General features: G+C 59.9%; 54 protein-coding genes (2 of these 54 only partly in view). 23 read left to right on the forward strand and 31 right to left on the reverse strand.

All coding sequences use genetic code 11. The features are described from left to right. The 3 genes in view from NWV16_RS24310 to NWV16_RS24320 are tightly spaced (each overlapping or abutting the next) and all read left to right on the forward strand, a layout consistent with a single transcriptional unit that may run on beyond the window. Positions 1–216, forward strand: partial view of a PP0621 family protein gene (locus tag NWV16_RS24310; protein ID WP_260521052.1) — the 3' portion only. It extends 18 nt beyond the left edge of the window; 216 of the gene's 234 nt are visible here — the last part of the coding sequence; the start codon falls outside the window, past its left edge; it ends in the stop codon at positions 214–216. Next, positions 206–1795: a sensor histidine kinase gene (locus tag NWV16_RS24315; protein ID WP_260521053.1), complete on the forward strand. Its 1590-nt coding sequence runs from the start codon at positions 206–208 to the stop codon at positions 1793–1795. The genes NWV16_RS24310 and NWV16_RS24315 overlap by 11 nt, the downstream gene beginning before the upstream one ends. Beyond that, the gene (locus NWV16_RS24320; protein ID WP_260521054.1) at positions 1792–3138 is read left to right on the forward strand and encodes a sigma-54-dependent transcriptional regulator; all 1347 of its coding nucleotides are present in this window, start codon (positions 1792–1794) and stop codon (positions 3136–3138) included. The genes NWV16_RS24315 and NWV16_RS24320 overlap by 4 nt, the downstream gene beginning before the upstream one ends. Positions 3139–3241: 103 nt before the next feature. On the opposite strand, the gene thiO is transcribed toward NWV16_RS24320, so the two are convergent. The 7 genes from thiO to NWV16_RS24355 are packed head-to-tail and all read right to left on the reverse strand — an operon-like array spanning position 3242 to position 10014. After that, entirely contained in the window at positions 3242–4342 is a 1101-nt protein-coding gene (thiO, locus tag NWV16_RS24325; protein ID WP_260521055.1) for a glycine oxidase ThiO, read from the reverse strand. Between the two features lie 57 nt (positions 4343–4399). Beyond that, complete coding sequence (locus NWV16_RS24330; RefSeq protein ID WP_260521056.1) at positions 4400–4801, reverse strand: type IV pilin protein; 402 nt, start codon at positions 4799–4801, stop codon at positions 4400–4402. Between the two features lie 14 nt (positions 4802–4815). Beyond that, positions 4816–7908, reverse strand: coding sequence for a pilus assembly protein (locus NWV16_RS24335; RefSeq protein ID WP_260521057.1), 3093 nt, complete (start codon positions 7906–7908; stop codon positions 4816–4818). Beyond that, positions 7895–8374: a PilX N-terminal domain-containing pilus assembly protein gene (locus tag NWV16_RS24340; RefSeq protein WP_260521058.1), complete on the reverse strand. Its 480-nt coding sequence runs from the start codon at positions 8372–8374 to the stop codon at positions 7895–7897. The genes NWV16_RS24335 and NWV16_RS24340 overlap by 14 nt, the downstream gene beginning before the upstream one ends. 10 nt (positions 8375–8384) lie before the next feature. Then, positions 8385–9098: a PilW family protein gene (locus NWV16_RS24345; protein WP_260521059.1), complete on the reverse strand. Its 714-nt coding sequence runs from the start codon at positions 9096–9098 to the stop codon at positions 8385–8387. Beyond that, complete coding sequence (gene pilV, locus NWV16_RS24350) at positions 9095–9544, reverse strand: type IV pilus modification protein PilV (RefSeq protein ID WP_260521060.1); 450 nt, start codon at positions 9542–9544, stop codon at positions 9095–9097. The genes NWV16_RS24345 and pilV overlap by 4 nt, the downstream gene beginning before the upstream one ends. Then, positions 9541–10014: a GspH/FimT family pseudopilin gene (locus tag NWV16_RS24355; RefSeq protein ID WP_260521061.1), complete on the reverse strand. Its 474-nt coding sequence runs from the start codon at positions 10012–10014 to the stop codon at positions 9541–9543. The genes pilV and NWV16_RS24355 overlap by 4 nt, the downstream gene beginning before the upstream one ends. 130 nt (positions 10015–10144) lie before the next feature. On the opposite strand from NWV16_RS24355, the gene NWV16_RS24360 reads away from it, so the two are divergent. Beyond that, positions 10145–10699, forward strand: coding sequence for a GspH/FimT family protein (locus NWV16_RS24360; protein WP_260521062.1), 555 nt, complete (start codon positions 10145–10147; stop codon positions 10697–10699). Here the strand turns inward: NWV16_RS24360 and ispH are convergent. The 6 genes from ispH to murJ form a co-directional block, all read right to left on the reverse strand. Then, positions 10671–11615, reverse strand: a complete 945-nt coding sequence (gene ispH / locus NWV16_RS24365; RefSeq protein WP_065257498.1) for a 4-hydroxy-3-methylbut-2-enyl diphosphate reductase — start codon at positions 11613–11615, stop codon at positions 10671–10673. The genes NWV16_RS24360 and ispH overlap by 29 nt on opposite strands. Before the next feature lie 73 nt (positions 11616–11688). Further along, positions 11689–12126: an FKBP-type peptidyl-prolyl cis-trans isomerase gene (fkpB, locus tag NWV16_RS24370; RefSeq protein WP_260523582.1), complete on the reverse strand. Its 438-nt coding sequence runs from the start codon at positions 12124–12126 to the stop codon at positions 11689–11691. 7 nt (positions 12127–12133) lie between these two features. Beyond that, a complete protein-coding gene (gene lspA / locus NWV16_RS24375; protein WP_260521063.1) occupies positions 12134–12646 on the reverse strand; it encodes a signal peptidase II in 513 nt (170 codons plus the stop codon). Then, positions 12639–15470: an isoleucine--tRNA ligase gene (gene ileS, locus NWV16_RS24380; RefSeq protein WP_260521064.1), complete on the reverse strand. Its 2832-nt coding sequence runs from the start codon at positions 15468–15470 to the stop codon at positions 12639–12641. The genes lspA and ileS overlap by 8 nt, the downstream gene beginning before the upstream one ends. 13 nt (positions 15471–15483) lie before the next feature. Beyond that, positions 15484–16422: a bifunctional riboflavin kinase/FAD synthetase gene (gene ribF / locus NWV16_RS24385; protein ID WP_065257502.1), complete on the reverse strand. Its 939-nt coding sequence runs from the start codon at positions 16420–16422 to the stop codon at positions 15484–15486. Between the two features lie 129 nt (positions 16423–16551). Then, positions 16552–18090: a murein biosynthesis integral membrane protein MurJ gene (murJ, locus tag NWV16_RS24390; protein WP_065257503.1), complete on the reverse strand. Its 1539-nt coding sequence runs from the start codon at positions 18088–18090 to the stop codon at positions 16552–16554. A 252-nt stretch (positions 18091–18342) separates the two neighbouring features. Here murJ and rpsT point away from each other — a divergent pair, with 252 nt between their 5' ends. Continuing rightward, positions 18343–18615, forward strand: a complete 273-nt coding sequence (gene rpsT / locus NWV16_RS24395) for a 30S ribosomal protein S20 (protein WP_011336008.1) — start codon at positions 18343–18345, stop codon at positions 18613–18615. A 112-nt stretch (positions 18616–18727) separates the two neighbouring features. On the opposite strand, the gene NWV16_RS24400 is transcribed toward rpsT, so the two are convergent. From NWV16_RS24400 to rplU, 5 genes are all read right to left on the reverse strand, one after another. Continuing rightward, positions 18728–19192: a CreA family protein gene (locus NWV16_RS24400; protein WP_260521065.1), complete on the reverse strand. Its 465-nt coding sequence runs from the start codon at positions 19190–19192 to the stop codon at positions 18728–18730. Between the two features lie 11 nt (positions 19193–19203). After that, a complete protein-coding gene (gene proB, locus NWV16_RS24405) occupies positions 19204–20322 on the reverse strand; it encodes a glutamate 5-kinase (RefSeq protein ID WP_260521066.1) in 1119 nt (372 codons plus the stop codon). 137 nt (positions 20323–20459) lie between these two features. Further along, positions 20460–21683 carry an Obg family GTPase CgtA gene (gene cgtA, locus NWV16_RS24410; protein WP_065257506.1) on the reverse strand — a complete coding sequence of 408 codons (1224 nt, stop codon included), beginning with the start codon at positions 21681–21683 and terminating at the stop codon, positions 20460–20462. A gap of 193 nt (positions 21684–21876) precedes the next feature. Further along, the gene (gene rpmA, locus NWV16_RS24415; protein WP_053134655.1) at positions 21877–22134 is read right to left on the reverse strand and encodes a 50S ribosomal protein L27; all 258 of its coding nucleotides are present in this window, start codon (positions 22132–22134) and stop codon (positions 21877–21879) included. 34 nt (positions 22135–22168) lie between these two features. Further along, a complete protein-coding gene (rplU, locus tag NWV16_RS24420) occupies positions 22169–22480 on the reverse strand; it encodes a 50S ribosomal protein L21 (protein ID WP_003228361.1) in 312 nt (103 codons plus the stop codon). 241 nt (positions 22481–22721) lie between these two features. Here rplU and NWV16_RS24425 point away from each other — a divergent pair, with 241 nt between their 5' ends. The 3 genes from NWV16_RS24425 (at position 22722) to NWV16_RS24435 (ending at position 24623) form a co-directional block, all read left to right on the forward strand. Continuing rightward, positions 22722–23690, forward strand: coding sequence for a polyprenyl synthetase family protein (locus tag NWV16_RS24425; protein WP_260521067.1), 969 nt, complete (start codon positions 22722–22724; stop codon positions 23688–23690). Between the two features lie 125 nt (positions 23691–23815). Then, positions 23816–24157 (forward strand): zinc ribbon domain-containing protein YjdM, encoded by a 342-nt coding sequence (locus tag NWV16_RS24430; RefSeq protein ID WP_065257508.1) that lies wholly within the window; start codon positions 23816–23818, stop codon positions 24155–24157. A 208-nt stretch (positions 24158–24365) separates the two neighbouring features. Further along, positions 24366–24623: a hypothetical protein gene (locus NWV16_RS24435; RefSeq protein ID WP_260521068.1), complete on the forward strand. Its 258-nt coding sequence runs from the start codon at positions 24366–24368 to the stop codon at positions 24621–24623. Positions 24624–24672: 49 nt separating this feature from the next. Here the strand turns inward: NWV16_RS24435 and NWV16_RS24440 are convergent, their stop codons facing one another. From NWV16_RS24440 to NWV16_RS24450, 3 genes are all read right to left on the reverse strand, one after another. Next, the gene (locus NWV16_RS24440) at positions 24673–25290 is read right to left on the reverse strand and encodes an FKBP-type peptidyl-prolyl cis-trans isomerase (protein WP_260521069.1); all 618 of its coding nucleotides are present in this window, start codon (positions 25288–25290) and stop codon (positions 24673–24675) included. 114 nt (positions 25291–25404) lie between these two features. Beyond that, entirely contained in the window at positions 25405–25710 is a 306-nt protein-coding gene (locus tag NWV16_RS24445; RefSeq protein ID WP_065257511.1) for a DUF6482 family protein, read from the reverse strand. A gap of 136 nt (positions 25711–25846) precedes the next feature. Further along, complete coding sequence (locus NWV16_RS24450) at positions 25847–26335, reverse strand: TIGR00645 family protein (protein ID WP_065257512.1); 489 nt, start codon at positions 26333–26335, stop codon at positions 25847–25849. A gap of 162 nt (positions 26336–26497) precedes the next feature. Here NWV16_RS24450 and NWV16_RS24455 point away from each other — a divergent pair, with 162 nt between their 5' ends. Next, complete coding sequence (locus NWV16_RS24455; protein ID WP_260521070.1) at positions 26498–28330, forward strand: hypothetical protein; 1833 nt, start codon at positions 26498–26500, stop codon at positions 28328–28330. Positions 28331–28336: 6 nt separating this feature from the next. Here NWV16_RS24455 and NWV16_RS24460 read toward each other — a convergent pair whose 3' ends face one another. Both NWV16_RS24460 and NWV16_RS24465 read right to left on the reverse strand, forming a co-directional pair. Beyond that, positions 28337–28666 (reverse strand): hypothetical protein, encoded by a 330-nt coding sequence (locus NWV16_RS24460; RefSeq protein ID WP_260521071.1) that lies wholly within the window; start codon positions 28664–28666, stop codon positions 28337–28339. 243 nt (positions 28667–28909) lie between these two features. After that, on the reverse strand, positions 28910–31348 hold the full coding sequence (locus NWV16_RS24465; RefSeq protein WP_260521072.1) for a Lon protease family protein: 2439 nt from the start codon (positions 31346–31348) through the stop codon (positions 28910–28912). A gap of 320 nt (positions 31349–31668) precedes the next feature. Between NWV16_RS24465 and NWV16_RS24470 the strand changes: the two genes are divergently transcribed. The 4 genes from NWV16_RS24470 (at position 31669) to NWV16_RS24485 (ending at position 35112) form a co-directional block, all read left to right on the forward strand. Beyond that, positions 31669–32157 carry a DUF3015 domain-containing protein gene (locus NWV16_RS24470; protein ID WP_065257516.1) on the forward strand — a complete coding sequence of 163 codons (489 nt, stop codon included), beginning with the start codon at positions 31669–31671 and terminating at the stop codon, positions 32155–32157. 95 nt (positions 32158–32252) lie between these two features. Beyond that, complete coding sequence (locus tag NWV16_RS24475) at positions 32253–34106, forward strand: DUF4105 domain-containing protein (protein ID WP_260521073.1); 1854 nt, start codon at positions 32253–32255, stop codon at positions 34104–34106. An 84-nt stretch (positions 34107–34190) separates the two neighbouring features. Further along, positions 34191–34547: a hypothetical protein gene (locus tag NWV16_RS24480; RefSeq protein WP_260521074.1), complete on the forward strand. Its 357-nt coding sequence runs from the start codon at positions 34191–34193 to the stop codon at positions 34545–34547. A 70-nt stretch (positions 34548–34617) separates the two neighbouring features. After that, positions 34618–35112, forward strand: coding sequence for a GreA/GreB family elongation factor (locus NWV16_RS24485; RefSeq protein ID WP_260521075.1), 495 nt, complete (start codon positions 34618–34620; stop codon positions 35110–35112). A gap of 10 nt (positions 35113–35122) precedes the next feature. Here NWV16_RS24485 and gdhA read toward each other — a convergent pair whose 3' ends face one another. Together gdhA and ettA are read right to left on the reverse strand one after the other, a co-directional pair. Further along, the gene (gene gdhA, locus NWV16_RS24490; protein ID WP_260521076.1) at positions 35123–36460 is read right to left on the reverse strand and encodes an NADP-specific glutamate dehydrogenase; all 1338 of its coding nucleotides are present in this window, start codon (positions 36458–36460) and stop codon (positions 35123–35125) included. 187 nt (positions 36461–36647) lie between these two features. Next, positions 36648–38312 (reverse strand): energy-dependent translational throttle protein EttA, encoded by a 1665-nt coding sequence (gene ettA / locus NWV16_RS24495; protein WP_065257521.1) that lies wholly within the window; start codon positions 38310–38312, stop codon positions 36648–36650. A gap of 286 nt (positions 38313–38598) precedes the next feature. Here ettA and NWV16_RS24500 point away from each other — a divergent pair, with 286 nt between their 5' ends. From NWV16_RS24500 to NWV16_RS24525, 6 genes are all read left to right on the forward strand, one after another. Further along, positions 38599–42447, forward strand: a complete 3849-nt coding sequence (locus tag NWV16_RS24500; RefSeq protein ID WP_260521077.1) for an EAL domain-containing protein — start codon at positions 38599–38601, stop codon at positions 42445–42447. Positions 42448–42671: 224 nt separating this feature from the next. Continuing rightward, positions 42672–43925: a serine hydroxymethyltransferase gene (glyA, locus tag NWV16_RS24505; RefSeq protein WP_065257523.1), complete on the forward strand. Its 1254-nt coding sequence runs from the start codon at positions 42672–42674 to the stop codon at positions 43923–43925. Between the two features lie 252 nt (positions 43926–44177). After that, on the forward strand, positions 44178–44729 hold the full coding sequence (locus tag NWV16_RS24510; RefSeq protein ID WP_260521078.1) for a hypothetical protein: 552 nt from the start codon (positions 44178–44180) through the stop codon (positions 44727–44729). A 348-nt stretch (positions 44730–45077) separates the two neighbouring features. Next, a complete protein-coding gene (locus NWV16_RS24515; RefSeq protein WP_260521079.1) occupies positions 45078–46391 on the forward strand; it encodes a C4-dicarboxylate transporter DctA in 1314 nt (437 codons plus the stop codon). Positions 46392–46440: 49 nt separating this feature from the next. Next, positions 46441–47145: a FadR/GntR family transcriptional regulator gene (locus NWV16_RS24520; protein ID WP_260521080.1), complete on the forward strand. Its 705-nt coding sequence runs from the start codon at positions 46441–46443 to the stop codon at positions 47143–47145. 24 nt (positions 47146–47169) lie between these two features. Next, a complete protein-coding gene (locus tag NWV16_RS24525) occupies positions 47170–47865 on the forward strand; it encodes a GntR family transcriptional regulator (RefSeq protein ID WP_260521081.1) in 696 nt (231 codons plus the stop codon). 13 nt (positions 47866–47878) lie between these two features. Here NWV16_RS24525 and yjiA read toward each other — a convergent pair whose 3' ends face one another. The 3 genes from yjiA to NWV16_RS24540 all read right to left on the reverse strand — a co-directional run bounded on the left by yjiA (position 47879) and on the right by NWV16_RS24540 (position 51292). Then, positions 47879–48850 (reverse strand): GTPase, encoded by a 972-nt coding sequence (yjiA, locus tag NWV16_RS24530; RefSeq protein ID WP_260521082.1) that lies wholly within the window; start codon positions 48848–48850, stop codon positions 47879–47881. Between the two features lie 162 nt (positions 48851–49012). Beyond that, complete coding sequence (locus NWV16_RS24535; protein WP_003228401.1) at positions 49013–49210, reverse strand: YbdD/YjiX family protein; 198 nt, start codon at positions 49208–49210, stop codon at positions 49013–49015. A gap of 15 nt (positions 49211–49225) precedes the next feature. After that, the gene (locus NWV16_RS24540) at positions 49226–51292 is read right to left on the reverse strand and encodes a carbon starvation CstA family protein (protein WP_260521083.1); all 2067 of its coding nucleotides are present in this window, start codon (positions 51290–51292) and stop codon (positions 49226–49228) included. Between the two features lie 159 nt (positions 51293–51451). Here NWV16_RS24540 and NWV16_RS24545 point away from each other — a divergent pair, with 159 nt between their 5' ends. Then, positions 51452–51820: a PilZ domain-containing protein gene (locus NWV16_RS24545; protein ID WP_260521084.1), complete on the forward strand. Its 369-nt coding sequence runs from the start codon at positions 51452–51454 to the stop codon at positions 51818–51820. Here NWV16_RS24545 and radA read toward each other — a convergent pair whose 3' ends face one another. Next, positions 51821–53188 (reverse strand): DNA repair protein RadA, encoded by a 1368-nt coding sequence (radA, locus tag NWV16_RS24550; RefSeq protein WP_065257531.1) that lies wholly within the window; start codon positions 53186–53188, stop codon positions 51821–51823. It abuts the gene before it with no gap. A 74-nt stretch (positions 53189–53262) separates the two neighbouring features. Further along, positions 53263–54777: a catalase KatB gene (gene katB / locus NWV16_RS24555; RefSeq protein ID WP_409519399.1), complete on the reverse strand. Its 1515-nt coding sequence runs from the start codon at positions 54775–54777 to the stop codon at positions 53263–53265. Between the two features lie 293 nt (positions 54778–55070). Here katB and mscL point away from each other — a divergent pair, with 293 nt between their 5' ends. Beyond that, complete coding sequence (gene mscL / locus NWV16_RS24560) at positions 55071–55484, forward strand: large-conductance mechanosensitive channel protein MscL (protein WP_065257533.1); 414 nt, start codon at positions 55071–55073, stop codon at positions 55482–55484. A 33-nt stretch (positions 55485–55517) separates the two neighbouring features. Here mscL and NWV16_RS24565 read toward each other — a convergent pair whose 3' ends face one another. Next, on the reverse strand, positions 55518–56294 hold the full coding sequence (locus NWV16_RS24565; RefSeq protein WP_260521086.1) for a ferredoxin--NADP reductase: 777 nt from the start codon (positions 56292–56294) through the stop codon (positions 55518–55520). 314 nt (positions 56295–56608) lie between these two features. Between NWV16_RS24565 and NWV16_RS24570 the strand changes: the two genes are divergently transcribed. Both NWV16_RS24570 and NWV16_RS24575 read left to right on the forward strand, forming a co-directional pair. Further along, positions 56609–57322 carry an autoinducer binding domain-containing protein gene (locus NWV16_RS24570; protein WP_260521087.1) on the forward strand — a complete coding sequence of 238 codons (714 nt, stop codon included), beginning with the start codon at positions 56609–56611 and terminating at the stop codon, positions 57320–57322. A 163-nt stretch (positions 57323–57485) separates the two neighbouring features. Continuing rightward, positions 57486–57671, forward strand: partial view of a methyltransferase gene (locus NWV16_RS24575; protein ID WP_260521088.1) — the start only. The gene runs 939 nt beyond the window's last position; the window shows 186 of its 1125 coding nt (coding positions 1–186); its start codon is at positions 57486–57488; the stop codon falls past the right edge of the window.

Below are 57671 nucleotides of genomic sequence, written 5' to 3' on the forward strand. Positions count from 1 at the left end.
TGGATCGCCCTGATCGCTGCCGCCGTCTGGCTCTGGCGCAAACTCAAAGCCCCCGTCGCACCTGCGCCCTCCTCCCACGAACGGGATGCCGCACCGATGGTGCGCTGCGCTCACTGCGGCGTGCATCTGCCCCGCGACCGTGCGCTGAACCTGCAACAACAGTGGTATTGCAGCCAGGCTCATCTCGAGCAAGGCCCCGGCTCCAGTGCTCGCTGAGGCCACCAGCACCACTCGCAAACAGGCCCAGCGACTGCTGCGTCTTTATCACCTTTACCGTTTAAGCGTCGGCATCACCCTTGTGCTGCTGATCTCCAGCAACATGGACAACCGCCTGCTGACGTCAGCCGATGACGAGTTGCTGCGCAATGGCAGCTGGTTGTACCTGGTGCTGAACATCCTGCTGGTGGTGTTTCTGGAAAACATCCGCCGCCCCGCCCAGCTGTTCGGTCTGGCACTGGTCGACATCCTGCTGCTGTGCGCGCTGTTCTACGCCGCTGGCGGCGTCGCGAGCCCGGTCGGCAATCTGCTGATCGTCTCGGTAGCGATCAGCAACACCCTGCTGCGACGAAGAATCGGCCTGTTGATCGCGGCCATCGGCGCGCTTGGCATCGTCGGTCTCAGTTTTTTGCAGAGTTTCAACCATCCGTTGAGCGCCAATGATTATCTGCAAGCCGGCACCCTCGGCGCTCTGTGTTTTGCCGGTTCGCTCATGGTGCAGGGGCTGATCCGCCGTCTCGAAGTCAGCGAGACGCTCGCCGAGCAACGGGCCAGCGAAGTGGTCAGCCTCGAGGCCCTCAATGCCCTGATTCTGCAACGCATGCGCACCGGCATTCTCGTACTCGATGAGCAGCGCCGGATACAACTGGCCAACCACAGCGCCCGGACGCTGCTGGCGCAGTCGCCTTTGGAAGGCCAGTTGATCGACGAGTATTCGACCGCGCTGGTCGAGCGCCTGAATCTGTGGCTCAACAATCCGGCCCTGCGACCGCAAAGCCTGAAAATCGCAGCCAACGGTCTGGAGCTGCAACCGAGCTTCATCGCACTGGAACAGAGCCCGAACCGCCAGACCCTGGTGTTTCTCGAGGACCTCGCGCAGATCTCTCAACAGGCCCAGCAGCTGAAACTCGCCGCACTCGGGCGTCTGACCGCCGGTATCGCCCACGAGATCCGCAATCCGCTGGGTGCCATCAGCCATGCAGCGCAGCTGCTGCAGGAATCCGAGGAACTCGACGGCGCAGACCGGCGTCTGACGCAGATCATCCAGGATCACTCCCAGCGCATGAACCGAGTCATTGAAAACGTCCTGCAACTGTCCCGCCGCCAGCAGAGCGCGCCGCAGCGGCTGGACCTCGCGCCCTGGCTGACGCAGTTCGTCGCCGAAGCCCGGGAACAGGCCGGCGAACGTCAGCGGATTCATTTGCGGATCGACACCGGGGACTTCCGCACGCTGATGGATCCTGGTCAGTTGACGCAAATTCTCGACAATCTGTTGCGCAACGGCTGGCGTCACAGCGCCCTGCTGCACGATCCGGCCGAAGTCTGGCTGACACTGTTCGTCGACCGCGAAAGCCAGCTGGCCGTGCTCGAAGTGCAAGATAACGGCCCAGGCGTGGCGCCGGATCAGCAGTCACATCTGTTCGAACCCTTCTTCACCACCAGCAGCCAGGGCACCGGCCTTGGGCTTTATCTGTCCCGTGAGCTGTGCGAAAGCAACCAGGCCCGCCTAGACTTCAAACCACGCCAAGGCGGCGGCTGCTTTCGCATCACCTTTGCTCATGGACGGAAACAAAGTTGAACACGAGCCCACGGCAAAAAATCCTCATCGTCGACGACGAACCGGATATCCGCGAACTCCTGGAAATCACCCTGGGACGGATGAAACTCGACACTTTCAGCGCTCGCAACCTCGGCGAAGCGCAGGCCCTGCTGCGTCGCGACACATTCGATCTGTGCCTGACCGACATGCGCCTGCCGGATGGCACCGGGCTGGAGCTGGTTCAGCACATCCAGCAACGCCACCCGCAATTGCCGGTGGCGATGATCACCGCCTATGGCAGCCTGGAAACCGCGATCAACGCACTGAAGGCCGGCGCTTTCGACTTCCTCACCAAACCGGTGGACCTCGCTCGCCTGCGCGAACTGGTCACAACCGCGCTGCGCATGCCGGCGACAGGCAACGTCTGCACGTCAATCGATCGCCGGCTGCTGGGTGACTCGTTGCCGATGCGCAATCTGCGCAATCAAATCGACAAACTGGCCCGAAGTCAGGCGCCGGTCTACATCAGCGGGGAGTCCGGCAGCGGCAAGGAACTGGCCGCCCGCCTGATTCATGAACAGGGGCCACGTGCCAGCCGGCCATTCGTACCGGTGAATTGCGGGGCGATTGCTTCGGAGTTGATGGAAAGCGAATTTTTCGGTCACCGCAAAGGCAGTTTCACCGGCGCGGTTGACGACAAGCCGGGGCTGTTCCAGGCCGCCCATGGCGGTACGCTGTTTCTCGATGAAGTGGCGGACTTGCCGCTGTCGATGCAGGTCAAGCTGCTGCGGGCGATCCAGGAAAAAGCCGTACGCAGCATCGGCGGCCAGCAGGAAACCGTGGTCGATGTGCGAATTCTCTGCGCCACCCACAAGGACCTGGACGCCGAAGTCGCTGCCGAGCGCTTTCGCCAGGACCTGTATTACCGGCTGAACGTAATCGAATTGCGTGTGCCTTCCCTGCGCGAACGTCGTGACGATATCGAGGGCTTGGCCGCCCACATGCTCAAGCGCCTGGCGAACGGTACCGGCCAACCGGTGGCGCGCTTGCATCCACAAGCGCTGGAGGCATTGAAGAACTACCGTTTCCCGGGAAATGTGCGAGAACTCGAGAATGTCCTCGAACGCGCACACACCCTGTGCGAAAACCGCGTGATCGAGGCCGACGACCTGCGTCTGAGCGAGGGCAATTGCGCAGTCGAGGGCGGTATGGCCGATCTCACGCAGATCGACAACCTGGAAGCCTATCTGGAGAACGTCGAACGCAAACTGATTCTGCAGGCGCTGGAAGAAACCCGCTGGAACCGTACCGCAGCGGCCCAGCGGTTGAATCTGTCGTTTCGCTCGATGCGCTATCGACTGAAGAAACTGGGCCTGGATTAAGGGCCCTTTCGCGGGCAAGCCCGCTCCCACGGTGTTGAGCAAAACGCCGTAGGAGCGGGCTTGGCCGCGAAAGCGATTTGTCAGTCACCAGAAGAGAAACTGACTAGATACGCCCGTTCGGGGCATAAGGCGCCGGATCGATGATCGGCGCTCGCCCCAGCATCACATCGGCAAACAGCTGACAGGAGGCCGGTGCCAGCACCAATCCGTTGCGATAGTGCCCGCAGTTGAGCCACAAACCATCGAATCCGGGCACCCGTCCAATATAGGGAATGCCTTCCGGCGAGCCCGGACGCAACCCGGCCCAGTGCCCCACCACTTCGGCATCCGCCAGCGCCGGCAACAACTCGACCGCCGAGGCCTTGAGGCTTTCCAGTGCAGGGCCCGTCGGGGTCTTGTCGAAACCCTCGTGTTCCAGCGTACTGCCGATCAGGATATGCCCGTCCCGTCGCGGAATCGCATAACGCCCCTTGGCCAGCACCATGCTCGGCAGGAAGTCCGCCGCGCACTTGTAGAGAATCATCTGGCCCTTGACCGGCTCTACCGGCAGCGAAAGATTCAGCGTCTTGAGCAGCTCACCGCTCCACGCCCCCGCCGTCAGCACCACCTGATCGCCGTTGATCACGCCCCTCGAGGTATCCACACCGACAACCCGTTCGCCCTCCCGGACAAACCCGCTGACCTCGCACTGCTCGTGAATCGTCACGTTCGGCAGCGCCTGCAACGCCGCTTTCAAGGACTTCACCAACCGCGGATTGCGCACGTTGGCCACGTCAGCCATGTAGATCGCCCGGGAGAATCCACCGCCCAGCACCGGCACCGCATCATGGGCCGCCGAGATATCCACAGCCCGCAACGGGCGTTTTTCCCGCTCGGCCCAGGCCAGCGCTTCGGCTTCGTCATCCAGATCCAGCCAGTACAGGCCGGTGGTATGAACTTCAGGATCGACGCCGGTATCGGCAAACAACCGCTCGCCCAGCTGTGGATAAAAATCCTGTGACCAGTGCGCCAGCGCCGTGACCGCCGGGCTATAGCGCCACGGATAAAGAGGGGAAACGATACCACCGCCGGCCCAGGAGGACTCCTGGCCCACGTTCGAACGATCCAGCAGCACTACGCTGCGTACTTCGGAGGCGAGGTTGTACGCGGTCAGCAGGCCAATCACCCCGCCACCGACGATCACCACTTGCTGTTGCCTGGTCATGTTTGTTCCAACCGTAAAAAAGACAGCGGGCGCAAAAGGCACCCGAATGAATGCGGCTCAGCGGCCCCAGCAATCCTTGGTGGCGAGCCCGGCTGTCGCGTTGACCATGCTGCGCACACCGGTGTTGGTGAGGGTGAAGTCCCCGCACTTGTCGCCGGCCATGGTCGTGCCGGCCTTGCGGGTAGCGGTCAGCAGATAAGTCTGGTCAGCGATGGTCGGGGTGATGGTGTAGAAATCATTGCCCGTGCTGAGCCCGGTGACACCGGTGTAAATGTTGTTCCGGGTGTAGAAGCGTTCGAGGGTCTGCGCCTGCTCGTTCAGCAGCGAGGCCACTTCGGCGCGGCGCCCCTTCTTCAGGTATTCGGTATAGCTCGGTGCGGCAATGGTGATGATGATCCCGATGATCGCAATCACGATCATGATTTCGATCAGGGTGAAACCTCGGATGGATCTGCGCATGCCTCAACTCTCGCTTACTGTATTTGTCGCCACATGATACGACGGCTGCCACCGCCGGATTTTTCCACCAGGGTGGTGATCCCGCCACTGGAATCGTTCACGATCTTGCGTGATGCGCCGTTGACGATGGCGTTCAAGGTAGGAATGCCACCACTGAACACCACACCGCTGGAAATCGTGTCATTGGTGTCGACCAGGCCGTCGGCGTTGGTGTCGAGGACCGCATAGTTGAGCATCTTACCGCTGAATGCATCGAGTTCGACCAGTTTGCCGGTACCGAAGCTGGAACACGGGTCGGTGGTATCGACACTGGCGGTGGTGAATACGATACGCCCCAGCACCAGGCTGGCCTGGTTGATCACCCGTTCGCCGATCAATACGTTGTTGTACACCAATGGCAGATACCAACCCTTCTCCGCAGGATAAGTGGTGTCGTTCTGGGTCGTGGTAATGAACTGCCCTGAACTGCCCGAGACCACACCGGTGATGGCCTGCGCCTGCAAACTGCTGACTGTCAGTTGCCCCGAGCCGCCATCGGCATCCCACACCGAGTAGAACGCCTGCAGATCCTTGTTGGTCTTGTCGGCGGTTTCGTTGAATTTGCCGGTACCGAAGAAAATCTGTTTTCCCCCCAATGAATTGTCCGCGAGCAACGGCTGCGCCGTGATCGGTTGCGTCGTGCCGCCCGCCGTGGTGAACAGTGGCTTGCCGGAAAACGCCACGCCCCAGCTGTCGGTGGTGGTCGCACTCAGGTCGAACTTCCACAGGCGGCCCTTCAGGTCCCCGCCGTATGCGGCCTGCACCACGTTCTGCGAATTGACCTTGAGCTTCACCGAGGACAGTCCGTTGGTGGTTTCGGTACTGTCGATGACGATTTTCTTGATCAACGACCCGTCGCGCACGTCCAGCACATATAACGCCGCCACTCCCGAGTTGCTGCCGTAGCCGTTGGCGATGAAAGCCGCCCAGCGACCATCGGCCAAGCGTGCCACTTCCGGACGGGCATAGGCGTAACCCAGATCATTGAAAACGTTCGCGGTGCTGGCAGTAGCCGGTGCACTGACTTCCCACAGTGCATTGAGAATGTTCCCCGCCGAGGCGTCGAACAACTGCAATGCATAGAACGTCTTGCCGCCGGCCCCGGTACCGCCGATGGCCAGGGTTTTCCAGGCTGTGCCGAACTGCGCGTCATAGACCCCGACCTGCCCGTCCACCAGAAACTTGTGGCTGACGCCGTTGATGTAGTTGGGGTCGGCGATCAATCGCAGCGATGGCAGAACGCTCGACGGCATGTAGGCATAACGCCGGGTGCCGTTGGCCGGGTTGATGACGCTGACGAAACCGTCATTGCCGTTCACCACCAGGTTGGCATTCATGTTCGCAGCCTTGGAGGTCAGGTAGCTGGTGTAGGTGGTGTCGCCCGAGAGATCGGAAGCGGTCTTGTCCGAGGGCGAAGCCAGCACCAGCGGCGAATTGATGATGTCCCCCAGCAATACGCTGCGAACCTTGAGCCCGGTCTTGTTGGTGCCCTTGCTCCACTCCACCAGATCGTTGCCACTGATACCAGTGGGCAGACTCTGGCCCAGCGTTGTCTGCTGAGCCGCAGAGAAGTTGCCGTAAGCCAGCGTTACCGCCGCGTTGCTCAAGGTATTCCACGATTGATAGATCGGTGCCGTGGCGCCAGGGACGATGGCGGTGTCGGTCGTCCACAGCACCGTCGAAGTGTTGACCGTCCCGCTCGAGGTGAAACCGAAGGACTTGATGGTGCCGCGCCAGTCCCGGGGATCGTAACTGGTCTGGAAATAGCTGCTGCCGCTCACCAGCGTCGTACCGCTGGTCACGCCACTGCCGCCGGAACCGGCCTTGGAAGTGATGTCGCTCAAGGCCGCCGACAGTGCGGTATTGAGCCCGGCACTGTCGGTGGCCTGGTAATACCTGCCCTGCCCATAAGCTGCCGCGTCCGACAGCATGTCGTTATCGGCGGTGAAACCGACGGTGTAGGTGTTCATGTTCTGCTTGGGGAAATCCACCGCGTTCCAGCTCTTGCCAGCCGCATCCGTACCGGACCAACGCATGTCGATGTCGAAGGCGAACTTGGCGATGTCGTCCAGGTACAGCGTGTCACCCTCGTTGTCACCGTTGAGGTTGTTGCCGTCATTGTTGATACCGTCCCAGTTCGGCAGGCGGCTGCCGCCCAGCGGGTCGTTGGTCGGGAACGTGCGGTCGTAGGTCGGCAGGCCGTCGGTAATCACTACCCCGTAGTTTTTCTGGCAGCGGTACTGGATCGGACTGGTGTAGGTGCTGGGCGTGGAGTTGTAGTACGGCGCCATGCCACGCATGTAGCGGGTGATTTCGTAATAGGTCTCCGCCAATGGCGTATTGGCCACGGCGCTCAAGCCGCTGATCGCGGAGATCAGTGCGTTGTAGTTGCTGTCGGCCTGAGCCTGGGTCACGCTGCCGCTGACGGGTGCCAGGTCGCTGATGGATCGGGCTATGTAGCCGCCGTTACCCGGGTTGTTGCTGGTGGCCGCGTTGAAGGTCGACAAACCGAAACGCAGGTTACGGTTGCTGGTCACCAGGGCGGTGGAAACGTTGCGCGCGACGTTGATCCGATAGTCGTTGGGGATCGCACCCGTGGTGAAGTCGCGGGTGCCGTTGCTGATGGCCAGGCCGACCACATAGGAAATGTAATCCCCGTTGTATCGGGTATTGCCGCCTCCCACCGGATCCGGCAGCTTCAGGCACAGTGGCGTCAGGCTGTTGTTGTAGAACGCGAAGGCGCCACCGGAACAGCCTGAGGTCGGCAGGCTCGACAGAAATATCGGGTCGCCGGTGATGGCTGTGGAACTCAGGCACAAACCAATCACGGCGTTGCACTGTCGGGCCGGTGTGCGAGTGACCGTGGGATCGAAACCCGCGGCGTAAATGATGCTGTTCATGCTGCCCGAGTCGTCGATCAGCAGGATGACATTAGGCGGCACGGCGGCGGCACTGAGCAAGGGCGAATCCGACGGCGTGAACGCATAGGCCGGAGCGGTCAGATATAAACCCGCAAGCAATCCCGCGAACCACGACCACCCACCAGAGCGTCGTTCAGTACTTCGCATAGACACTCTCCACCACACTGCGTGAACTGCCGGCGATGCCGACCGCCGTGACCCGGTACAGCGTCGCCGAGGTATTGCTCGGGACGTTCACCGCAGTGAGCGTGGTGCCGATGTTCTGTACCCCGTAGAAACCGCTGCCGGCAGCGATCCAGGTCACCCCGGACGTCGAATTGAAGCCCGCCGCACTGACCACCGATGACTCCGCCGGCGGTGCGCACTGGGTGGCATTGGCACACACCGCCAGCGAATAGCTGCTCAGTTGCACCGCACTTTCACCGATTCGCAGCGCTGCCTCGGCGGTCTGGAACGACTGATTGCGCAGGCTTACGCTGCCGGCCATCTTTTCCTGCAGGTTGGCGCTCTGCATCGATGACAGGCCGATCACCGTCAGGAGTAGCAGAAACACCAGGCTGACCAGCAGCACCATGCCACGCTGGGTTCTTCGTTGATGCAGAGAAACATTCATCCGCCGGCCCTCACTGCAAGCGGTTGCGCAGAGCGGCAACCACGTTGAAGGTCTGGTTGGCGACCCGGTTGTTCGGGTCGGTAAGGGTCAGGGTCAGGCGTACGCTGCGGATCCGTGCCGGATCGCCGGGGTTGCTGCTGTAGGTCGAGGCAGAGACATCCGTCGCCGAAGCGGCGAGCCCGAACATCACCGTAAATGCACTGACGTTGTTCACCAATACCTGCTGGGTCGGCGTACCGCTACCGGTGCCCATCAGGATCTGGTTGTTGCTGAAGCTGTAGATCAGACGGCGGATCGGGAATGCGATTTGCCCGGCCGCCGGCGTCTGCAGGTTGCTGTAGGCCGTTGCGCTGTTGCGGCAATCGGAAATCACCGTCCAGGTCGGTGTTCCCCCGCCACTGCCAACGTCGGCGGTGACCAGCGTCAACTTGAGATTGGTGTTGTCCCAACTGATCGGCGTGATCTGTGCAGCATTGAAATCACCGCCGGTGCTGGAATCGGTAATGGTCCCAAGGCAGCCGAACATCCCGACCATGCGAATTTCCTGAATCATCTTGCTCAGCACGAACCGGGCATCTTCCTGCATGGCCGCAGAGGTGTTCTGGCTGACGTAGGTATTTTTCGCCGTCAGAAATGTCTGCACGACGCCCAGCACAATGATCAGCCCCAGCGCCAGGGCGATGAGCATTTCGATCAGACCGAAACCCCGGTTATGGCGCTTCATGGCGACGCCACCGGATCGACCGTGGCCCGGCTGGTCAGGACAAAACTGCGCGGGGCGCTCGCGGTGTTGGCGGCCCGCGAGTCACTCCAGTTGATGGTGATGGTGTACACCCGCTGGTTCAGGGTGATGCTGCCGGTGGCGGTCGGTCCGCCGAAATTCACGATATTGGCGGTGAAGTCGTAGAGGTCCTGATCCCGGGTGACATTCAGGTTGCCCGAGGTCGGCGGCGTCACGGTGTAATCGGCTCCGGAGTTGGCACGAATGCGGTCCATCATGTCGTAGGCGATGAAACTGGCCTGACTGGTCATCCGCGAGCTGTCGGTGTATTTCAGCGCATTGAGCTGAACCGCCGCCGCCCCCAGCAAGCCGACCGTCAGCACCAGCAATGCCACGAGGATTTCGATCAGCGACATGCCTTCCTGTGCAACTCTGCTCCCTGCCCTCATCCGCAGCTTCCACCCGATTGAATTCGTCCGTTCAGACACACGTTCAGCGTCCTGCTTTGGGTTCCCAGCGTATAGCTGAACACCACCGCCGTGGACGGTGCCGCCAGTCCCCCCAGATTGTTGAAATCCAGCGCGTTCACTCCTGAGGTTAGCGTCAGAGTGGCGCCGCTGCTCATCGCTGGAACAACCCGCAATACATTGGCCGAAGTGCCAGTACTGTCGTAGACCGACAATTCGCCGGTCCAGACGCTGCCCCCGGCCGTCGGGCGCAAACGGATGGTGGTCCCGCGGTCGATGGCCTCCAGTCGTGCATAGTTGAGCGCCCGCTGCAGGTCGCCGACTTCGGTATCGGCCTTGCTGCTCTGTATCGATCGGGTAAACGCCGGTACGGCCATCGTGATCAGGATCACAACCAATGCGACCGCCACCAGCAACTCGATCAGCGTGAAACCTTTTGTACGATGATCCATCGATGCCCTCCGTTGCCGTCGGCTATACCTGCCCTGTAAACCTAGAACATTCGACCGGGTTACGTCGGTTGATTTGCCCTGCCCGGCGCACGGATCGCGTCGCACACCCCGCTTCAAGGAGGAAATGCTCATGCCGCAACAGGGATTCAGTCTGGTCGAACTGCTCATGGGACTGGCGATCGGCGCGATTGTTCTGTCACTGGTCAGTCCGGCGCTCGCCACGCTGAAGGAGTCGAACCATCGGCAGCAGGCCGCCGAGTCACTGATCAGCGGGATCCGCAATGCCCGCAGCCAGGCGATCACACGCAATCAGACCGTAGTGATTCACGGCATCGACGGGGATTGGAGCCGGGGCTGGCGGATCATTCTGGATGTCAGTGGCAAGGGGCCGGAAGACAGCAGCAATCCGCTGCTGGTCGAGCACGCCAGCGATGGGCGAATACCCATTGTCGGCAACTGGTTCGTCAGTCGGTACATACGGTTCAGCAGTCTGGGGCAACCGCTGATGCCCGGGCGGGCGTTTCAGGCAGGAAAACTACATATCTGTTCGAGCCGCGAGCCGGTCAGCCAGCTTCAACTGGTGCTGGCGGCGACCGGTCGCGTGCGCCTGACCAGCGAAAAGGCTGAACAGGCGCTGTGCCGAAAGGATAAAGCGTTCAGATCGAGCGGACGCGCAGCTCTTTAGGCATAGAGAAGGTGATGTTCTCTTCTCGCCCGGCCAGTTCGTCGGCACCGGTGGCACCCCAGGCCTGCAATTGCTGGATCACGCCGCGCACCAGCACTTCCGGCGCGGAAGCCCCCGCGGTAATACCGATACGCTCGACACCATCGAACCAGCTTTTTTGCAGGTCTTCGGCGCCATCGATCAGGTAGGCCGGCGTAGCCATGCGCTCGGCCAGCTCACGCAGACGATTGGAGTTGGAGCTGTTCGGGCTGCCGACCACCAGCACCACGTCGCATTCGTCGGCCAGTTGCTTGACCGCATCCTGGCGGTTTTGCGTGGCATAGCAGATGTCGTCCTTGCGTGGCCCGCCGATGGCCGGGAAACGCGTGCGCAGGGCATCGATGACCCGGCTGGTGTCATCCATCGACAGCGTGGTCTGGGTGACGAAGGCAAGTTTCTCCGGGTTACGCACCTGCAATTCGGCCACATCCTCTTCGTCTTCGACGAGGTAGATGGCACCGCCATTGCTGGCGTCGTACTGGCCCATGGTGCCTTCGACTTCCGGATGTCCGGCGTGGCCGATCAGGATGCATTCGCGACCGTCGCGGCTGTATTTCGCAACTTCGATGTGCACCTTGGTCACCAGCGGACAGGTGGCGTCGAACACTTTCAGGCCACGGCCTGCAGCTTCGGTGCGTACCGCTTGCGAGACGCCATGGGCACTGAAGATCACGATGACGTCGTCCGGCACCTGATCCAGCTCTTCGACGAAGATCGCGCCACGACTGCGCAGGTCTTCGACGACGAATTTGTTGTGCACCACTTCATGACGCACATAGATCGGCGGCCCGAAGACTTCCAGGGCGCGGTTGACGATTTCGATCGCCCGGTCCACACCGGCGCAGAAGCCACGGGGGTTGGCGAGTTTGATTTGCATGCTGTGCCTCGTGTCTTGCGCGCGAAGGATTCAGATCAATGCAGGAGCCGGTCCGGCCCCTGCAGAACAGCGTTTACAGCGCTTTGACGGAAAAGATTTCCACGTCAAAGGTCAGCGTCTTGCCGGCCAGCGGATGGTTGAAGTCGACGGTCACCTGCGCGTCATCGAATTCCTTCACCACACCCGGCAGCTCAGTATTGGCCGCATCGTTGAAGATCACCAGCAGACCCGGCGACAGCTCCATGCCCGCGAACTGCGAACGCGGCATGACCTGCACGTTTTGCGGGTTCGGCTGGCCGAACGCGTTTTCCGGCTCGATGGTCAGCGTGCGCTTGTCTCCGGCCTTGAAACCGAACAGCGCCGCTTCGAAACCCGGCAACAGGTTGCCGTCGCCGACCTTGAAGGTCGCCGGGGCCTTGTCGAAAGTGCTGTCGACCGTGTCGCCGTTCTCCAGGCGCAATGCAAAGTGCAAGGTGACTTCCGTGTTCTGGCCGATGCGTTGCTCAGCCAATACCTGTTCAGTCATGAACGGTTTCTCCGGATTTCTTGGATTTGAACATGTCCAGTGCCAGCATCACTGCACCCACGGTAATGGCGCTGTCGGCGAAGTTGAACGCCGGGAAGTACCAGCGGTTCTGCCAGTGCACCAGAATGAAATCGATCACATGGCCGAGTGCAATGCGGTCATACAGATTGCCCAGCGCGCCGCCCAACACCAGCGCCAGCGCAATGGCCAACCAGGTTTCGTTGCGGCCCAGACGCTTGAGCCAGACCACCAGCACTGCGCTGACGACCACCGCGATCAGGGCGAACAGCCAGCGCTGCCAGCCGGAGCTGTCAGCCAGGAAGCTGAATGCAGCGCCGGTGTTGTAGGCCAGGGTCCAGCTGAAGTAATCGGGAATGATCACGATCTGCTGGTACATCTCGAGCTTGCCTTCGAAGTAGAACTTGCTGGCCTGGTCGATGACCAGTACCAGCACGCTCAACCAGAGCCAGCTCAGCCGTCCGAAACGGCCAAGGGAATCAGGCATAGTGACGAACCTCGCCGGCGCCATCGATGTTGTCCACGCAACGGCCGCAGATTTCCGGGTGCTCCGGGTTCACACCGACGTCTTCGCGGCAGTGCCAGCAACGGGCGCATTTCGGGAAGGCCGATTTGACGATCTTCAGCTTCAGGCCGCTGACTTCGGTGGCCACGGCATCGGCCGGAGCCTGCACGAACGGCGCAACGCTGGCAGTCGAGGTGATCAGTACAAAGCGCAGTTCGTTGCTCAGCCTGGCCAGGTCGGCACTCAGCGCGTCTTCAGCGTACAGCGTCACTTCGGCCTGCAGGTTGCCACCAACGGCTTTTGCCGCACGCTGGATCTCCATCTCTTTGTTGACCGCCACCTTCACTTCCATGATGCGATCCCAGTAGGCGCGACCCAGTTCGAAGCCTTCCGGCAACTCGGTCAGACCTTCGTACCAGGTGTTGAGCATCACCGACTCGTTGCGCTCGCCCGGCAGGTATTGCCACAGTTCGTCGGCGGTGAAGGCCAGGATCGGCGCGATCCAGCGCACCAGCGCTTCAGAGATGTGGAACAGCGCGGTCTGGCACGAACGACGGGCCTTGCTGTCGGCACCGGTGGTGTACTGGCGGTCCTTGATGATGTCGAGGTAGAAACCACCCAGCTCCTGCACGCAGAAGTTGTGGATCTTCGAGTACACGTTCCAGAAACGGTATTCGCCGTAGTGCTCCTGCAGTTCGCGTTGCAGCAACAGGGTGCGATCCACCGCCCAGCGATCCAGTGCCAGCATGTCTTCGGCCGGCAGCAGGTCCTTGGACGGATCGAAACCGGTCAGGTTGGAAAGCAGGAAGCGCGCAGTGTTACGGATGCGGCGGTAGGCGTCCGCGCTGCGTTGCAGGATCTGCTCGGATACGGCCATTTCGCCGGAGTAATCGGTCGAAGCGACCCACAGACGCATGATGTCGGCACCCAGGGTGTCGTTGACTTTCTGCGGCGCGATCACGTTGCCCAGGGACTTGGACATCTTGCGGCCGGACTCGTCCACGGTGAAGCCGTGGGTCAGCAGCTCGCGGTACGGCGCGTGGTTGTCGATGGCGCAACCGGTCAGCAGGGAAGAGTGGAACCAGCCACGGTGCTGGTCGGAGCCTTCCAGGTACAGGTCGGCACGCGGGCCGGTTTCGTGGCCCATCGGGTGCGAACCGCGCAGCACGTGCCAGTGCGTGGTGCCGGAGTCGAACCAGACGTCGAGGGTGTCATTGATCTTGTCGTACTGCGCCGCTTCATCGCCCAGCAACTCGGCAGCGTCCAGCTTGAACCAGGCCTCGATGCCTTCGTTTTCGACGCGCTTGGCGACTTCCTCCATCAGCTCGACGGTGCGTGGGTGCAGTTCGCCGCTTTCCTTGTTCAGGAAGAACGGGATCGGCACGCCCCAGTTGCGCTGACGGGAGATGCACCAGTCCGGACGGTTGGCGATCATCGAGTGCAGACGCGCCTGGCCCCAGGCCGGCACGAACGAGGTCTCTTCGATGGCCTTGAGCGAGCGCTGACGCAGGGTGTCTCCGGATACCGGCTCCTTGTCCATGCCGATGAACCACTGCGCGGTGGCGCGGTAGATCAGCGGGGTCTTGTGGCGCCAGCAGTGCATGTAGCTGTGCTCGATGACCGTGGTGTGCATCAGCGCACCGACTTCGGTCAGTTTGTCGACGATGGCCGGGTTGGCTTTCCAGATGAACTGGCCGCCGAAGAACTCCAGCGACGGCACGTAAACGCCGTTGCTCTGAACCGGGTTGAGGATGTCGTCGTTGACCATGCCGTATTTCTTGCAGGTCACGAAGTCATCCACGCCGTAGGCCGGAGAGGAGTGAACCACGCCGGTGCCCGCGCCCAGTTCCACGTAGTCGGCCAGGTACACCGGCGACAGACGGTCATAGAACGGATGACGGAAATTGATCAGTTCCAGCGCCGAACCCGGTGCGGTGGCCAGCACGGTGCCTTCGACGCCGTAACGGGTCAGGCAGGATTCGACCAGCTCTTCGGCCAGAACCAGCAACTTGTCGCCGATATCGACCAGCGCGTAAGTGAATTCCGGATGAACGTTCAGCGCCTGGTTGGCCGGAATGGTCCACGGGGTGGTGGTCCAGATCACGATCGAGGCAGGCTTGCTCAGCGACGGCAGACCGAACGCAGCGGCCAGTTTGGCTTCGTCGGCGATCGGGAAGGCCACGTCGATGGTCGAGGACTTCTTGTTCTCGTACTCGACTTCCGCTTCGGCCAGGGCCGAACCGCAGTCGAAGCACCAGTTCACGGGCTTGAGGCCCTTGAACACGAAACCGCCCTTGACGATTTCGGCGAGGGCACGGATTTCACCGGCTTCGTTCTTGAAGTCCATGGTCTTGTACGGGTTGGCGAAATCGCCCAGCACGCCCAGACGGATGAATTCGGTCTTCTGCCCTTCGATCTGCTCGGTGGCGTAGGCACGGCACAGCTCGCGGGTCTTTTCCGCCCCCAGGTTCTTGCCGTGGGTCACCTCGACCTTGTGTTCGATCGGCAGGCCATGGCAATCCCAGCCCGGGACATAAGGCGCGTCGAAGCCCGACAGGGTCTTCGAGCGGATGATCATGTCCTTGAGAATCTTGTTCAGTGCGTGACCGATGTGGATCGTACCGTTGGCGTACGGAGGGCCGTCGTGCAGGACGAACTTCGGACGATCCTTGCCAATCTCGCGCAACTTTCCGTACAGGCCAATACTGTCCCAGCGCTGCAGGATCTGCGGTTCGCGCTGTGGCAGGCCGGCCTTCATTGGGAAGGCGGTGTCCGGAAGGTTAAGCGTGGCTTTATAGTCGGTCATTTAAGGCTCTTCATTAGCGATGGGCGCTAGGTGCGGCTAGTGCACGGGCGGCGGCGACATCCGCAGCGATCGCCGCTTTCAATGCCTCAAGGGAGGCGAAACGCTGCTCTTCACGCAGCTTCTGGTGGAAAACCACCGTCAGACGCCGGTCATACAGATCGCCGGCAAAATCCAGAAGGTGTACTTCAAGGTGGGCCTTGCCATCACCTTGAACCGTGGGCCGTACGCCGATGTTGGCGACGCCGGGCCAGGTCTTGCCGTCGATCTCCACGTCTACCAGATAAACTCCGGTAAACGGCACGCGACGGCGCTTGAGTTGTATGTTCGCCGTGGGCGTACCCAACTGGCGGGCCAGTTTCTGGCCATGCAGCACGCGACCGGCAATCCGGTACGGGCGGCCCAGCAGACGCTCGGCCAGAGCAAAGTCGGCGGCGGCCAACGCGTTGCGCACCTGGGTGCTGCTGACGCGAATGCCGTCCAGCTCGACGGTTTGCGCGGCCTCCACGGTAAAACCGTGAACCTGCCCGGCCTGCAGCAGAAAATCGAAATCGCCGAGGCGGTCGCAGCCGAAACGGAAATCGTCGCCGACCTCCAGATGCTGCACGCCCAGACCATCCACCAGAATCGTATCGACGAATTCACTGGCGCTGAGTTTGCTCAAGCGCTGGTTGAACGCCAGGCACAAGACCCTGTCGACACCTTCGGCGGCCAGCAGCTGCAGCTTGTCGCGCAAGCGGGCCAGACGCGCCGGCGCGGTTTCCGGAGCGAAAAACTCCCGTGGCTGCGGCTCGAATATCACCACGCAGCTGGGTACGCCCAACTCGAGCGCACGCTCACGCAGTCGGCCCAGGATAGCCTGGTGACCACGGTGAACACCGTCAAAGTTGCCAATGGTGGCGACGCAGCCCCGATGCTGGGGGCGCAAGTTGTGAAGGCCTCGAACCAGCTGCATAACGCGCTTCTTGCTCATAAAGTGGCCGATTATAACCACACACGACGGCCGACGACAGGCAACACCGTAACCCAAAGTGATCGAGCCGACAAAACCGCCGGCCCGCGCCCGCCAATCAAGGGTGAAATCTCAGTTCAACGCCTTGCGATTGAAGTCGCGCAAACGGAAACCGAGCGCCAGCAACATGCCGAAGTACGCAACGACGCCGGCAACCACCAGCACGCCCAGGCGCAGGAAGCGCTCCAGCATGTGGCCTTGATCCCACGCCGGCATGAAATGCATGCCGAGCAACAGCACCGCCGACATCACCGCCACCGCACACAACAACTTCAATGCGAACTTCAGCCAGCCTGGCTGTGGCTGATACATCCGCTGCTTGCGCAGTTGATAGAACAGCAACCCGGCATTCAGGCAGGCACCGGCACTGATTGCCAGGGCCAGACCGGCATGGGCCAGCGGGCCGATCAAGGCCAGGTTGAACAACTGCGTGACGATCAGAGTGAAGATGGCGATTTTTACCGGCGTACGGATGTTCTGTTGCGCATAAAAACCCGGTGCCAGCACCTTGATCACGATAATCCCGAGCAGTCCGACAGAATAGGCAATCAGCGCCCGCTGGGTCATGGCCGCATCAAACCCGCTGAACTGACCGTACTGGAACAGTGAAACGGTCAGGGGTTCGGCCAGAATGCCCAGCGCCAGCGCACACGGAAGTACCAGCACGAAGCACAGGCGCAAACCCCAGTCGAGAATGCGCGAGTATTCGTGACGATCCTTGCTGGCGTAGGTCTTGGCCAGGGTCGGCAGCAGAATCGTGCCCAGCGCCACGCCCAGTACGCCGGACGGCAACTCCATCAGGCGATCGGCGTAATACATCCACGACACCGAGCCTGCCACCAGGAACGAAGCGAAAATGGTGTTGATGATCAGGGAGATCTGACTGACCGAGACACCGATGATCGCCGGCAGCATCTGCTTCATGACGCGCCAGACACCGGTATCGCGCAGGTTAAGCCGCGGCAGCACCAGCATGCCGATCTTTTTCAGGTGCGGCAGCTGATAGAGCAACTGCGCCAGGCCACCGACCAGCACCGCCCAGCCGAGGGCCATGACCGGTGGATCGAAGTACGGCGTCAGGAACAGCGAAAACACGATCATGCTGACGTTGAGCAGGGTCGGCACGAATGCCGGCACCGAGAACCGGTTCCAGGTGTTGAGAATCGCCCCCGCCAGGGACGACAGAGAGATCAGCAATATATAAGGAAAGGTCACCCGCAACAGATCGGAGGTCAGTCGGAATTTCTCCGGCGTATCGGTGAAACCCGGTGCAGTGGCCCAGATCACCCAGGGCGCTGCGATCATGCCCAGCGCCGTCACCAGCGCCAGCACCAGAGTCAGAAGCCCGGAGACATAGGCGATAAAGGTGCGAGTGGCCTCTTCGCCCTTCTGACTTTTGTACTCGGCCAGAATCGGCACGAATGCCTGGGAAAACGCCCCCTCGGCAAAGATTCTGCGCAGCAGGTTCGGCAGTTTGAAGGCAATAAAAAAGGCGTCGGTCGCCATTCCGGCGCCAAACGTACGCGCGATGAGCGTGTCGCGGACAAACCCGAGAACCCGGGAAAGCATCGTGATAGAGCTGACGGCGGCCAACGATTTGAGCAGATTCATTGAAGGAACTTGTGCCTGTCGATAAACAGCAGGCGAACAATGCGCCTACTTGTGCGATACTCCGCGCCGCAACAGCACAGAGCCAAAGCTCGCGAGTTTACAGGTCACACGCCGGAAAGAAATATCCCGTCGCACCACGCCTACCACTTAGCGGAACGTTTCAAGCGCCCTTGACAAGACTTCAACTCATCGGCATGATTCGCGGCCTATTTTGTTTGCTATTTCCTAAAAAGTCTTTCGAGGAGCTCGACGGTGGCCAACTCACCTTCCGCCAAAAAACGTGCAAAACAGGCTGAGAAGCGTCGCAGCCACAACGCCAGCCTGCGTTCCATGGTTCGTACCTACATCAAGAATGTAGTTAAAGCCATCGACGCAAAAGACGCTGAAAAAGCTCAAGCTGCATACGTTCTGGCTGTGCCAGTTATCGACCGCATGGCCGATAAAGGCATCATCCACAAGAACAAGGCTGCTCGCCACAAGAGCCGCCTGAATGGTCACGTCAAGGCACTGAAAGCAGCTGCCTGAGCGACGTAATCATAAAAAACCGACCCAAGGGTCGGTTTTTTATTGCCTGCAATCCGGTGAAGCAGCAGCAAAAAAAAGAGGAGTCACACGACCCCCCCCCTTCTGATACCGATTAATGGACTGACGCCCACGGCAGAATCGGAATCGCTGTCACCGCATTCTGCGGACTGCCCTCGATCAGACGATCACTGTAGACCAGATACACCAGCGTATTGCGCTTCTTGTCGAGAAAACGCACCACCTGCATGGTCTTGAATACCAGTGAAGTGCGCTCCTTGAACACCTCTTCACCATCCTTCAACTCACCCTTGAAGTTGATGGGCCCGACCTGACGGCAAGCGATGGACGCTTCCGCACGGTCCTCGGCCAACCCCAAGCCACCCTTCACGCCTCCGGTCTTGGCGCGCGACAGATAGCAGGTCACACCCTCGACCTTCGGATCGTCGAACGCCTCGACCACGATCCGGTCGTTCGGCCCGACAAACTTGAACACCGTCGACACCTGGCCGATTTCTTCAGCCGAAGCCAGCAATGGCAACGCCATCAGCAAGCCCAACAATCCTTTTGCCATGCGCATCGCGCTTTTCCTCAGACCAGAATCAGATTGTCACGGTGAACCAGCTCCGGCTCAGCCATGTAACCCAGCAAACCGACAATCGCATCCGACGATTGACCGATGATTTTTTGTGCTTCCAGCGCACTGTAGTTGGCCAATCCGCGAGCGATCTCACGACCGTCCGGCGCCACGCAAACCACCATCTCACCGCGACGGAAACTGCCTTGAACCAGCTTGACGCCGACCGGCAGCAGACTCTTGTGACCTTCGGACAGCGCAGAAACGGCGCCGTCATCCAGTACCAGCGTGCCCCGGGTCTGCAAGTGGCCGGCCAGCCACTGCTTGCGCGCCGCCAGCATGCCGCGTTCAGGCGACAACAGCGTACCAATGCGCTCGCCCGCCTTCAGACGATCGAGCACCCGCTCCAGACGACCACCGACAATAATGGTGTGCGCCCCGGAGCGCGCCGCCAGACGCGCCGCACGCAGCTTGGTCTGCATGCCACCGCGCCCCAGCGCACCACCGGTACCGCCCGCCACCGCATCCAGGGTCGGATCATCGGCACGCGCTTCGTAAATCAGCTGAGCATCGGGATTGCTGCGCGGATCGGCGTCGAACATGCCATCACGATCAGTCAGGATGACCAGCAGATCAGCCTCGACCAGGTTGGCCACCAGCGCCGCCAGCGTGTCGTTGTCGCCGAAACGGATTTCATCGGTGACCACCGTGTCGTTTTCGTTGATCACCGGAATGACTTTCAGCTCGACCAGCGCACGCAAGGTGCTGCGGGCGTTCAGGTAGCGCTTGCGGTCGGACAGGTCATCATGGGTCAGGAGAATCTGCGCCGTGTGCCGGTCATGCTCGGCGAAGCTTGATTCCCACGCCTGCACCAGCCCCATCTGACCGATTGCCGCAGCAGCCTGGAGCTCGTGCATCGCACTGGGTCGTGCGGTCCAGCCCAAACGGCTCATGCCGGCCGCCACCGCCCCGGAGGACACCAGCACCAACTCGACGCCAGCCTCATGCAAGGCCACCATCTGCTCGACCCAGACACCCATCGCCTTGCGATCCAGGCCCTTGCCATCCGCTGTCAGCAAAGCGCTGCCGATCTTCACGACCCAACGCTGCGCACCTGTCACTTTGCTCCGCATCATCTTCAACCTTAGCTTGAGGGCAGCGCGACCCAGCGCTGCCCGTGACGTTATTCGTGGTTACTCGTGACCAACAATCGATTTCCAGATACCAAAACGCCGCTCGATTGAGCGGCGCTTAAGTTTACTTCAACGAATCAGTCACGCACGTAAATGATTTCCGGACCGTCTTCGTCATCCACGTCTTCTTCATCCCAGTCATCGTCACCGATGTCATGGACCGACTTCACGCCGCTACGACGCAGGGCACGCTTGTCGTCCAGCGCCTGCAACTGTGCACGAGCCTCATCTTCGATGCGCTGATCGAGATCGGCCAACTCTTCCTTGTAGGCCGGATCACTGGCCAGACGATCTGCGCGATCTTCCAGATAACGCATGATGTCGCGCGTCAGGCGCTCGGTACCTTCTTTGGCAATGGCCGAGATCACGTAGACCGGGCCTTCCCACTGCAGACGCTCGACAATTTCCTTCACGCGCTCTTCGTGCTCTTCCTCGAGGATCTGGTCGCACTTGTTCAGCACCAGCCAGCGATCACGCTCAGCCAGGGATGGACTGAACTTGATCAGCTCGTTGACGATTACTTCAGCGGCGTCCGGCGCACTGCTTTCGTCCAGCGGCGCCATGTCCACGAGATGCAGCAACAGACGGGTACGCGCCAAGTGTTTGAGGAAGCGGATGCCCAGACCGGCACCGTCGGAAGCGCCTTCGATCAGGCCCGGAATGTCGGCGATGACGAAACTCTTCCAGCGATCGACGCTGACCACACCCAGGTTTGGCACCAGCGTAGTGAACGGGTAATCGGCAACTTTCGGCTTGGCAGCCGAAACGGAACGAATAAAGGTACTTTTGCCGGCGTTCGGCAGACCCAGCAGACCGACGTCAGCCAGCACCTTCATCTCCAGCTTCAGATCACGCTGCTCACCCGGCTTGCCAGGCGTCGTCTGACGTGGCGCGCGGTTGGTACTGGATTTGAAACGAGTGTTGCCCAGACCGTGCCAACCACCCTGCACCACCATCAGCTTCTGACCGGACTTGGTCAGGTCGCCAATGACCTCCTGGGTAGCCGAATCGATGATCGTGGTACCGACCGGTACGCGCAGGATCAGGTCTTCGCCCTTCTTGCCGGTGCAGTCGGTGCTGCCGCCGTTGGAACCACGCTCGGCCTCGAAGTGACGGGTGTAACGGTAGTCCACCAGGGTGTTCAGGTTTTCGTCGGCCATCATGAAGATGGAACCGCCGTCACCACCGTCACCACCGTTCGGGCCACCGTTTTCAATGAATTTTTCCCGACGGAAACTCATGCAGCCATTGCCGCCGTCGCCAGCCTTTACGCGGATCGATACTTCATCAACAAACTTCATAACCAACGCCTCTCGCCGTACGGACGAGCCGAAAAACAATCAAGACATAAGACTCTTGCAAAAATGAGCGCAGCGACCCCAAACCACGACCTGCATCGTACGCCGGCAGCCCATACAAACAGCTTTGCAAGAGACTCACCCCACAAACGAAAAAGCCCCGTCGCAAGACAGGGCTTCTCCAGCACTCTCGCAGTTAGGCTGCGACAACGCTCACGTAACGACGACCGAAGGCGCCTTTGACTTCAAACTTGATCACGCCTTCGATTTTCGCGAAGAGGGTGTGATCCTTGCCCATGCCAACGCCGTAGCCAGCGTGGAACTGGGTGCCGCGCTGACGCACGATGATGTTGCCGGCCTTGATGGCCTGGCCGCCATACATCTTCACGCCAAGGCGTTTGGCTTCTGAGTCGCGACCGTTACGGGTACTACCACCAGCTTTTTTGTGTGCCATGAGTTCAATTCTCCTAGTGAGGAATTAGGCTGTATTAAGCCTGAATACCGGTGATTTTGATCTCGGTGAACCACTGGCGGTGGCCCATACGCTTCATGTGGTGCTTGCGGCGACGGAACTTGATGATGCGGACTTTATCGTGACGACCTTGGGAGATCACTTCAGCCTTGACGGTTGCGCCAGCAACAACAGGTGCGCCGATGTTCACGTCGTCGCCATTGGCGACCAACAGAACGCGGTCAAAAGTCACGGATTCGCCAGTAGCGACTTCCAGTTTTTCGATCTTCAGGTATTCACCTTCAGCGACCTTGTATTGCTTACCGCCGGTAACGATTACTGCGTACATGGTATTTCTCCGATAATCCTGCTCACCCAGCTCTTTATAAGAAGAGGTATTGGCTGGCATGGCTGCATGGGGCTGGAACGGCCCAAGTGCAATTGCGTAAGGCAGGTGCTGCCCAGGAAGTTCAGGGTGCGCGATTGTACGCAAGCTGCAAGCGCCACGCAAGGGGCCGTCCATCGCGCCTTGACAGGCCCGGATGTGGGTCCTAGCATGCCGCGCAACCCTTCTGGAGCACCTGTCGCTGATGCAACCCCAAGCTTTCTACCGCGCGGTGGCGGACGATTTTAGCGCCGTCGACGGCATCATCAAGAAGCAGCTGACTTCCCGAGTGCCGCTGGTATCGAAAATCGGCGATTACATCACGTCGGCCGGCGGCAAACGCCTGCGTCCTTTATTGGTGCTGCTGTGCGGCAAGGCCCTGGGGCGCGAAGGCGACGACCTGCGCCTGCTGGCCGCCACCATCGAATTCCTGCACACCGCCACCCTGCTGCATGACGACGTGGTCGACATGTCAGGCATGCGCCGTGGCCGTTCGACCGCCAACGCCATGTGGGGCAACGCCCCGAGCGTGCTGGTCGGCGATTTCCTGTACTCGCGCTCGTTCGAGATGATGGTCGAACTGGGCTCGATGCCGGTGATGAAGATACTGTCCCAGGCCACGCGCATCATCGCCGAAGGTGAAGTGCTGCAACTGTCCAAGGTCCGTGACGCCAGCACCACCGAAGAAACCTACATGGAAGTCATCCGCGGCAAGACCGCGATGCTCTTCGAAGCCTCGACCCACAGCGCTGCGGCGCTGGCCGGTGCGACTGCCGAGCAGAGCGAAGCCCTGCGCACCTTCGGCGATCACCTGGGCGTGGCGTTCCAGCTGGTCGACGACCTGCTCGACTACAAGGGCGACGCCGAAACCCTGGGCAAGAACGTCGGTGACGATCTGGCCGAAGGCAAGCCGACCCTGCCGCTGATCTACACCATGCGTGAAGGCACGTCGGAACAGGCCGCACTGGTGCGCCAGGCGATCCAGAAAGGCGGGATCGAAGACCTGGAAAGCATCCGCGTTGCCGTGGAAGCGTCCGGTTCGCTGGAATACACCGCACAATTGGCCCGAGACTATGTGGCCCGTGCCATCAAGTGCCTCGAGGCGCTGCCGGCCAGCGAGTATCGCGATGCCCTGGTTGAACTGAGCGAGTTCGCGGTCGCCCGCACGCACTGATCAACGGCACGTCATCAAGAAACCGCAGCCACCATTGGAGCCTGCGGTTTTTTGTTGCCTGCCATCCGGGACTAAAACCCTATACAATGTGCGACTTTTAGCGATCCCCTCTTCAAGGAGCCTTAGTGAGCACGTTGCCACCCTGCCCGAAATGCAATTCCGAATACACCTACGAAGACGGCACCCAACTGGTATGCCCGGAGTGCGCCCACGAGTGGTCTGCCGCCGGTGAAGCCGAAGTGGCGTCCGATGATGCCGTGAAGAAAGACTCGGTCGGCAACGTCCTGCAGGACGGCGATACCATCACCGTGATCAAGGACCTGAAGGTCAAGGGCACTTCGCTGGTGGTCAAGGTCGGTACCAAGGTCAAGAACATTCGCCTGTGCGACGGCGATCACGATATCGATTGCAAGATCGACGGCATCGGGCCGATGAAACTCAAGTCCGAATTCGTCAGAAAAGTCTGATCCTGCTGTCTTCCATCCCGCGTCCGTCGCGGGATGGAGTTTCACCTCCTTTCGCAATCCCCCGCAAATACCACGCAATGGCCAACCGCCAGCCGTTTTGACCTTACGCAATCTTTATCCACAAAAAGTCACGAACCGCCAATAGGCGCTTGCTATTTGACGAATAAGAATTATTCTCATTGAAAGCCTTTCAATGGAGATGAGAACCATGACTTATTTGATCGACGCCTGGCTGGATCGCCCGCACCCATACCTCAGGATCCTGCATCGGGAAACCGGTGAAGTATGCGCAGTACTGGAAGAAGAAGCCCTGCACGAATTGCAGGATCAGGGGGATCTGGACGTCAGCGGCCTGAGTTCAAGCGAACCGTTGGTACTCAAGGAGCTGGTGCGCAATCTGTTCCTGTTCTGCTATGCCCGGGCGTTGCGCCCGACCAGTGAAGTGCAGCACAGGATCGAAGTATGAGAACGGCGAAGAAACCCTGCACAAGCCACGCTTGTGCAGGGTAACGGGATTACAGAACGTCGAGCAGCTCGACGTCGAACACCAGAACGCTGTGCGGCGGGATGCTGCCAACGCCTTGAGCGCCGTAAGCCAGTTCGCTCGGCACGTACAGACGCCATTTGCTGCCGGCGTTCATCAGTTGCAGAGCCTCGGTCCAGCCGGCGATCACGCCGCCAACCGGGAATTCTGCAGGCTGGCCACGCTCGTAGGAGCTGTCGAACACGGTGCCGTCGATCAGTGTGCCGTGGTAGTGGGTACGCACGTTGTCTTCACGGGTTGGCTTGGCGCCTTCGCCTTGAGTCAGCACTTCGAATTGCAGACCGGAAGCCAGGGTGGTGATGCCTTCTTTTTTGGCGTTTTCAGCCAGGAACGCACGACCTTCGCCGGCGGCGGCTTCAGCCTTGGCAGCGGCTTCGGCCTGCATGATCTCGCGGATCACCTTGAAGCTGGCGGACAGTTCTTCCTGACCCACACGGCTTGGCTTGCCGGCGAATGCGTCGGTCAGGCCCGCCAGGATGGCTTCCAGGCTGACACCCGGTGGCGGGTTGTCACGCAGCTGGTCACCCAGCTGACGGCCGATACCGTAGCTGACGCGGGTTTCGTCGGTGGACAGATTTACTTCGGACATGACACTGCTCCGCTGTGCGGACGGCCTCAGGACATGCCGTGCGTACACAGCGAGTCCCGGCGCGCCCGGAACCAAAAAGGGCGAGCAGACTAGCACAGATGCCCGCTTATTGGCCTACAGTGCCGAGCGCCACGCCAACGGGACCTTCAGGCTTTCTTCAGCGCTGGCGCCAAGACCGCACATTTCATCGTGCACCGAGGTATGAACCAGATTGAATGGCAGCACCGGAAAGTTATGCAGGATATCCCTGGCATGCTCCACCGACCGCAGCGTCAGCAACTTGCCCTGGGGATCGCTCAGCGGGTAAGCCGCGCCATGCATGCGCGCCTCGAGCAGATAGATGCCGCCTTCCATGGAGATCAGGTTCAACTCATCGACCTTCCTGGCGATGGCAAACGCATTCAATTCTTGCAGGTTCATGAACGCACCTCACGCGGTAGCGGACCGGGACACTTACAGGGATATGCCTCGGCGCCACAAAGCACAAGCCACAAACGACACCGCCCGTCTGTTTCGCAACGGACGGGCGTTTTTTGTTACAGCTGTCGACGACTCATCAGTGCTTGGTGAGCTTGTCCAGGTACCCCATGGCGAATGCCGAAACCACGAAGGTCATGTGGATGATCACGTACCACATCAGATGCTGGGGATCGACGTTCTTGGCGTCCATGAAGATCCGCAGCAGGTGGATCGAGGAAATCGCCACGATCGACGCCGCCACTTTCATCTTCAGCGACGAGGAATCCATGGTGCCCAGCCAGCTGAGCTTCTCCTTGCCCTCATCGATGTTCAGCTCGGACACGAAGTTCTCATAGCCGGAAATCATCACCATCACCAGCAAGCCGCCCACCAGCGCCATGTCGATCAGCGACAGCAACACCAGAATCAGTTCGGACTCGGCCATGGAGAAGACGTTGGGAATGACATGAAACACTTCCTGGAAGAATTTCAATGCCAGCGCCAGCAGCCCGAGGGACAGCCCGATATAGATCGGCGCCAGCAGCCAGCGCGTGGCGTACATTGCATTTTCGATAAAGCGTTCCATTGACTCTCACACAAGGGGGGTTGTAAACGCCGGCGAGTATATCAGCCCCCCATGACAGCCAGAAACCGCCGGGAAATCCGCCACCTGCGTGTGTGTGTCAAAGTTTTTCTGCTAGTGTCCAAACCATTGACAGCCCAGCGACAGTGGACAGGACGACTGGAAATGGATGTGCGATTACCGTTAATGACCGCCGGAATCTGCTTCGCCTTATCGATCGGCGGCTGCTCACCCGGTGAGGAAAAAAAACACCCGCTCAGCCTCGAACAGAAGACCGCGCAGTTCGAACAATCGCTGGACGCCATCACCGACCCGAAACTCAAGGATGCCGTGACCGAACTCGGCGGCTCTTTGTTGCTGCTGGAACGCGCGCAACAGCGACTCGACAGCAAGCCCCCCAGAACCGAATACGGTGAAGACGCTCTCGGCGTAATCAAGCATTATCCGACGCCCCAGGCGCTCGTCGACACCTTCATCAACGGTCTGTTCGTGCTGCACAAGGACGCCAGCTCCGATTACCTCACCGACCTGCAGCCGGTATTCCCCTTCAACCTCAACATTCCCGGCGGGTTCCTGTTTCCCCATGGCGTGGAATGGCAATCGGTGACCCTGAGCAACAAGCGGGTCATCGCCTACCAGCCGGAATGGTCGGAAACCGATCCGGGCATTCAGTTGAGCCCTTCCAGCTCCAACGTCACCAATCCTGACGACCTGACCGTGACCTACCCGTTCATCGAAGGTCTGGACGTCGACAAGAAAACCCGGCCGCGTCCCGTAAGCCTGCAAGGTCAGGTGGAAGTCATCGCGCCGAAACGCCTGCACAGTTTCGATCTGGGCAAAAAGGATGTCGGCAAGACAAGAACCGACGCCAACCTCAGCGTGACCCTGTTGAAGCTGGAAAAGAACTACGCCGAAGTCGAATTCAGTAACAGCCTGCCGCTCGCCCCGGAAGTCGCCAGCACGCCGCTCAATCCGCTGATCGTCCAGGCCCGTGACACGACCGGCCAGTACCTGGTGCGTGCTGGCGCCATCAATGAAAGTCCCGAGCAGATCGACTTCTACCGCAAACAACTGGCGCACCTGCAACAGCAAAAGGCCTGGAGCGAAGACCTCGAAAAACAGCTGAACGATGACCAGCGCACCTTCGAGCAACAGCATTCGCGCCGCTATAACAAGGTCTACTTCAACGGCCCGATCGACACCCTGGAAGTCAGCGTGCTGGATTTCTCCGAGGCGACCGTCACCCGCAAGCCACTGGACCTGCCGATCCGCGAATTCGACGCGCACACCACGGCAAAAACCGTGCAGCCGCTGGATCTGGCGATCACTGTCTACGACGATCAGGCTCCCAACTGGCTCAAGGGGGCGTCACTGACCGAGGATGACCTGAAAAAAAGCATCCATATTCGTCAATCGGTCGAAGAGCCGAGCGCTGCGCGTATCGAGTTCGATCACCGCAAGACCTTCAATGACGAGCTGCTGGGCGACGATCTGAGTCCCGGAGAAAGTCCGGTGACATTCTTCACCGAAAAACACAACGGCAAACTTGATGAGCCGATCGAACTACCGGCCGAGGCCTATCAGGTGGATCCGCTGCAAGCGACCATCACCTACGATTTGAACCTGTTCCCGGAAACACCTGCGGTAGCCGTCGGTTCGATGCCCCTGTTCCTGGCCACCGTGGCGAAACAGTCCTACGAAGCCAGGGCGTTGCCCAAAGGCCTGGAAATCAGGAATAACGAACTGGTGGTCGACCTGAAACTGTTTCCCGCCAGTGAATGGCGATTCTTCGTCAAGGACGATAGCGGCAACTACCTCAAACAGATTCTCTCGGTCAGCCACGACGCGGGCGCAGAAGGCCCGGCGTTGTTTGGCGTGCACTATTTCTACGGCCGCCCGACGCACGTGGAAACCTATCAGCGCACCGACCTCGCCACCGTGCAGTACGGCTTTGAGGTCAAGCTCGAGAAAGCGCAGAGCCAGGGTGCAGCGCCATGATCGGTGCTAATGATCGAAAATGCCGGGACTGCGTCCGCGTCCGCCGTTGATCTGCCGTAACTGGGCTTGCAGGTGCAAGGACCATATCTGCGGATCGTTGGCCAGTTCGTAGCCATGCATCGTCAGGCTTTCGACAATGGTATCGAGGATCGATTCGGCGGCGACCGGCCCGTGAAACGGCCCCTGGGCCTTGATGGCGGAAGGTTGTTCACCGGCCATGCCGGCGGCGAAGAGCAACGTCCACATGCCGGTATCGCCGGCCAACGGCTTGACGGCGCATTCGATTCGGGTCACGAGACCCAGGCACTGACGGGTGAGGCAGAGGTTGCGCGACATGGCGGCGACCCTCGGTAAAGCTGGTGTTCAGCCCTTGCTGAAGGACTGTTTCGATCCCGTGATACTGTCGATGTCCTTGAGCTGAGAATAGAAGAAAAGTCCGCCGCGCCAACCGAATGGAACCAGAAGGCGCCGAATGGTCATTGTGTGAATATTGACGCCAGAGTGATGGCACTTTTACCGACGTTCGCGACAAAACAAAATGGGAGCACGAGGCTCCCATTTCTTTGACAGCAGTCTGACTTACGCCGGTTTGGCCTCGGCCAGCGCCTCCTGCGCCAGTTCCTTCTCGGCTTCTTTCAGATCCTCTTCGCTGATCATCTCGGCAATCACCCGCAGACGCTCCACCACCCGCGCGTTGACGCTGCCTTCGGGGAACTCGCCCGCTTCGTTCGGCTCCCCCGCAGGTTCGCCCACCAGCAGGCTCAGTGCTTCATCCGCCTGACGCACCGCATAAACGTGAAATTGCCCGGCACGCACCGCCGCCAACACTTTCTCGTCGAGCATCAGCGTAGCCACGTTGGCTTGCGGAATGATCGCGCCCTGTTCGCCCGTCAGCCCGCGCGCTTCACAGAGACGGAAGAAGCCTTCGATTTTCTCGTTGACCCCGCCCACCGCCTGCACTTCACCGAACTGGTTGATCGAGCCGGTGATGGCGAAGCATTGCTTGAGCGGTGTCTTCGACAACGCCGAAATCAGTGTGCACGCCTCGCCCAGCGATGCACTGTCGCCATCGACATAACCGTAGGATTGCTCCAAAGCGATGCTCGCGGAAATCGCCAGCGGAAATTCCTGAGCGTAACGGCTGCCCAGATACCCGGTGAGAATCATCACGCCCTTGGAGTGGATCGGCTGACCGAGGTTGACCTCACGCTCGATGTCGACGATGCCGCTGCCGCCCGGGTACACCGTGGCGGAAATCCGCGCCGGCACGCCAAACGCCGAGTCGCCGACCTCAAGCACCGTCAGGCCGTTGCACTTGCCGACCGCCGCACCGTCGGTGTCGATCAGGATGATCCCCGCCAGCATGTCGTCGAGAATCCGCGCCGACACACGACCGGTGCGCGTGGCCTTGGCTTTGAGGGCGCGCTCGATGTGGCCGGCGTCGGTCATTTCATCATTGGCCAGGTGCCGGATGAAATCCGCTTCGCTGACCAGCTGGAACAGATCGCCGATCCGCGCCGACAACCGCCCCTGATGCTCGGCCAGACGCGCACTGTAGGTCGCCAGACGCGCCACGGCGTCGGCGGTCAACGGCGCCATGCCCTCCTCCGAGGTTCGGGTTTTCAGCAACTGGGCGAACTGCTCCAGGCTTTCGTCGACCATCGGGATGTCTTCGTCGAAATCCACCAGGACGCGGAACATCTCCTGGAAATCCGGATCGAGGTCCTGCAGCGTGTAATACAACTGACGCGCACCGATGATGATGACTTTGACCTGCAGCGGAATGTGCTGCGGATTGAGTGTCACGGTGGCGAAGCGCCCCATCTCGCTCAGCGGCGATTCCATTTTCAGTTTGCGCGATTGCAGGGCACGCTTGAGTGCATCCCACACAAATGGCTCGCTGAGCATTTTTTCAGCTTCAAGGATCAGGAAACCACCGTTGGCACGGTGCAGCGCACCGGGGCGCAATTGGCGATACGTGGTGTAGAGCGCACCCTGATCGGTGGTGTATTCGATGCGGCCAAACAGGTTTTCATAAGTCGGGTGCGGTTCGAACACCACCGGTGCGCCTCCGCTGTTCGGATGACCGACCACCAGGCTCGGTGCGTATTGCTCTTCCAGCAGCTTGCGCGCCACCGCATCGGTCTTGCTGTCATCGACCAGTTGCTCGACCACCGTTTTCAACAGGTAGACCTGCATCGCCTGCAGGTAACCGCAGACCCCGGCGTTTTCCGCATACTTTTCCGACAACGGCGCGAGCAATGGCTGCAGCGCCAGGGTGATGGTTTCTTCGTTGAGCTGGCGCAACTGGTTGCTCGACTCGCGCTTCCATTGCGGCAAGCTCGCGAGTTCTTCATTCAGGCGCTCTTCGAGGCCGGAAATGTCATCGTGAAAACGCTCGCGCTCGGCTTCCGGCAATTGCGCGAATTCGGCTTCGTCCAGCGCCTTGCCTTCGAGCATCGGCGTGAAGGCGATGTTGCTGCTGTCGCGATACAGGGCGACGTCTTTTTCCAGGGCCAGACGTTCGATGACGTCCAGCGCCTTGTCGTAGCGCTGGTTGAAGGCGCGGTCGATGGCGCTTTTTTTCTGCTGGTAGGACGGGTGCTCGAACACTGCGGGAAACGTCACCAGCAAGTTGTCGATCAGGCCGCTGATGTCGCTGGTGAAAGCGGCAGCGCTGCCCGACGGCAGCTCCAGGGCGCGTGGTTCACGCGGCTCATCGAAGTTGTTGACATAGACCCAGTCCGCCGGGGTCTGCAGGCGCTTGCCTTCGGCCTTCAGGTAGCGTTTGACGAACGAGAAACGGCCGGTGCCGGGCTCGCCCATGACGAAAACGTTGTAACCGGGGCGTGGCATCGCCACACCGAACTGCAAGGCTTCGACCGCGCGTTCCTGGCCGAGCACACCGCGAAAGGGCTCCAGATCATTGGTGGTAGTGAAGCTGAACTGTTCAGCGGAAAACGGACGGGTCAGCGCTTCGGGCGCAAGACGCAAGCTGGCAGCAACAGGATCAGGCATCGGGCTTCCTTAACAATCAGGCGGGGCAGATAGCGGCATTCTGGCGCTGCCCGTGCCCCACTGGCAAGGCGCGCCACCCGACAAAGCTTAGACAACCGGTCATTGCCACGGCCGGTCCGGTGGTGTGGGCTTTATTCCAGATATTGTGTAAAAAATCACGGAACCGCCGGAACGTGCCTAAACTCCAAACTGCGCGGCTGGAACTAATACCGGCCCACTGGCGCCAGAAGGTCTGTACAAAACTCGCCAAACGGCGTTTTGATGTAGAGAGCGGGGCCAGAACCCTGTCCATTGGTACGCACATAAAAGAGAACAAAGCTATGAAACGGATTCTTCTCGGTACTCTCTTCACCGCTGTATCCATCAACGCCATGGCTCAGGCGCCAGGCGGTCCGGATTGCGGCTGGGGCAACATGCTGTTCGAAGGCCAGCGTGGCACCCCCGCTCACTTCCTGGCATCCACCACCAACGGCACCTCGGGCAACGCCACGTTCGGCATGACTTCCGGCACCAACGGTTGCTCCACCAACGCAGCGCTGACCTACGGCGGCAAATCCTGGTTTGCCATGAACGGCATGATGAACGAGCTCTCCGAAGACATGGCCAAAGGCAACGGCGAAGCGCTGACGACCTATGCCGTGGTACTGGGCGTGGCGCCGGAAGACCGTGCGCATTTCGCCGCCGTCACTCACGAGCACTTCCAGCAGATCTTCAGCAAGGCTGACGTGACCGCTGAAGACGTGCATACCAACACCCTGGCCGTGCTGAAAGCAGACCCTCGTCTGGCCAAGTACGCGACTCAGGCTTAAGCTCGACCCCACCCGCTTCCTTCGGGAAGCGGGTTTTGTTTTTTCGACCCGCCCCTCTTTGGGTCTTTTGTTTCTTTCGACTTAAGTTGCCATTTATGCTCAAACGCCTTGCCTGGCTGGCGCTGTGTGTCTGCGCCCCGCTATCCGCCGCGCCTCACATCGACCCTCAACGTTTGCAGCAACTGGCCAACGACCGTTTCTGGATTTCCCTCGGCCATTACGAAACCGCCAAGCTCGGCGGCTGGCGCAGCTACGTCAGCGACAAAAAGTTCTTCCTCGCCCCCGACGGCAACGAACACCCCGACCATGAACTGGCGGCCACCGTCCAGGCGCTGTACGCCCCCGCCAGCCTCGGTGAACAGCACGCCCAGTGCGTTTACCCGGCGCGCACCCGCTGGCTGAAAGAGCGACTCAACCTTCAAGACCTGCCGACGCCGGACTGCGCCGAATTCAAGAAATGGTTCAAGGACGTCTCGCCCCACAGCACGGTGATGATTTTCCCGGCGGCCTACCTCAACAGCCCATCGTCGATGTTCGGCCACACGCTGCTGCGCATCGACCAGGCCGACGTGCAAAGCGACAAGACTTCGCTGCTCAGCTACGCGATCAACTTCGGCGCCTACATCGAAGGCTCCGACAACAGCATCCTGTATGCCTGGAAAGGCCTGATGGGCGGTTATCCCGGCCTGTTCGCGCTGGTGCCGTACCAGGAAAAGCTCTCGGAATACCGCAGCCTGGAAAACCGCGACCTGTGGGAATACCGGCTCAATCTGACGCAGGCGGAAACCGCACGAATGGTCGAGCACGTCTGGGAGCTGAAGCAGATCAAGTTCGATTACTTCTTTTTCGACGAAAACTGTTCCTATCGCCTGCTCGAACTGTTGCAGGTCGCGCGCCCGAGCCTGCGCCTGACCGAGCAATTCCCGCTGACCGCAATTCCCACCGATACCGTCAAGGCCGTGAAGGAAGCCGGGCTGGTCGAGCACATCGAATATCGCCCGTCCCGCGAGCGTGAGTTGCTCAGCCGCGCAGAACCTTTGAACAATGACGAACAGCAATGGGTGCTGAAAGTCAGCGCTGATCAGCAGGTGTTGCAGGACCCGGCCTTCAAGGCCCTGCCCCGCGACCGGCAAGCGCTGATCATCGACGCCGCGTATCGTCTGGAGCGCTACCGCGCCAACGGCCAGGAGCGTGACCCGCAACGGGCGCAGCGCAGTTTTGAACTGCTGCGTGCGATCAACAAGAACCCGGCGCCGGAACTGCAGATCCCGCAACCGGGCCTGCCTGAAGACGGCCACGAGTCCCGCACCTGGCAGGCCGGCCTCGGTACTCGTGGTGACCGCGCGTTCGGCGAATACGGGCTGCGTATGGCCTATCACGACCTCAATGACAACGCCGAAAGCTTTCCCCTCGGTGCGCAGATCGAAATTCTGCAGATGAAGCTGCGCCAGTATGAAGGCAATCACTGGCAATTCCAGCAACTGGATCTGGCGACCATCCGCTCACTGACGCCGCGCAATGCGCTGTTGCAGCCGCTCTCATGGCAAGTCACCGGTGGCCTGGAGCGGGTGCCGGGCAAGCATGACGATGAAAATCTGGTCAGCCATGTCAATGGCGGCGGTGGCGGCACCTGGCAATTGGGTGACGACGTACTCGGTTTTGCCCTCGGTACGGTGCGGATCGAACACAACAATGACTTCGCCGAATTCGTTTCCCCCGCAGGCGGTTTCAATAGCGGCGTGTTGTGGAAAAACCCGTTGGGCAACCTCAGTGTGGAGGCCAAGGGCGATTACTTCTTCAACGGCGAAGTGCGCCGCAGCCTGAGTCTGAACCAGCAATGGGAGTTGTCCCGCAACCTGGGTTTGCGCCTGAGTGCGCAGCGTGAATTCAGCCATCTGGCAACGCCGGAGACCGAAGTGATGCTCGAAGTGAAGTGGTATCACTACTGAGGTTTTGATCTTCCTTTCACACCCCGTCGACGAATCCGCTTCTAGACTTTCCCTGTAAGCCGGAGAATGGCGCGGGAGATTCAGATGTGGCGGTATGCGGGTTTTGTGGGCGCATTGTTGTTGCTGGGTGGCTGTCAGAGCACCCACGAGGATCTGATCGCCAAGGGTTATCCGCCGGCGTTCGCCGACGGTTTCGATGACGGCTGCATCAGCGGTCGCCAGGCGGCCGGTTCGATCAGTGGCGAATTTCGCAAGAACGTGCCGCGCTATCTCAAGGATCCGCAATACGCCGAGGGCTGGAGCGATGGTTTCCGCCAGTGTCAGGCGATGCTGGAAAACAAGGATCGCGAGGAGTATCGCAACGAACACTGGGACGAGCGCGAGCGAGCCTGGCAGCAACAGAAGGATCAGGACGCCGCCCGGGCTTATCGTTCGCAATAGGTCGCATCCAGACATCCGGTGAAACCAAATGCCTGAGACCATGGCCCAACGGTTGTCACAGGAGGTCACCATGAGCCGTGCTTTCGTCAACGAAGATAATGCCGTCGCACAGGCCGACCAGCCGGTCGAACGGCAGGTCAGCAGCCAGCCCAATTACGTCACGCCACAGGGGCTCGCCCAGTTGCAGGCAAAAGTCGCCGAGCTTCAGGCCCTGCACACCGCACAGGCCGCCATGGGCGAGCAGTCCGACCCGCAGCGGCTGGCCGATCTGGAACGGGATCTGCGCTATTTCAACCAACGGGTCGGCAGCGCGCAGGTTGTGCCGATCCCGACATCCAACGAAAAAGTTCAGATCGGCAGCTGGGTGACCTACGCCGACGAGCACAGCACCGAGCGTCGGGTACAGCTGGTCGGTGAAGACCAGGCCGATGCCGCCAACGGCCTGATCAACTGGGCCTCGCCACTGGGCCGCGCTCTGCTTGGCGCACGGCTCAATGACGAAGTGCTGTGGCAACGCCCGGCCGGCAATCAACTGATCGAAGTGATCCGTATCGATCACTCTTGAACCGAGGGGCTTAAACCACGCCCTGCGCCAGCATCGCGTCGGCGACTTTGACGAAGCCGGCGATGTTCGCACCTTTGACGTAGTTGATCCGCCCGTTTTCCTCACCGTAATGCACACAGGCGTGGTGGATCGACTGCATGATCCCGTGCAGCTTGCTGTCCACCTCGCCCGCCGTCCACAGCAGGCGCATGGCGTTCTGCGACATCTCCAGACCGCTCACCGCCACGCCACCGGCATTGGATGCCTTGCCCGGGGCGAACAGGATCCCGGCCTCGATAAAGATATCCACAGCCTCCAGAGTGGTCGGCATGTTCGCGCCTTCGGCCACACAGATGCAGCCGTTGCGCAACAAGGTCCGAGCCGCTTCGGCGTCGAGTTCGTTCTGGGTGGCGCACGGCAGCGCAATGTCGCACGGCAACGCCCATGGCAACTGCCCGGCGCGGAACTCCAGGCCGAATGCCGCGGCCATCTCACTGATCCGCCCACGCTTGACGTTTTTCAGTTCCAGCAGCGCCCGCCACTGTTCTTCGCTCAAGCCGGCCTCGCAATACAGCGTGCCTTCGGAGTCGGACAGCGAAATCACTTTGCCGCCCAGATCCATCACTTTGCGGGCCGCGTATTGCGCAACGTTGCCGGATCCGGAAATTGCCACGCGCTTGCCTGCGACGGTCTGCTCGCGGCGCTTGAGCATTTCCTCGGCGAAATACACGCAACCGAAACCGGTGGCTTCCGGACGGATCAGGCTGCCGCCATAGGTCATGCCCTTGCCGGTCAGCACGCTGGTGAACTGGTTGCTCAGGCGTTTGTACTGGCCGAACAGAAAACCGATCTCCCGGGCACCGACCCCGATATCACCCGCCGGCACGTCCACGTCGGCGCCGATGTGGCGGTACAGCTCGCTCATGAACGCCTGACAGAAACGCATGACTTCGGCGTCGCTCTTGCCCTTCGGATCGAAGTCGGAACCACCCTTGCCACCGCCCATGGGCAACGAAGTCAGGGAATTCTTGAAGGTCTGCTCAAAGGCGAGAAATTTCAGCACGCCCATGTTCACCGAAGGATGGAAACGCAAACCGCCCTTGTACGGGCCGATGGCGCTGTTCATCTGGATGCGGAAACCGCGATTGACCTGCACCTTGCCCTGATCGTCGACCCACGACACCCGGAACACCACTGCCCGTTCCGGCTCGCAGATGCGCTGCAGAATCCCCGAGGTCAGATAGTGCGGATGGGCTTCGAGAAAGGGCCACAGGCTGCGCAGGACTTCTTCGACGGCCTGGTGGAATTCGGGTTGATCCGGATCGCGTTTTTTCAGACGGGCGAGAAAGGAGTCGACGGATTCGATCATGGGAAAGTCTCGGCAGATTTGTTGTCGTTGGATTGAGCCGGACTGTAACAAACAACATGTACACAGCAACAAACAAAAATGTCGCATTTATGAAACCAGATAGTACACATTTTATAAATCAGGCCAGATTGCAGGCAAAAAAAAGCGGAGCCCGAAGGCTCCGCTCTTTCATGCAACCGGCCTGAAATCAGGCCAGTTTCTTGTGGCGTACCCGGTGTGGCTGGGCCGCTGCTTCGCCGAGGCGTTTTTTGCGATCGGCTTCGTACTCGGTGTAGTTGCCTTCGAAGAACACCGCTTGCGAGTCGTCTTCGTACGCCAGGATGTGCGTCGCGACGCGGTCAAGAAACCACCGGTCGTGGGAGATCACAATGGCGGCGCCCGGGAAGTCCAGCAGGGCTTCTTCCAGGGAACGCAGGGTTTCGACGTCGAGGTCGTTGGACGGTTCGTCGAGCAGCAGAACGTTCGCGCCTTCCTTCAGGGTCAGCGCCAGGTGCAGGCGACCGCGCTCACCACCGGACAGGTCCTTGACGAACTTCTGCTGATCACCGCCCTTGAAGTTGAAGCGACCGACGTAGGTACGCGACGGGATCTCGTAGTTGCCGATGCGGATCTGGTCGGAACCGTCGGAGATCTGCTGGAACACGGTCTTGTTGCCGTCCAGGTCTTCGCGGCTCTGGTCCACACAGGCCAGTTGCACGGTTTCGCCGATCTCGATGCTGCCGGAGTCCGGGGTTTCCTTGCCCATCAGCATGCGGAACAGGGTCGACTTACCGGCACCGTTACCGCCGATCACGCCGACAATGGCACCTTTGGGCATGGAGAACGACAGGTTGTCGATCAGCACGCGATCGCCATAGCCCTTGGTGACGTTCTTGAATTCGATGACCTTGTCGCCCAGGCGCGGACCGGCCGGGATGTAGATCTCGTTGGTTTCCGAACGCTTCTGGAATTCCTGCGACTGCATTTCTTCGAAGCGCTGCAGACGTGCCTTGGATTTCGACTGGCGGGCCTTGGCGCCTTTGCGCACCCACTCCAGTTCTTCCTTCATGGCTTTTTCGTGAGCCGACTGCTGCTTGGATTCCTGGGCCAGACGCTCGGACTTGGCTTCCAGCCAACCCGAGTAGTTGCCCTCGTAAGGAATGCCCGCGCCGCGGTCGAGTTCCAGAATCCAGCCGGCGACGTTGTCCAGGAAGTAACGGTCGTGCGTGATCGCGACCACAGTGCCCGGGAAGTCGTGCAGGAAGTGTTCGAGCCACGCGACGGAGTCGGCGTCCAGGTGGTTGGTCGGTTCGTCGAGCAGCAGCATGTCCGGGGCGGACAGCAGCAGACGGCACAGGGCCACACGACGTTTTTCACCACCGGACAGGTGTTCGACCCTGGCGTCCCAGGCCGGCAGACGCAGCGCATCGGCGGCGACTTCCAGCTGGCGCTCCAGGTTGTGACCGTCGCTGGCCTGCAGGATCGCTTCAAGCTTGGCCTGTTCGGCGGCCAGCTTGTCGAAGTCGGCGTCCGGGTCGGCGTAGGCGGCGTAGACCTCGTCCAGGCGGGCCTGGGCATCCTTGATCACGCTGACCGCTTCTTCGACCACTTCGCGCACGGTCTTGGTCGGATCAAGTTGCGGCTCCTGCGGCAGATAACCGATGTTCAGTTCCGGCATCGGGCGCGCTTCGCCTTCGAATTCGGTGTCGACGCCGGCCATGATTTTCAGCAGCGTGGACTTACCCGAACCGTTGAGGCCGAGTACACCGATCTTGGCGCCCGGAAAGAAGGACAGCGAAATGTTTTTCAGGATTTCCCGCTTCGGCGGAACAACTTTGCCCAGCCGATGCATGGTGAAGACGTATTGAGCCATGGAGAACCTTGGGTCAGTGACAGATGAATGATTGAAGCGCAGGCGATGCCCGGCCAGACCGGTGCGCGTCGTTCATTTGATGGTCATCAATGCGTGCGCGCGGAAAAAGTCTGAGTCTAGGAGCTGGAACGCTCCCGCGTAACCGGCAAAGCTACCTTAATGACGGAAGGCAGTCCAGCCGAGCGGGGCTGGCACTTCGCCACAACTCAAGGCATGCTAGCCGCCCTTTGGGCGCCCGGCTTATAGTGCACGTCGCGCCAGTCCAGCCAGACCGCAGGATTACAGCTTGTCCAATGTCACTCCGCCAGCCTCTGTGAGCAGCACCCAACCGGCGCCCGGCTCGTCCCTGCGCGGAACATTGAAGGGCGCGCTGGCAACATTGGTGCTGATGCTGCTGGCGTTGCTGTTCTGGCAATTGCTCGATCAGTTGCGCGAGACCCAGAAAAACCAGCGCCAGTACACCATCGACTACACCGCCGATCTCGCTTCGCAAGTCAGCCTGAACATGTCGCTGAACGCGCAGATCGCCCTCAATCTGCTACCGATCGTCGAACAGCCACAGTCCGCCGACGAACAGCAGGCGCTGCTGCGCAAGCTGCAGAAATCCCTGCCGGACCTGCAAAGCCTGGCCTTGCTCAGCCCCTCGGGGAAAATCCTCAGCGACAGCGCCACAGACAGCAAGGACGCCGACTACCTCAGCGATCTGGTGCGTCGCAGTCATGCCCAGGCGCACTATTTCAGCAACGCCGACGACGGTTCGGTGGTGCATCTGTTGCTCCATCAGGCCAGTGGCAGCACGCGCGGTTACTGGGCGCTGCGCCTGACACCGACATTCTTCTCTTCGCTGACCAAACAGGGCGACACCGGCATTCGCCCGCTCTGGCTGGTGGAAAATCGCATCAACCACCAGATCATCAGCCGCGACGAAGGCCTGCCGTCCATCAAGGCCAGCACCCTGACGCCTGAGGATCTGGCCAACAGCGTACTGACCGTGCCCCTGAGCAGCAGTGACTGGCAACTGCGCGGACTATTCGACCGGCAACATGTGCTCGAAGAGTTGTTGCCGGCGTTTATCGGCAAATGTCTTTTGGGCCTGGCGCTGTCCCTGCTGCCGTTCATCGCCTTGCTGAACATGCGCCGCCGACAGCGCCAGGTGCATGAGGGGCGTCGTCGCTATCAGGATATTTTCGAAGGCACCGGCGTGGCGCTGTGCGTGCTGGATCTGTCGGGGCTCAAGCAGGTTTTCGAGAGAGCCCGGATCCAGACCGGCGATCAGCTCAAGGCCTGGCTCGACCAACCGTCACAGCGCCTGCAACTGCTGCAGGAATTGAGGGTCACCGAGGTCAATCAGGTGGCGCTGCAACTGCTCAACGTCAATTCCTGCGAGCACGCCTGGCAATTGCTGATCGACGGCCGTCCGCACAGTCAGTGCGCCATCGGCAATCAAGTGCTCGACGCCGTGCTTCAGCAACAGGAACAGCTGGAACTGGAAATCCGACTGCCGGACATCAATGGCCGCGACCAGCACCTCTGGCTGGTCCTGCGCCTGCCTCGGGAACAGCACGACTACAAGGCCGTGATCCTGAGCATCAACGACATCACCAGCCGCAAGCTGATCGAACTGTCGCTGCTGGAGCGCGAAGGATTCTGGTCGGATGTGGTGCGCACCGTGCCGGATCACCTGTACGTACAGGATGTGATCAGCCAGCGGATGATCTTCAGCAACCACCACCTGGGCCAGACGCTCGGTTACAACCGCACCGAACTGCATCAGATGGGCGAGTATTTCTGGGAAATCCTCCTGCACCCGGAAGACGCCGACTACTACCATCGTTCGCGACAGATGCAGCGCCACGCCGGTTACAGCCAGTTGCTGCAATGCCAGTTGCGCTTCCGTCACCGTGACGGCAAGTGGCGGCGTTTCGATATCCGCGAGCAGGCGCTGGCCCGGGACAAGCAGGATCAGGTGACGCGGATCATCGGCGTGGCCAAGGACATCACCGAGCAGATCGAGGCCAGCGAATCCCTGCGCGACAGCGAACAGCGCTACCGGATGCTCGCCGAAAGCATCAGCGACGTGATTTTCTCCACCGACAGCAAACTGTCGCTGAACTACGTCAGCCCGTCGGTGCAAGCAGTGCTGGGCTATGACGCCGAGTGGATTTTCCAGAACGGCTGGCAATCGACCATCGCCAACCCGCAGCAACTCAACGGCATCTATCAGTTGATGGATCGGGTCAGCAAGGCCCTGGACAAGCCCGAGCAACTGGCCATCCTGCGCAGCCAGGTGCAGACCCAGATGTTCCTGTTCGACTGCCTGCGCGCCGATGGCCGCAAGATCCCGATCGAACTGCGCCTGGTACTGGTGTGGGATGAGCATGGTGCATTCGAGGGCGTGCTCGGGGTCGGTCGCGACATCAGCCAGCAACGCCGTGCCGAAAAAGACCTGCGCATGGCGGCCACGGTATTCGAGCACTCGACGTCGGCGATCCTGATCACCGACCCGGCCGGCTACATCGTTCAGGCCAACGAAGCGTTCAGCCGGGTCAGCGGCTATGCGGTGAGCGAAGTGCTCGACCAGTTGCCGAACATGCTCACCGTCGACGAACAACAGGACGCGCACCTGCGCTACGTGCTCAAGCAATTGCATCAGCACAGCACGTGGGAAGGCGAAGTCTGGCTCAAGCGGCGCAATGGCGAACACTACCCGGCGTGGGTCGGCATCACCGCCGTGCTCGACGATGAAGGCGACCTCGCCAGTTACGTGTGCTTCTTCAGCGACATCAGCGAACGCAAGGCCAGCGAGCAGCGGATTCACCGCCTCGCCTACTACGACGCCCTGACCCATCTGCCGAACCGTACGCTGTTCCAGGATCGCCTGCACACCGCACTGCAATCGGCCGAACGGCAGAAGTCGTGGGTGGTGCTGATGTTCCTCGACCTCGACCGTTTCAAGCCGATCAACGACTCCCTTGGTCACGCCGCCGGCGACCGCATGCTCAAAGACATGGCCACCCGGTTGCTGGCCTGCGTCGACGATGACGACACGGTGGCACGGATGGGCGGCGACGAATTCACCTTGCTGCTGCAGCATCGCTCCAGCCGCGAGATGGCGCTGAACCGGGCGATCCATGTGGCCGAACAGATTCTGGGCAGTCTGGTGCGACCGTTCGTGCTGGAAGGTCGCGAATTCTTCGTCACCGCCAGTATCGGCATCGCCCTGAGCCCGCAGGACGGCAACGAACTCAGCCAGCTGATGAAGAACGCCGACACCGCGATGTACCACGCCAAGGAGCGCGGCAAGAACAACTTCCAGTTCTATCAGGCCGACATGAACGCCAGTGCGCTGGAGCGTCTGGAGCTGGAAAGCGACTTGCGCCATGCCCTCGAGCAGAACGAATTCGTGCTGTATTACCAGCCGCAGTTCAGCGGCGACGGCAAACGCCTGACCGGCGCCGAAGCCCTGCTGCGCTGGCGTCATCCCCGTCGCGGGCTGGTGCCGCCAGGGGATTTCATCCCGGTGCTCGAAGAACTCGGACTGGTGGTGGACGTCGGCGACTGGGTGATCAGCGAAGCCTGCCGTCAGCTCAAGACCTGGCACCAGAGCCGCGTGCGCGTGCCGAAGGTCTCGGTGAACATTTCTGCCCGGCAGTTCTCCGACGGCCAGCTCGGCACGCGGATCGCCACCATCCTCAAGGAAACCGGCCTGCCGCCGGCGTGTCTGGAGCTGGAGCTGACCGAAAGTATCCTGATGCGCGAAGTCAGCGAGGCGATGCAGATCCTCGCCGGCCTGAAGAACCTGGGCCTGAGCATCGCGGTCGACGACTTCGGCACTGGTTATTCGTCGCTGAACTACCTCAAGCAATTCCCGATCGACGTGCTCAAGATCGACCGCACTTTCGTCGACGGCCTGCCATCCGGCGAGCAGGATGCGCAGATTGCCCGGGCGATCATCGCCATGGCCCACAGCCTCAACCTGGCGGTGATCGCCGAGGGCGTGGAAACCCATGAACAGCTGGACTTCCTGCGCGAGCACGGTTGCGATGAGGTTCAGGGTTATCTGTTCGGGCGTCCCATGCCGGCCACCCGCTTCGAAGCGCAGTTCAGCAATGATGCGCTGTTCATGTTCGACTGAAGATCGGCGGCGCGGTCTTCGTGAGCCGGGATTGATGTCGATCACACAATCGCCGACCGGCCTCGGCTATTGTGCGAACCGGCTGGCCAGGAAAGGCCGGCACGGACGCCACATATCTGGTCATGAACGCCACTTGTCTGCGACATGATGTCGTTTCATATGCCATCCAAAACCCGTTGGGTTAGAATGCCCCCCTTTTCTGCCCCCGATCCTTGAGGACCGCCATGTTCAGCCGTGATTTGACTATTGCCAAGTACGACGCCGATCTTTTTGCCGCCATGGAGCAAGAAGCCCGGCGCCAGGAAGAACACATCGAGCTGATCGCTTCGGAGAACTACACCAGCCCAGCGGTGATGGAAGCTCAAGGCTCGGTACTGACCAACAAGTACGCCGAAGGCTACCCGGGCAAGCGCTACTACGGTGGTTGCGAGTACGTCGACGTCGTTGAGCAACTGGCCATCGACCGCGCCAAGGAACTGTTCGGCGCCGACTACGCCAACGTTCAGCCACACGCCGGTTCCCAGGCCAACGCTGCTGTTTACCTGGCCCTGCTGTCGGCCGGTGACACCATCCTGGGCATGAGCCTGGCTCACGGCGGTCACCTGACCCACGGCGCCAGCGTTTCCTCCTCCGGCAAGCTGTACAACGCCATCCAGTACGGTATCGACGCCAACGGCCTGATCGACTACGACGAAGTCGAGCGTCTGGCGGTAGAACACAAGCCGAAGATGATCGTGGCCGGTTTCTCTGCCTACTCCCAGGTTCTGGACTTCCCGCGCTTCCGTGCCATCGCCGACAAGGTGGGCGCCTACCTGTTCGTCGACATGGCTCACGTGGCCGGTCTGGTCGCCGCTGGCGTCTACCCGAACCCGGTTCCGTTCGCTGACGTCGTCACCACCACCACGCACAAGACCCTGCGCGGTCCACGTGGTGGCCTGATCCTGGCTCGCGCCAACGCCGACATCGAGAAGAAGCTGAACTCCGCAGTATTCCCGGGCGCCCAGGGTGGCCCGCTGGAGCACGTGATCGCCGCCAAGGCGATCTGCTTCAAGGAAGCACTGCAGCCAGAGTTCAAGGCTTACCAGCAACAAGTGGTGAAAAACGCCCAGGCCATGGCCGGCGTGTTCATCGAGCGCGGTTTCGACGTGGTGTCCGGTGGTACTCAAAACCACCTGTTCCTGTTGTCGCTGATCAAGCAGGAAATCTCCGGTAAAGACGCCGACGCCGCTCTGGGCAAAGCATTCATCACCGTGAACAAGAACTCCGTGCCAAACGATCCACGTTCCCCGTTCGTCACCTCCGGCCTGCGCTTCGGTACTCCGGCTGTGACCACTCGTGGCTTCAAGGAAGCAGAGTGCAAGGAACTGGCCGGCTGGATCTGCGACATCCTGGCCGACCTGAACAACGAAGCGGTGATCGACGCCGTTCGTGAGAAAGTCAAAGCCATCTGCAAGAAACTGCCGGTATACGGCGCTTAACAAGCCCGCACTACCGCACAAAAAAGCCCGATCAGAAATGATCGGGCTTTTTTATAGCCGAACAAAAAGCGAAGAACACATAAAACTTTGGAACCCAAAAAATACTGCATCAAACAGCATCAGAACCATTAAACAATTTGATGCACAAACCTCCTCCCCATCCAACTCTCGAACAGCCCATCATCCATGCCCTGCGCATGAGCAACGAAGCACTTGCCGCCGGAAAAAGACAATATGGATATTGAGAGCAACATGAGTACCGACCGACAAAAATCCTTTATTGCAACTATTGGCATACAAACTGATCTGGTGCACTTCCTTGACGTGGTCAATGGCGCGCCAGCCACTGTGACCTCTCCACTGTTCAGTGGAGGGCATTTCAGCGGAAAGCCGCAATCACGCAATGATTCGCACCTCCTGGGCATTCGCCCGGAACCCCGTCTGACCTTGTATTTCAGGCATACCGAGCAGGGATACAGACTCTATATCCGGACCCCTGGCCCCTATTACGGAAAATGCCTGAGCCTCGATAAGAACGGGATTCTGGGAGCATTCGATCCCGAAGGATCGAACGTTTATCAACTGATAGGAAAACAGGGAATTCCCCTCTCTATCGATAACCATCAATCCAATAAACTGGAGGCCTATCTAAAGGTCTCCGGGTCGCCAGGCTTATTGCATACGCACAAACTACATGACTCAACGTTCACCTACTTCGCCGACAAGGGCGGAAGACCCTTCAAATTTCGTTTTACAATCCTTGAGCGAAACGCCTCTTACATTGATCGCCCTGATGAAATCTGATCAGTAAAAACTTTGTAGCCGATCCAGTATTGATCGGCTACAGGGAACTCCATCAGAACCCCCCACTTTCTTCCCGCCACCACTCATGGCTTTTGCAATATCACCGATTTAAAAAATGCTCGGCCTCTGCATCGATCCTCGAACCTTTCAACCCGTTTGCGTCTGGACAACGAAATATCACCACTGGTCAGACCGGTCATGCCAATTCGTCATTTTTCACTTGCGATCCGCAAAAAACAGCGCCTAGACTGCACCCGCACTGGACATACCGGTAAGACCACAATAATTAAGTCCTGAATCTGATGCGCCCCGCGCACGGCAGCCAGGACACCGACCAGGATTCCTCCCATGCTCAGATGGTGCTCGCGTTCAATCTTCCTCCAAGTGGTTCTCGGCCTGATGCTCGGCATCGTCTGCGGACTGACCCTTCCTGAATACTCGGCCCAGCTCAAACCGCTCGGCGACGGTTTCATCAAACTGATCAAGATGCTCATCGGCCTGATCGTGTTCTGCGTGGTGGTCAGTGGCATCAGCGGCGCGGGCGATCTGAAGAAGGTCGGGCGCATCGGCCTCAAGTCGGTGATCTACTTCGAAGTGCTGACCACCCTCGCGCTGGTGATCGGTCTGGTGTTCGCGTTCAGCACCGGGATCGGCAGCGGCGCCAATATCCATCTTGAGCAACTGTCCGCCGCCGACATGGGCGACATCGCCGAACGCGGCCAGCACATGCACACCACCACCCAGTTCCTGATGGACCTGATCCCGACATCGGTACTGGGCGCCTTCGCCGACAACAACATCCTGCAAGTGCTGCTGTTTTCGGTACTGTTCGGCAGCGCGTTGAATCTGGTGGGCGAAGCCGCTTCCGGGATCTCGCGACTGATCAACGAGCTGAGCCATGTGATCTTTCGGATCATGGGCATGATCGTGCGTCTGGCACCGATCGGCGTGTTTGGTGCCATCGCCTTCACCACCAGCAAATATGGCCTGGACTCCCTGCAACATCTGGGTAGCCTGGTCGGTTTGTTCTATCTGACCTGCACGGCCTTCGTCGCGCTGATTCTCGGCCTGGTGATGCGCCTCTCCGGCCTGCGCATGTGGCCATTGCTCAAATACCTGCGCGAAGAACTGCTGATCGTCATGGGCACCGCGTCATCCGACGCCGTACTGCCGCAGATCATGCGCAAGCTGGAACATCTGGGTATCGGCAGCTCCACCGTCGGACTGGTGATTCCCACCGGTTACTCGTTCAATCTCGATGGCTTTTCGATCTACCTGACCCTGGCGATCGTGTTCATCGCCAACGCCACCGGGACGCCGCTGGCCATGACCGACCTGCTGACGATCTTGCTGGTGTCGCTGATCACATCAAAAGGTGCCCACGGTATTCCCGGCTCGGCCCTGGTGATCCTGGCGGCGACGCTGACGGCCATCCCGGCGATTCCGGTGGTCGGTCTGGTGCTGGTGCTGGCGGTGGACTGGTTCATGGGCATCGGCCGGGCGCTGACCAACCTGATCGGCAACTGCGTCGCCACCGTGGCCATCGCTCGCTGGGAAAGGGACATCGACGTGCAACGGGCAAACAAGGTGCTCAGCGGTCAGCAGGGCTATACCTTTCAGCCAAGAAAAACGGTCGCTCAGGCAGCGGCCAAAGAATTCTGAATGACCGCCGTGCCTGCGCAGATGCAGGCACGGCGCATGGAGCGAATACGTGATTACTACATCAACCGTCGTCAACTCAGTGGTAGAAAAACTCCGGGCCGCCCTCGCCCGCGGCCAATGGCGCTCCGGCGAGATGCTGCCGGGCCAGCGCGAACTGGCCGAGCAACTGGGCATCAGCCGCCCGAGCCTGCGTGAAGCGGTGATCGTGCTGGAAACCCTCGGCCTGGTGCGCTCGATGCCAGGCAAAGGCGTGGTGGTACTCGACGCCCAGGCCAGTGACAGCCAAAGCCACGACAGCGCCGTGGCCGGTGCCAGCCTCGAAGACGTGCTGCAGCTGCGCTACACCCTCGAACCGTTCATCGTTGGCCTGGTGGCGCAGTCGATCAGCAGCAAGGAAGTCGGCCAGTTGCGCCTGACCCTGATGGACATGCGCGAAGCCCTCGAAGCCGGCGACAGCGAGGCCGGTGTCAGCGCCTACATCGCCTTTCATGAAGAGCTGTTCACCCTGACTTCGAACCCGATTTTCCAGAGCGTGGTGCAACAGACCAGCAACGCCCTCAAGCAAAGCGCCGAGGTGCTGCGCAATTCGCCGCAACACCTGGCCGAACGCCTTGAGGAGAACGAAGCCGTGGTGCGCGCGATCCGCAGCAAGAACAGCGCTCAGGCCAGCGCCGAGATGCGTCGGCACATCCTGCGTGAAGGCCAGCGAATGGGAGTCGAGCTGAATATTCCGGATGACCACCTGAACCACTGAAACACTTCACACTGGAGACCGGCCATGAACAGTCTTGCCACGCCGTCACATCCTCGCCAGTCCCCGGCGGCCCGGTCCTTCTCCCGGCTGCAAGTGCCGATGGATGAGCTGTATCCGCGATTATTCGATGCAATCCTTGAACAGCGCCTCGATACCGCCAGCCGTTTCACCGAAGAAAGTCTCAAGCAGATGTTCGGTGTCAGTCGTGCAGACGTGCGTCGGGCGCTGGCCCGGTTGTCCCACGAACAGATCATCGTGCTGCGGGCCAACCATCGGCCAAGGGTAACTGCGCCGGACGCCGAGCAGACACGTCAGGCGCTGCACGCCCGGCGTCTGGCCGAGACCACGCTGGTGCGACTGGCATGTCAGCATGCTCAGGCTGAAGATCTGAAACGCCTGCGCACCCTGATCGAGCGTGAGCGCCAGGCTGTGGATAAAAGCCAACGGGGCGCAGCGATCCGCCTGTCCGGGGAGTTTCATTTGCAGTTGGCCAAAGTGGCGGCCAATGCACCGTTGGCGCATTTTCTCGGCACGTTGGTGCCGTTGACCTCACTGGCGATTGCGCGATGCACTGAAACCACGCACAGCTGTTGCGGCTGGCAGGATCACGCCCGGATCGTCGAGGCGATCGAGCGTGGCGACACTGCCCAGGCTGTATCGCTGATGAACCGTCATCTGGATCATCTGGAACAGACAATTCTCAGCGGCTCCGCACGCTGAAACAGCGGCGGACTCAGTTCGCCGCCACCCTGGCAAACCCCGCCCGAATCTTCTCTTCCGGCAACTCGTCGGCGATGAACACGATCACGCTTTCCCGCGCCTCGCCTTCGGCCCACTCCGTATCCCAGTCGAAGCCGTAGAGTTTCAACACCCCCTGAAACACCAGCCGCCGATCCTCACCCGCAATGTTCAACACGCCCTTGTAGCGCAGCAATTGCTTGCCGTGCGCTTCCAGCAGTTCATTCATGAACTCGCTGAGCCGGTCGATATCCAGCGGCTGATCGGTACGCAGCACCAGACTGGAAATCCGGTCGATGGACGGTGCCTTGCTCACCGGCCGCAGACTTACTCCGCCACCGAGATCGGCATTCAGGTTGAAACCGCGCACATCGAGCAATTCAGCCAGGTCGATGTTGCCGTGTTCCACCACGCGAATTGGCGCCCGGCGGTTGATGCGGGTCAGGCGTTCACTGAGCGCAGTGAACGCAGCTTCGTCCACCAGATCGGTCTTGCTCACCAGCAAACGGTCGGCAAAACCGATCTGCGCCTGGGCGATGGTCTGGGTCAGGTGCAACTCGGCATGAGCCGCGTCGACCAGGGTAATGATGCCGTCGAGCAGGTAACGCTCGCGCAATTCTTCGTCGATGAAAAACGTCTGCGCCACCGGGGCCGGATCAGCCAGACCGGTGCATTCGATGACCAGTCGATCAAACGCGATTTCACCGCTGTCCAGGCGCTCAAGCAGCAGATACAGGGCTTTGGTCAGATCGGTGTGAATGGTGCAGCAGACGCAGCCGTTGGCCAGGGTCATGACTTGCACCGGCTCGTCGCCCAGCAGTTGGGTGTCGATGCCGGCGTCGCTGAACTCGTTTTCGATCACAGCGATTTTCAGGCCATGCTCGGCTTTCAACAGATGACGCAGCAAAGTGGTCTTGCCGGCGCCGAGAAAGCCGCTGAGCACCGTTACCGGTATTGGAGAAGACAACTTCGATCCCCTTTACAAAATGGATGAACAACACAAAACAAATGTGGGAGCGAGCCTGCTCGCAAAAGAAGCTTGTCAGTCGACGTCATTGCTCGATGACACACCGCTTTCGCGGGCAAGCCCGCTCCCACAGAGGGATTGCATCAACCTCGGGCTGTCAGATCAACAGCACTTCGGCCCACCCTTGCCACCGTAACGGGCTTCCTGACGTTCACGAAAGAACATTTCGTAGCTCATCACCGGTTTGTCCGGGTGTTTGGTTTGCATATGCTCGACGTAGGTGTCGTAGTCGGGCATGCCGACCATCAGGCGCGCAGCCTGACCGAGGTATTTACCGAGGCGACTCAGGTCATTGAACATAGTGCAATCCTCTGGTTACGCGTCCGGCAGCGCCTGGAACGGCGATTCTTTATCCGTACGCTCTTTTTTGCCCCAGGCGGCGATGCCGACCTTGAGCGCATAGAACAGGATGCTGAACACCACGAACAGGAACAGCGCGGTCAGCGTTGCGTTGGTGTAGGCGTTGAAGATCACGTGCTGCATCTGCTCGACGCTCTTGGCCGGCGCCACCACCTGGCCCGCAGCCAGTGCATCGCTGTACTTCTTGGCCAGCGACAGGAAGCCGACGGCCGGGTTGGCATCGAACAGCTTGATGAAGCCTGCGGTCGTGGTGCAGATCAGCAGCCAGGCCGCCGGCAGCAGGGTGACCCAGATATAGCGCTGACGCTTCATCTTGATCAGGACCACAGTGCCGAGCATCAGCGCGATACCGGCCAGCATCTGGTTGGAGATACCGAACAGCGGCCACAAGGTGTTGATGCCACCCAGCGGATCGATCACGCCCTGATACAGCAACCAGCCCCACATCGCCACACAACCGGCGGTGGCGATCAGGTTGGCGGTCCAGGATTCGGTACGCTTGAGCGCCGGCACGAAGGAACCAAGCAGATCCTGCAGCATGAAGCGCCCGGCACGGGTGCCGGCGTCCACCGCCGTCAGGATGAACAGCGCTTCGAACAGGATCGCGAAGTGGTACCAGAACGCCATGGTGTTTTCACCCGGCAGGACACTGTGCAGGATCTGCGCGATACCGACCGCCAGGGTCGGTGCACCGCCGGCGCGGGCCAGGACGGTGGTTTCGCCGATGTCATGGGCCACGGCCTGCAGGGCATCCGGGGTAATCGCGAAGCCCCAGTTGCTGACCGCGGTCGCTACCGCCACCACATCACCACCCACCACGGCAGCCGGGCTGTTCATGGCGAAGTACACGCCCGGCTCGATCACCGAAGCGGCAACCATGGCCATGATCGCCACGAACGACTCCATCAGCATGCCGCCGTAACCGATGTAGCGGGCGTTGGTTTCGTTATCCAGCAGTTTCGGCGTGGTGCCGGACGAGATCAGCGCGTGGAAGCCCGATACCGCACCGCAGGCGATGGTGATGAACAGGAACGGGAACAGACCGCCCTTCCATACCGGGCCGGTGCCGTCGACGAATTGGGTCAGCGCCGGCATTTTCAGCTCCGGCATGGTGATCAGGATGCCGATCGCCAAGGCGATGATGGTGCCGATCTTGAGGAATGTGGACAGATAGTCACGTGGCGCGAGGATCAGCCAGACCGGCAGTACCGCCGCGACAAAACCGTAACCGATCAGCATCCAGGTGATTTGCACGCCGGTGAAGCTGAAGGCCTTGGCCCACACCGGATCGGCGGCAATCTGCCCGCCCAGCCAGATCGAACCGAGCAGCAGCACCACACCGATCACCGAGATCTCGCCGATGCGGCCCGGACGGATGTAGCGCATGTAGATGCCCATGAACATCGCGATCGGGATGGTCGCCATGACGGTGAAGATGCCCCACGGGCTCTCGGCCAGGGCCTTGACGACGATCAGCGCCAGCACCGCGAGGATGATGATCATGATCAGGAAGCAGCCGAACAGCGCGATGGTGCCGGGGATACGGCCCATTTCTTCACGCACCATGTCGCCCAGGGAACGGCCGTTGCGACGGGTGGACATGAACAGGACCATGAAGTCCTGCACCGCACCGGCCAGCACCACGCCGGCGATCAGCCACAATGTGCCGGGCAGATAGCCCATCTGCGCCGCCAGTACCGGGCCGACCAGCGGCCCCGCGCCGGCGATGGCCGCGAAGTGGTGTCCGAAGAGAATGTGTCTGTTGGTCGGAACGTAATCCAGACCGTCGTTGTTGAGCACGGCGGGGGTGGCCCGGCGTGGATCGAGTTGCATCACGTTGTTTGCGATGAACAGGCTGTAGTAACGGTACGCAACCAGATAGATGGCCACGGCGGCGACCACGATCCACAAGGCGTTGATCGCCTCGCCTCGGCGCAAAGCCACTACGCCCAGGGCGCACGCTCCTACGATTGCCAGCACTAGCCAGGGTAAGTGGCGCAGCAGGCTATTATTATTTTTCATTTTATTATTCCAGCCAGGGTGGACAAGAAAGACAGCCACCCCGAGTTTAGCGCTACTGGCAGCAAAGACCATACCCCGACATTGGTCTGACGCCCTGCCCGACTGGCAGCGTCCGGCATGGCGGGTCTATAGTCAGCGTACCGTCAAGAGGATCGCGCCATGAGCGAGCACCCGTCCGAGCGTCGCCGCTTCAAACGTATCGCGTTCAATGCCAGAACCGAATTGAGCCAGGGCGAATACATCTGGCCGGTGAAGCTGATCGACCTGTCGCTCAAGGGGCTGCTGATCGAGCGGCCGGAGCCGTGGCTGGGAGACGATACACAGGATTTCAACGTCGATATCCACCTGAGCGACGACACCGATATCCAGATGGATGTGCAACTGGCACATGACGATCATGCCCAGTTGGGCTTCCAGTGCCGGTACATCAGTCTGGAATCGATCCAGCGCCTGCGCCGTCTGATCGAGCTCAACCTCGGGGACGAGGCCGAGCTGGAACGGGAGCTTGGGGCATTGATGGAACTCTGATCACTCGAAAAGTGAATCCAGCGCCTGCTCCAGACGCGTCACCGCAATGATCTGCAGCCCTGCCGGCGCTTCCTTCGGCGCGTTGCCCTTGGGCACGATCGCGCGCTTGAAACCGTGCTTGGCGGCTTCCTTCAAACGCTCCTGACCGCTCGGCACCGGACGTACCTCGCCCGACAGGCCGACTTCACCGAACACCAGCAAATCATGAGGCAGCGGGCGGTTGCGCAGGCTCGACATGACTGCGGCCATCAATGCCAGGTCGGATGCCGTTTCCAGCACCTTCACCCCACCCACCACATTGAGGAACACGTCCTGGTCGTGGGTGGGAATGCCGCCATGGCGATGCAGTACCGCCAGCAACATCGCCAGGCGGTTCTGATCCAGTCCGAGGGTGACCCGACGCGGATTCGCCAGATGGCTGTCATCCACCAGAGCCTGGACTTCCACCAGCATCGGCCGGGTCCCTTCCCACGTTGCCATCACCACACTGCCCGGGACTTCTTCCTGAGCGCGAGAGAGAAAAATCGCCGAGGGGTTGGAGACTTCTTTCAGCCCCTTGTCGGTCATGCCGAACACGCCCAGTTCGTTGACGGCGCCAAAACGGTTCTTCACCGCTCTCAGCAGGCGCAAGCGACCATCGGGTTCGCCTTCGAAATAAAGAACGGTATCGACCATGTGTTCCAGCACACGAGGGCCGGCCAGCGCGCCTTCCTTGGTCACGTGGCCGACCAGGAAGATCGCCGTGCCGCTCTGCTTGGCGTAGCGCACCAGCAATGCCGCACTTTCGCGTACCTGAGACACGCCGCCCGGTGCCGATTGCAGTTGTTCGGTGAAGATTGTCTGGATGGAATCGATCACCATCACCTTGGGCTTTTCCTGGCGGGCGGTGGCGATGATGCTTTCGATGCAGGTTTCGGTCATGACCCGCAATTGGTCCTGCGGCAAGCCCAGACGGCGTGCGCGCATGGCGACTTGCTGCTGGGACTCCTCACCGGTGACGTATAACGCAGGCATGCCTTTGGCTAGATTGCACAGGGTCTGCAACAGAATCGTCGACTTGCCGATACCTGGATCGCCGCCGATCAGCACCACCGAGCCGTCCACCAGACCACCACCGAGTACCCGGTCCAGTTCGCCGGAGGCTGTGGAAAAACGCGGAATCTCTTCAATGCTGACTTCGGCCAGGGTCTTGATCTGCGCCTGCTGCCCGGCCCAGCCGGTGCGCCCGCTCGGTGCGGCGGCAGCGCCGCTCTCGATCATGGTTTCGGTCAGGGTGTTCCAGGCGCCGCATTCGCTGCATTGCCCGGCCCACTTGGGAAAGGTTGCGCCGCACTCGGTGCAGCCGTACATGCGCTTGGCCTTGGCCATCTGAACCCCCGGCAAAAACCGCGATGATAACGCAGCCTTCATCAATCGGCGCCGGGGGATTGAATGGAGGGATGTCAGTCGACCAGTGCGGCCGCCAGAGCCTTGACCCGATCCAGATCACCCTTGGCGACTTTGGTCACCCCGGTGCCGTACTCCGGATCAGCCTTATAGAGGAAAGACAGCATGATGTGCTTGCTTTCGTCATCGGCGCTCGCCAGGGACCCGCCAAAGCTCTCGATCAGATCCTGACGCTCCTTCTTGCTGAACGAGCGATACAGATCGCCGGCCTGCCTGAAGTTCTGCTCGCGCTGAATCTTCGCTTGTTGCGTGCTGCCCTGCAGAGGCGTCTGGCTATAGCGTGCACCTTGCGTCTCTTCACGGGGCTGCAGACGGCTAGGTTGATAGTTGACACCCGAATGACTCGCCCCGGTATTCATCGCGCCATCCTGATTGCCATTGTTTATCGCCACTTTTGCCGCATTGACGGGTAACTGCAGGGCATTGGCACCCAGGCGATACATCTGGGTGTCGGCATAAGCGAATATACGACCTTGCAACAAACGGTCTTCAGATGGCTCGATTCCCGGTACAACATTCGAAGGTGCCATGGCCACTTGTTCAGTTTCCTGGAACACATTCGCGGGATTTCGGTTCAACACCATTTGTCCAACTTTTCGCTCCGGAATACCTGGCCAGATCTTGGTTGCATCCAGTGGATCGAAATCAAACTTGGACAAATCTTGTGGCTTCAGTACTTGAATGTACAAGTCCCACTTTGGAAAGTTTCCTTTGTTTATATGACTCACCAGATCATGCGTCATATGACTGTAGTCTTGACCCTGAACTTTTACGACTTGCTGCGGATCGAGATTTTTGATCCCTTGCAAACTTTTCCAGTGAAACTTTACGTAATGAACATCGCCTTTGTCATTGACCAACTTATAGGCGTGCACACTATTGCCATCCATCTCCCGGTAACTGGCTGGCGTCCCGGAGTTGGAATACAGCTCGGTCAACGTACGGGTGGCTTCCGGAACGTGAGAGAAGAAGTCAAAACGACGGGAATCATCATCCAGGTTGGTACGTGGATCGGGTTTGAACGCATGCACCATGTCCGGGAACTTGATCGCGTCGCGGATAAAGAACGTCGGGAAGTTGTTGCCTACCAGGTCCCAGTTGCCGTCAGCGGTGTAAAACTTGATGGCGAAGCCCCGTGGATCACGCAGCGTTTCCGGAGAGTGGTTGCCGTGTACCACCGAGGAGAAACGCACGAACACCGGCGTGACCTGACCCGCGGCGAAGACCTTGGCCTTGCTCAGATCGCTCAGGTCATTGGTCACGGTGAATGTGCCGTGAGCACCGGTGCCACGGGCATGGACGACGCGTTCGGGAATGCGCTCGCGGTCGAAGCGCTGCAGCTTCTGAATCAGCTGCACGTCCTGTAGCAGCACCGGGCCATTGGGCCCGGCAGTCTGCGAGTTCTGGTTGTCACCGACCACTGCTCCGTTATCCCGGGTCAGGGGGGCAGCGTTCACGGAAAGCGTCAGCAGGCTGGCGGCTAATACGCCGACGCTGCGGCGACCAGGCATGGAGTTCATTTCAGATTCCTCTGTTGTTTGAGGCGCATCCAGGTGCGCCAACCAGAGGCTAGAGAGTCACGACAGCGAAGATAAATAGAAAATCCACACCCCTGCGATTGAGAAAAACAGCTTTACCATCAGAGGCTTACGGATTAATTCGCGCGCGATTAGTGGCACTTTGCAAACTAATCGCGAATTGATGTGTCGATAAAAGCGAGCATTGTAAGAAGGTGTTTCGCGCAGGACGCGTTTTGCTGATTTACACTGCGTACACCAAACTCATCTGTAACAAGGAAATAACTATGGGCGTGCTCAGCGAGTTCAAGGCCTTCGCGGTCAAAGGCAATGTGGTCGACATGGCCGTCGGTATCATCATCGGTGCAGCCTTCGGCAAAATTGTTTCGTCGTTTGTCGGTGACGTCATCATGCCGCCAATCGGCCTGTTGATCGGCGGGGTGGACTTCAGTGATCTGGCCATCACCCTCAAGGCAGCCGAAGGCACGACCCCTGCGGTGGTGCTGGCTTACGGCAAATTCATCCAGAGCGTCCTGGACTTCGTGATCGTTGCCTTTGCGATCTTCATGGGCGTGAAAGCCATCAACCGCCTGAAGCGCGAAGAAGCCGTGGCTCCGACGCTGCCACCGGTTCCGACCAAGGAAGAAGAGTTGCTGGGCGAGATCCGCGACTTGCTCAAGGCCCAGAACAACCGGCCCTGAAATCCATGAACGGCGCCTGAGGGCGCCGTTTTTTCACCAGTAGTTTTCCACCGCCACCTGACCTGGCCGCCGCGTCAGGCTGAGGCTCATGCCCCTTTGCTTGAGCAGGGCCCGTGTGTCGTCGATCATCTGTGGATTGCCGCAAAGCATGACCCGCGAATGGGCTGGATCCAGCGCCACACCCGCTGCCTGCTCCAGCTTCCCGTTTTCGATAAGGGTGGTAATGCGCCCGTTCAGGGCACCGGCATGTGGCTCGCGCGTCACGACCGGAATGAACTGGAACTTGTGCGCGTATTCGGTCAGATAATCCCGTTGCATCAGTTCGGCGATCAGCTGTTGATAAGCCAGCTCCCTCGCCTCCCGAACGCTATAGACGAGGATGATTCGGTCGAATCGTTCCCAGACCTCGAAGTCTTGCAGGATCGATAGAAACGGTGCCACGCCGGTGCCTGTGGATAACAGCCAGAGGTCCCGGCCATCGACGAAACGATCCAGCGTCAGATAGCCAAAGGCCTGACGATCCACCAGCAAGGTATCGCCCACCCTGAGCCGGCTCAGTTCACTGGTGAATTCCCCGCCTGGCACCACGATGGAAAAGAACTCGAGGAATTCGTCGAATGGCGAAGACACCATGGAATAGGCCCGCCACACCGTACTGCCGTCATCCCTGGTCACGCCGAGCCTGGCAAACTGACCGGCGCGAAAGCGAAAGCCGGCATCGCGGGTGGTTCGCAAAGTGAACAGGCTCGGCGTCAACGGGCGCACATCAAGCAGGGTCTGGCGACTGAATTTTTCTGCGCTGGCGGTCATCGGTAACTCCCTGGGCAATAGCCATAGTGTCACGCACTGACGCTCAATAAAAAACCTACGATTTGTAGTGAATTAACCCAAGTTTCTTGATGAGAAAGTTATGCATCGAATACTAGCGAAATGACATATCACGACTATTAAATGATGCAGTCAATCCAATAGTCAAATATCGCTAATCACAAACGATTAATTACCTCCTGTCTTAAGAGCAAAAAATTCCAAACGTCGGTATAGGAAATATCCTACACTCTTTTCCGTGCATTCCACTTGGATCCAAGATTGCACCCCAGTGAAAACTTTCGGAGAAATTTCAAATGGAGATCTGGAAGGAGTCGCAAATAAAGCAGCTGACTTTCACAACCAGAGTGGAAACTGCTTACCCGATTCTGCTGACGTTTGCCAATAACCTCGGTTTCCGGTTTTGCGGGATTTCAATCGCCTCCCCTGACCGGAACATATTGCCGAAGCCCTTGCGTATCAATAACTATCCCCAGCTCTGGAATCAGCAGTATGAAGAAGAGAGACACTGGGAGTTTGATCCGGTTGTAGACCATTGCTTTCGCTCAATGCTGCCCATTACATGGAGCGAAGAACTGTTCTCAAAAACACCTCAATTGTGGGAGGCGTTGAAAGAACAGGGACTGGAGCACGGCTGGTCGCAATCCTTTCATCATGAGGACAGCGGTCTGTGCAGCATTCTCAGTCTGGCCCGCCCCCACTGCCCCATCACTTCGATCGAACTGTACGAGCATTTTGGCTACATGTTCTATGTCACCAGCCATCTGAGTGAACTCTTCGCCCGCACGCTTCCTTCACGCCCCGAGAGGGTTCGACCGCCTCGCCTCTCCACACGGGAGATCGAAGTACTCAAGCTCTGTGCCTCCGGAAAGACCGCCTATGAAACCGCCAGAATCCTCAGCCTGAGCGAACGCACGGTGAACTATCACGTGCAGAACGTGATTGTGAAAATGAACGTCTGCAACAAGATCTCCGCGGTCATCGCCGCCGCCAAGGCCGGGATCATCTAGTCGCCCCCTTAAAACAAACAACTGCTGCCTTCGAAAAAAAAGTACCATTTGCGACCTTCCTGAGTGATGACGCGAAACCTCGCGCCGCTGTCCACTCGGACGGTTCCGCCGCACGCTACCCTGGGCCGCGGGACACCCGACGATTACCCAGAGTCCCTGCACCATGCCTTTGCTCGATACGCCCTTCGCCCAACTCGATCTGATCCGCCAGCCCGAACAGCAGAACGAACCGCTGCAAGCCTTCGATGCGGCTGACGAATACCTGCTCAATCATCTGGCGGAACAGAATCTGCCGGTCGAGACACGGGTTCTGGTACTCAATGACAGTTTCGGCGCGCTGGCCATCAGC

It is taken from the genome of Pseudomonas sp. BW7P1, from assembly GCF_024981055.1.
GTDB classification, from domain to species: domain Bacteria; phylum Pseudomonadota; class Gammaproteobacteria; order Pseudomonadales; family Pseudomonadaceae; genus Aquipseudomonas; species Aquipseudomonas bananamidigenes.

Bases quoted from the DNA above. Each gene is read 5' to 3' on its own strand.
- thiO (WP_260521055.1), bottom strand. From the start codon at position 4,342: ATGACCAGGCAACAGCAAGTGGTGATCGTCGGTGGCGGGGTGATTGGC.
- NWV16_RS24330 (WP_260521056.1), bottom strand. From the start codon at position 4,801: ATGCGCAGATCCATCCGAGGTTTCACCCTGATCGAAATCATGATCGTG.
- NWV16_RS24335 (WP_260521057.1), bottom strand. From the start codon at position 7,908: ATGCGAAGTACTGAACGACGCTCTGGTGGGTGGTCGTGGTTCGCGGGA.
- NWV16_RS24340 (WP_260521058.1), bottom strand. From the start codon at position 8,374: ATGAATGTTTCTCTGCATCAACGAAGAACCCAGCGTGGCATGGTGCTG.
- NWV16_RS24345 (WP_260521059.1), bottom strand. From the start codon at position 9,098: ATGAAGCGCCATAACCGGGGTTTCGGTCTGATCGAAATGCTCATCGCC.
- pilV (WP_260521060.1), bottom strand. From the start codon at position 9,544: ATGAGGGCAGGGAGCAGAGTTGCACAGGAAGGCATGTCGCTGATCGAA.
- NWV16_RS24355 (WP_260521061.1), bottom strand. From the start codon at position 10,014: ATGGATCATCGTACAAAAGGTTTCACGCTGATCGAGTTGCTGGTGGCG.
- NWV16_RS24360 (WP_260521062.1), top strand. From the start codon at position 10,145: ATGCCGCAACAGGGATTCAGTCTGGTCGAACTGCTCATGGGACTGGCG.
- ispH (WP_065257498.1), bottom strand. From the start codon at position 11,615: ATGCAAATCAAACTCGCCAACCCCCGTGGCTTCTGCGCCGGTGTGGAC.
- lspA (WP_260521063.1), bottom strand. From the start codon at position 12,646: ATGCCTGATTCCCTTGGCCGTTTCGGACGGCTGAGCTGGCTCTGGTTG.
- ileS (WP_260521064.1), bottom strand. From the start codon at position 15,470: ATGACCGACTATAAAGCCACGCTTAACCTTCCGGACACCGCCTTCCCA.
- ribF (WP_065257502.1), bottom strand. From the start codon at position 16,422: ATGCAGCTGGTTCGAGGCCTTCACAACTTGCGCCCCCAGCATCGGGGC.
- murJ (WP_065257503.1), bottom strand. From the start codon at position 18,090: ATGAATCTGCTCAAATCGTTGGCCGCCGTCAGCTCTATCACGATGCTT.
- NWV16_RS24400 (WP_260521065.1), bottom strand. From the start codon at position 19,192: ATGCGCATGGCAAAAGGATTGTTGGGCTTGCTGATGGCGTTGCCATTG.
- proB (WP_260521066.1), bottom strand. From the start codon at position 20,322: ATGCGGAGCAAAGTGACAGGTGCGCAGCGTTGGGTCGTGAAGATCGGC.
- cgtA (WP_065257506.1), bottom strand. From the start codon at position 21,683: ATGAAGTTTGTTGATGAAGTATCGATCCGCGTAAAGGCTGGCGACGGC.
- rpmA (WP_053134655.1), bottom strand. From the start codon at position 22,134: ATGGCACACAAAAAAGCTGGTGGTAGTACCCGTAACGGTCGCGACTCA.
- rplU (WP_003228361.1), bottom strand. From the start codon at position 22,480: ATGTACGCAGTAATCGTTACCGGCGGTAAGCAATACAAGGTCGCTGAA.
- NWV16_RS24425 (WP_260521067.1), top strand. From the start codon at position 22,722: ATGCAACCCCAAGCTTTCTACCGCGCGGTGGCGGACGATTTTAGCGCC.
- NWV16_RS24435 (WP_260521068.1), top strand. From the start codon at position 24,366: ATGACTTATTTGATCGACGCCTGGCTGGATCGCCCGCACCCATACCTC.
- NWV16_RS24440 (WP_260521069.1), bottom strand. From the start codon at position 25,290: ATGTCCGAAGTAAATCTGTCCACCGACGAAACCCGCGTCAGCTACGGT.
- NWV16_RS24445 (WP_065257511.1), bottom strand. From the start codon at position 25,710: ATGAACCTGCAAGAATTGAATGCGTTTGCCATCGCCAGGAAGGTCGAT.
- NWV16_RS24450 (WP_065257512.1), bottom strand. From the start codon at position 26,335: ATGGAACGCTTTATCGAAAATGCAATGTACGCCACGCGCTGGCTGCTG.
- NWV16_RS24455 (WP_260521070.1), top strand. From the start codon at position 26,498: ATGGATGTGCGATTACCGTTAATGACCGCCGGAATCTGCTTCGCCTTA.
- NWV16_RS24460 (WP_260521071.1), bottom strand. From the start codon at position 28,666: ATGTCGCGCAACCTCTGCCTCACCCGTCAGTGCCTGGGTCTCGTGACC.
- NWV16_RS24465 (WP_260521072.1), bottom strand. From the start codon at position 31,348: ATGCCTGATCCTGTTGCTGCCAGCTTGCGTCTTGCGCCCGAAGCGCTG.
- NWV16_RS24470 (WP_065257516.1), top strand. From the start codon at position 31,669: ATGAAACGGATTCTTCTCGGTACTCTCTTCACCGCTGTATCCATCAAC.
- NWV16_RS24475 (WP_260521073.1), top strand. From the start codon at position 32,253: ATGCTCAAACGCCTTGCCTGGCTGGCGCTGTGTGTCTGCGCCCCGCTA.
- NWV16_RS24480 (WP_260521074.1), top strand. From the start codon at position 34,191: ATGTGGCGGTATGCGGGTTTTGTGGGCGCATTGTTGTTGCTGGGTGGC.
- NWV16_RS24485 (WP_260521075.1), top strand. From the start codon at position 34,618: ATGAGCCGTGCTTTCGTCAACGAAGATAATGCCGTCGCACAGGCCGAC.
- gdhA (WP_260521076.1), bottom strand. From the start codon at position 36,460: ATGATCGAATCCGTCGACTCCTTTCTCGCCCGTCTGAAAAAACGCGAT.
- ettA (WP_065257521.1), bottom strand. From the start codon at position 38,312: ATGGCTCAATACGTCTTCACCATGCATCGGCTGGGCAAAGTTGTTCCG.
- glyA (WP_065257523.1), top strand. From the start codon at position 42,672: ATGTTCAGCCGTGATTTGACTATTGCCAAGTACGACGCCGATCTTTTT.
- NWV16_RS24510 (WP_260521078.1), top strand. From the start codon at position 44,178: ATGAGTACCGACCGACAAAAATCCTTTATTGCAACTATTGGCATACAA.
- NWV16_RS24515 (WP_260521079.1), top strand. From the start codon at position 45,078: ATGCTCAGATGGTGCTCGCGTTCAATCTTCCTCCAAGTGGTTCTCGGC.
- NWV16_RS24525 (WP_260521081.1), top strand. From the start codon at position 47,170: ATGAACAGTCTTGCCACGCCGTCACATCCTCGCCAGTCCCCGGCGGCC.
- NWV16_RS24535 (WP_003228401.1), bottom strand. From the start codon at position 49,210: ATGTTCAATGACCTGAGTCGCCTCGGTAAATACCTCGGTCAGGCTGCG.
- NWV16_RS24540 (WP_260521083.1), bottom strand. From the start codon at position 51,292: ATGAAAAATAATAATAGCCTGCTGCGCCACTTACCCTGGCTAGTGCTG.
- NWV16_RS24545 (WP_260521084.1), top strand. From the start codon at position 51,452: ATGAGCGAGCACCCGTCCGAGCGTCGCCGCTTCAAACGTATCGCGTTC.
- radA (WP_065257531.1), bottom strand. From the start codon at position 53,188: ATGGCCAAGGCCAAGCGCATGTACGGCTGCACCGAGTGCGGCGCAACC.
- katB (WP_409519399.1), bottom strand. From the start codon at position 54,777: ATGCCTGGTCGCCGCAGCGTCGGCGTATTAGCCGCCAGCCTGCTGACG.
- mscL (WP_065257533.1), top strand. From the start codon at position 55,071: ATGGGCGTGCTCAGCGAGTTCAAGGCCTTCGCGGTCAAAGGCAATGTG.
- NWV16_RS24565 (WP_260521086.1), bottom strand. From the start codon at position 56,294: ATGACCGCCAGCGCAGAAAAATTCAGTCGCCAGACCCTGCTTGATGTG.
- NWV16_RS24570 (WP_260521087.1), top strand. From the start codon at position 56,609: ATGGAGATCTGGAAGGAGTCGCAAATAAAGCAGCTGACTTTCACAACC.